At 34.8% G+C, this 43,900-nt stretch carries 45 protein-coding genes and 1 pseudogene; 28 read left to right on the top strand and 18 right to left on the bottom strand.

Translation table 11 applies throughout. The features are described 5' to 3' along the window. The first annotated feature begins 126 nt into the window (after positions 1 to 126). On the top strand, positions 127 to 498 hold the full coding sequence (locus KI369_RS19905; RefSeq protein WP_000461767.1) for a hypothetical protein: 372 nt from the start codon (positions 127 to 129) through the stop codon (positions 496 to 498). A 39-nt stretch (positions 499 to 537) separates the two neighbouring features. On the opposite strand, the gene KI369_RS19900 is transcribed toward KI369_RS19905, so the two are convergent. The 3 genes from KI369_RS19900 to KI369_RS19890 are packed head-to-tail and all read right to left on the bottom strand — an operon-like array spanning position 538 to position 2,137. Continuing rightward, positions 538 to 1,377 (bottom strand): alpha/beta fold hydrolase, encoded by an 840-nt coding sequence (locus KI369_RS19900; RefSeq protein ID WP_212957104.1) that lies wholly within the window; start codon positions 1,375 to 1,377, stop codon positions 538 to 540. Positions 1,378 to 1,413: 36 nt separating this feature from the next. Next, positions 1,414 to 1,743, bottom strand: coding sequence for a DUF3147 family protein (locus tag KI369_RS19895; RefSeq protein WP_212957103.1), 330 nt, complete (start codon positions 1,741 to 1,743; stop codon positions 1,414 to 1,416). Continuing rightward, positions 1,727 to 2,137, bottom strand: a complete 411-nt coding sequence (locus KI369_RS19890) for a MarR family winged helix-turn-helix transcriptional regulator (protein ID WP_212957102.1) — start codon at positions 2,135 to 2,137, stop codon at positions 1,727 to 1,729. The genes KI369_RS19895 and KI369_RS19890 overlap by 17 nt, the downstream gene beginning before the upstream one ends. A 125-nt stretch (positions 2,138 to 2,262) precedes the next feature. Here KI369_RS19890 and KI369_RS19885 point away from each other — a divergent pair, with 125 nt between their 5' ends. Next, complete coding sequence (locus KI369_RS19885; RefSeq protein ID WP_212957101.1) at positions 2,263 to 3,090, top strand: PP2C family serine/threonine-protein phosphatase; 828 nt, start codon at positions 2,263 to 2,265, stop codon at positions 3,088 to 3,090. 43 nt (positions 3,091 to 3,133) lie between these two features. On the opposite strand, the gene asnB is transcribed toward KI369_RS19885, so the two are convergent. Continuing rightward, entirely contained in the window at positions 3,134 to 4,957 is a 1,824-nt protein-coding gene (gene asnB / locus KI369_RS19880; protein ID WP_212957100.1) for an asparagine synthase (glutamine-hydrolyzing), read from the bottom strand. 269 nt (positions 4,958 to 5,226) lie between these two features. On the opposite strand from asnB, the gene KI369_RS19875 reads away from it, so the two are divergent. Both KI369_RS19875 and KI369_RS19870 read left to right on the top strand, forming a co-directional pair. Further along, positions 5,227 to 5,793, top strand: coding sequence for a sigma-70 family RNA polymerase sigma factor (locus KI369_RS19875; protein ID WP_212957099.1), 567 nt, complete (start codon positions 5,227 to 5,229; stop codon positions 5,791 to 5,793). Continuing rightward, on the top strand, positions 5,790 to 6,896 hold the full coding sequence (locus tag KI369_RS19870; RefSeq protein WP_212957098.1) for a DUF4179 domain-containing protein: 1,107 nt from the start codon (positions 5,790 to 5,792) through the stop codon (positions 6,894 to 6,896). The genes KI369_RS19875 and KI369_RS19870 overlap by 4 nt, the downstream gene beginning before the upstream one ends. Positions 6,897 to 6,935: 39 nt before the next feature. Here KI369_RS19870 and KI369_RS19865 read toward each other — a convergent pair whose 3' ends face one another. Next, positions 6,936 to 8,009, bottom strand: a complete 1,074-nt coding sequence (locus KI369_RS19865; protein ID WP_212957097.1) for a WD40/YVTN/BNR-like repeat-containing protein — start codon at positions 8,007 to 8,009, stop codon at positions 6,936 to 6,938. Positions 8,010 to 8,221: 212 nt separating this feature from the next. Between KI369_RS19865 and KI369_RS19860 the strand changes: the two genes are divergently transcribed. Both KI369_RS19860 and fbpA read left to right on the top strand, forming a co-directional pair. Then, the gene (locus tag KI369_RS19860; RefSeq protein ID WP_212957096.1) at positions 8,222 to 9,121 is read left to right on the top strand and encodes a cation diffusion facilitator family transporter; all 900 of its coding nucleotides are present in this window, start codon (positions 8,222 to 8,224) and stop codon (positions 9,119 to 9,121) included. Between the two features lie 193 nt (positions 9,122 to 9,314). Continuing rightward, on the top strand, positions 9,315 to 9,485 hold the full coding sequence (fbpA, locus tag KI369_RS19855; RefSeq protein WP_000098304.1) for a Fur-regulated basic protein FbpA: 171 nt from the start codon (positions 9,315 to 9,317) through the stop codon (positions 9,483 to 9,485). Positions 9,486 to 9,541: 56 nt separating this feature from the next. Here the strand turns inward: fbpA and KI369_RS19850 are convergent, their stop codons facing one another. Together KI369_RS19850 and KI369_RS19845 are read right to left on the bottom strand one after the other, a co-directional pair. Then, entirely contained in the window at positions 9,542 to 10,213 is a 672-nt protein-coding gene (locus tag KI369_RS19850; protein ID WP_212957095.1) for a GntR family transcriptional regulator, read from the bottom strand. Positions 10,214 to 10,229: 16 nt separating this feature from the next. Then, a complete protein-coding gene (locus tag KI369_RS19845) occupies positions 10,230 to 11,195 on the bottom strand; it encodes a DMT family transporter (protein ID WP_212957094.1) in 966 nt (321 codons plus the stop codon). A gap of 252 nt (positions 11,196 to 11,447) precedes the next feature. Here KI369_RS19845 and KI369_RS19840 point away from each other — a divergent pair, with 252 nt between their 5' ends. Together KI369_RS19840 and nhaC are read left to right on the top strand one after the other, a co-directional pair. Beyond that, on the top strand, positions 11,448 to 12,107 hold the full coding sequence (locus KI369_RS19840; protein ID WP_212957093.1) for a class I SAM-dependent methyltransferase: 660 nt from the start codon (positions 11,448 to 11,450) through the stop codon (positions 12,105 to 12,107). 332 nt (positions 12,108 to 12,439) lie between these two features. Next, the gene (gene nhaC / locus KI369_RS19835) at positions 12,440 to 13,843 is read left to right on the top strand and encodes a Na+/H+ antiporter NhaC (RefSeq protein ID WP_088095914.1); all 1,404 of its coding nucleotides are present in this window, start codon (positions 12,440 to 12,442) and stop codon (positions 13,841 to 13,843) included. Positions 13,844 to 13,883: 40 nt separating this feature from the next. Here nhaC and KI369_RS19830 read toward each other — a convergent pair whose 3' ends face one another. Then, a complete protein-coding gene (locus tag KI369_RS19830; protein ID WP_212957092.1) occupies positions 13,884 to 14,264 on the bottom strand; it encodes a MerR family transcriptional regulator in 381 nt (126 codons plus the stop codon). Between the two features lie 16 nt (positions 14,265 to 14,280). After that, the gene (locus KI369_RS19825) at positions 14,281 to 14,991 is read right to left on the bottom strand and encodes an SDR family NAD(P)-dependent oxidoreductase (protein WP_212957091.1); all 711 of its coding nucleotides are present in this window, start codon (positions 14,989 to 14,991) and stop codon (positions 14,281 to 14,283) included. Between the two features lie 191 nt (positions 14,992 to 15,182). Between KI369_RS19825 and fumC the strand changes: the two genes are divergently transcribed. After that, on the top strand, positions 15,183 to 16,571 hold the full coding sequence (fumC, locus tag KI369_RS19820; protein WP_212957090.1) for a class II fumarate hydratase: 1,389 nt from the start codon (positions 15,183 to 15,185) through the stop codon (positions 16,569 to 16,571). 94 nt (positions 16,572 to 16,665) lie between these two features. Here the strand turns inward: fumC and KI369_RS19815 are convergent, their stop codons facing one another. Further along, positions 16,666 to 17,088 (bottom strand): PH domain-containing protein, encoded by a 423-nt coding sequence (locus KI369_RS19815; protein ID WP_212957089.1) that lies wholly within the window; start codon positions 17,086 to 17,088, stop codon positions 16,666 to 16,668. Between the two features lie 384 nt (positions 17,089 to 17,472). Then, a pseudogene (locus KI369_RS29915) lies at positions 17,473 to 17,568 on the bottom strand (MBL fold metallo-hydrolase); the annotation flags it as partial. A gap of 212 nt (positions 17,569 to 17,780) precedes the next feature. On the opposite strand from KI369_RS29915, the gene KI369_RS19810 reads away from it, so the two are divergent. Both KI369_RS19810 and KI369_RS19805 read left to right on the top strand, forming a co-directional pair. Then, a complete protein-coding gene (locus KI369_RS19810) occupies positions 17,781 to 18,545 on the top strand; it encodes a DUF2087 domain-containing protein (RefSeq protein ID WP_212957088.1) in 765 nt (254 codons plus the stop codon). Positions 18,546 to 18,643: 98 nt separating this feature from the next. After that, on the top strand, positions 18,644 to 20,053 hold the full coding sequence (locus tag KI369_RS19805) for an MATE family efflux transporter (RefSeq protein ID WP_000804150.1): 1,410 nt from the start codon (positions 18,644 to 18,646) through the stop codon (positions 20,051 to 20,053). Positions 20,054 to 20,109: 56 nt separating this feature from the next. Here KI369_RS19805 and KI369_RS19800 read toward each other — a convergent pair whose 3' ends face one another. Beyond that, positions 20,110 to 20,808 carry a peptidase E gene (locus KI369_RS19800; protein WP_212957087.1) on the bottom strand — a complete coding sequence of 233 codons (699 nt, stop codon included), beginning with the start codon at positions 20,806 to 20,808 and terminating at the stop codon, positions 20,110 to 20,112. 376 nt (positions 20,809 to 21,184) lie between these two features. On the opposite strand from KI369_RS19800, the gene KI369_RS19795 reads away from it, so the two are divergent. The 6 genes from KI369_RS19795 to KI369_RS19770 all read left to right on the top strand — a co-directional run bounded on the left by KI369_RS19795 (position 21,185) and on the right by KI369_RS19770 (position 24,947). Beyond that, a complete protein-coding gene (locus KI369_RS19795; protein ID WP_212957086.1) occupies positions 21,185 to 21,583 on the top strand; it encodes a DUF3942 family protein in 399 nt (132 codons plus the stop codon). 93 nt (positions 21,584 to 21,676) lie between these two features. Next, positions 21,677 to 22,090, top strand: a complete 414-nt coding sequence (locus tag KI369_RS19790; protein ID WP_212957085.1) for a BlaI/MecI/CopY family transcriptional regulator — start codon at positions 21,677 to 21,679, stop codon at positions 22,088 to 22,090. A gap of 4 nt (positions 22,091 to 22,094) precedes the next feature. Next, entirely contained in the window at positions 22,095 to 22,907 is an 813-nt protein-coding gene (locus tag KI369_RS19785) for a M56 family metallopeptidase (protein WP_212957084.1), read from the top strand. A gap of 54 nt (positions 22,908 to 22,961) precedes the next feature. Continuing rightward, positions 22,962 to 23,675, top strand: a complete 714-nt coding sequence (gene ccdA, locus KI369_RS19780) for a cytochrome c biogenesis CcdA family protein (RefSeq protein ID WP_212957083.1) — start codon at positions 22,962 to 22,964, stop codon at positions 23,673 to 23,675. 18 nt (positions 23,676 to 23,693) lie between these two features. Next, the gene (locus tag KI369_RS19775) at positions 23,694 to 24,248 is read left to right on the top strand and encodes a TlpA family protein disulfide reductase (RefSeq protein ID WP_144524919.1); all 555 of its coding nucleotides are present in this window, start codon (positions 23,694 to 23,696) and stop codon (positions 24,246 to 24,248) included. Between the two features lie 18 nt (positions 24,249 to 24,266). After that, positions 24,267 to 24,947 carry a prolipoprotein diacylglyceryl transferase family protein gene (locus KI369_RS19770; RefSeq protein ID WP_212957082.1) on the top strand — a complete coding sequence of 227 codons (681 nt, stop codon included), beginning with the start codon at positions 24,267 to 24,269 and terminating at the stop codon, positions 24,945 to 24,947. Between the two features lie 54 nt (positions 24,948 to 25,001). Here KI369_RS19770 and KI369_RS19765 read toward each other — a convergent pair whose 3' ends face one another. Then, positions 25,002 to 25,547: a helix-turn-helix domain-containing protein gene (locus tag KI369_RS19765; RefSeq protein WP_212957081.1), complete on the bottom strand. Its 546-nt coding sequence runs from the start codon at positions 25,545 to 25,547 to the stop codon at positions 25,002 to 25,004. 149 nt (positions 25,548 to 25,696) lie between these two features. Between KI369_RS19765 and dsdA the strand changes: the two genes are divergently transcribed. Both dsdA and KI369_RS19755 read left to right on the top strand, forming a co-directional pair. Beyond that, entirely contained in the window at positions 25,697 to 27,031 is a 1,335-nt protein-coding gene (gene dsdA / locus KI369_RS19760) for a D-serine ammonia-lyase (protein WP_212957080.1), read from the top strand. 151 nt (positions 27,032 to 27,182) lie between these two features. Then, the gene (locus KI369_RS19755; protein WP_212957079.1) at positions 27,183 to 28,430 is read left to right on the top strand and encodes a DUF445 domain-containing protein; all 1,248 of its coding nucleotides are present in this window, start codon (positions 27,183 to 27,185) and stop codon (positions 28,428 to 28,430) included. 30 nt (positions 28,431 to 28,460) lie between these two features. Here KI369_RS19755 and exsE read toward each other — a convergent pair whose 3' ends face one another. Genes exsE through KI369_RS19735 form a run of 4 tightly spaced genes read right to left on the bottom strand, consistent with a single transcriptional unit; the run spans position 28,461 to position 31,399 of the window. Continuing rightward, positions 28,461 to 29,417: an exosporium protein ExsE gene (gene exsE / locus KI369_RS19750; protein WP_212957078.1), complete on the bottom strand. Its 957-nt coding sequence runs from the start codon at positions 29,415 to 29,417 to the stop codon at positions 28,461 to 28,463. Next, positions 29,414 to 30,484, bottom strand: a complete 1,071-nt coding sequence (locus KI369_RS19745; protein WP_212957077.1) for a hypothetical protein — start codon at positions 30,482 to 30,484, stop codon at positions 29,414 to 29,416. Before KI369_RS19745 ends, exsE begins: the two co-directional genes overlap by 4 nt. Then, complete coding sequence (locus tag KI369_RS19740) at positions 30,477 to 30,920, bottom strand: hypothetical protein (RefSeq protein ID WP_212957076.1); 444 nt, start codon at positions 30,918 to 30,920, stop codon at positions 30,477 to 30,479. The genes KI369_RS19745 and KI369_RS19740 overlap by 8 nt, the downstream gene beginning before the upstream one ends. Next, positions 30,917 to 31,399, bottom strand: coding sequence for an RNA polymerase sigma factor (locus tag KI369_RS19735; RefSeq protein WP_238484942.1), 483 nt, complete (start codon positions 31,397 to 31,399; stop codon positions 30,917 to 30,919). The genes KI369_RS19740 and KI369_RS19735 overlap by 4 nt, the downstream gene beginning before the upstream one ends. Positions 31,400 to 31,682: 283 nt before the next feature. Between KI369_RS19735 and KI369_RS19730 the strand changes: the two genes are divergently transcribed. From KI369_RS19730 to KI369_RS19705, 6 genes are all read left to right on the top strand, one after another. Then, a complete protein-coding gene (locus tag KI369_RS19730) occupies positions 31,683 to 32,321 on the top strand; it encodes a response regulator transcription factor (protein ID WP_071721859.1) in 639 nt (212 codons plus the stop codon). A gap of 4 nt (positions 32,322 to 32,325) precedes the next feature. After that, positions 32,326 to 33,426 carry a sensor histidine kinase gene (locus KI369_RS19725; protein WP_212957075.1) on the top strand — a complete coding sequence of 367 codons (1,101 nt, stop codon included), beginning with the start codon at positions 32,326 to 32,328 and terminating at the stop codon, positions 33,424 to 33,426. 136 nt (positions 33,427 to 33,562) lie between these two features. Next, complete coding sequence (locus tag KI369_RS19720) at positions 33,563 to 34,501, top strand: ABC transporter ATP-binding protein (protein WP_212957074.1); 939 nt, start codon at positions 33,563 to 33,565, stop codon at positions 34,499 to 34,501. A gap of 37 nt (positions 34,502 to 34,538) precedes the next feature. Next, positions 34,539 to 35,648: an ABC transporter permease gene (locus tag KI369_RS19715; RefSeq protein WP_212957073.1), complete on the top strand. Its 1,110-nt coding sequence runs from the start codon at positions 34,539 to 34,541 to the stop codon at positions 35,646 to 35,648. Between the two features lies 1 nt (position 35,649). After that, positions 35,650 to 36,795: an ABC transporter permease gene (locus KI369_RS19710; RefSeq protein WP_212957072.1), complete on the top strand. Its 1,146-nt coding sequence runs from the start codon at positions 35,650 to 35,652 to the stop codon at positions 36,793 to 36,795. 111 nt (positions 36,796 to 36,906) lie between these two features. Beyond that, positions 36,907 to 38,118 (top strand): phospholipase D-like domain-containing protein, encoded by a 1,212-nt coding sequence (locus tag KI369_RS19705; RefSeq protein ID WP_212957071.1) that lies wholly within the window; start codon positions 36,907 to 36,909, stop codon positions 38,116 to 38,118. Positions 38,119 to 38,172: 54 nt separating this feature from the next. Here the strand turns inward: KI369_RS19705 and pyrH are convergent, their stop codons facing one another. Next, on the bottom strand, positions 38,173 to 38,916 hold the full coding sequence (pyrH, locus tag KI369_RS19700; protein ID WP_212957070.1) for a UMP kinase: 744 nt from the start codon (positions 38,914 to 38,916) through the stop codon (positions 38,173 to 38,175). Positions 38,917 to 39,293: 377 nt separating this feature from the next. Between pyrH and KI369_RS19695 the strand changes: the two genes are divergently transcribed. From KI369_RS19695 to malS, 3 genes are all read left to right on the top strand, one after another. Continuing rightward, positions 39,294 to 40,565 (top strand): cation:dicarboxylate symporter family transporter, encoded by a 1,272-nt coding sequence (locus tag KI369_RS19695; protein ID WP_000713281.1) that lies wholly within the window; start codon positions 39,294 to 39,296, stop codon positions 40,563 to 40,565. Between the two features lie 24 nt (positions 40,566 to 40,589). After that, the gene (gene aspA, locus KI369_RS19690) at positions 40,590 to 42,029 is read left to right on the top strand and encodes an aspartate ammonia-lyase (protein WP_144610904.1); all 1,440 of its coding nucleotides are present in this window, start codon (positions 40,590 to 40,592) and stop codon (positions 42,027 to 42,029) included. Positions 42,030 to 42,104: 75 nt separating this feature from the next. Continuing rightward, the gene (malS, locus tag KI369_RS19685; RefSeq protein WP_212957069.1) at positions 42,105 to 43,817 is read left to right on the top strand and encodes an oxaloacetate-decarboxylating malate dehydrogenase; all 1,713 of its coding nucleotides are present in this window, start codon (positions 42,105 to 42,107) and stop codon (positions 43,815 to 43,817) included. The last annotated feature ends 83 nt before the right edge of the window (positions 43,818 to 43,900 follow it).

Here is a 43,900-nt window from a genome sequence, read left to right as displayed (position 1 = left end):
TCTTACTGCCCGTTAATGCGAGATAAATAATTTGTAAAAGTTTATCAAAAAAAGAGGAAAGAGAGAAGTTATTGTAGAAGTATGACTTTGTAACATAAAAATTATGTGTTAAAGGAGGCTGTTTACATGTTTGAGAAAGAGAAAGAAGGGCTTATTGAAGTTCACAACGTATATGAAATTGCACCAGCAGATGGAACAATTATTGGTATGGCAACGGAAGAAGAAATGGAAATTGCTGCTGAACTAGAGCTGCAGTACTATGCCCATTCTCGTTTGCTAGAAGCAAATATTCAGTTAGACGGTTCCTCCTACAAAGAGTTACTTCAGGAGTTCCAGGAGTACGAAAGAAAATCAATGAGCTTTTGGCGAGCAATACATAAGCGTTTAGCTGTGCCATGGGCATGGGTATTACGTATTGACGTTGCGAATGGCCCTATATATGTAAGTAATGGGAATTCGTATTACGAAGAAATCGATGATGAAGAAGATTATGAATAGATAAGTAAGGAAGCAGCTTTAGTTGCTTCCTTTTTTTATTTATAGAGATTGGATTGACTCAATAATAATATCTGGTCGATCAATTTCGATTCCGTGACCAGCACGTTCGGCAAGTATATATTGGCTATGTATTGAAAGTTGTAATTGTTCATGAATCAGTTCTTGCCACATTGATTCAAGTTGTGTCGCTTCCTCTTTTGGCATGCCGCTTTCAGTCAACTGAGTAATAGAATATTGAGGGTCTCTACCAATAACGATTAATGGTATTTCTAATGTTTTATATAGCTCTTTTAGTGAAAGAGCACAGTTTTTCCATTCCGATAGTTCAGAAGCTGTCGCTTTATATAATGAAGGAGAGGTAGAAAATTCAATGTACTGTCTTGATTGATTGGCTAGTATAGGTTTTAGCTCATTAGAAAGCATGTCTACATCCATTTTGGAGTATGTATTATATTTTTGAAGCCACATATCATCCGAATCCGTTTGATCAGAAATTGGTAAATGAAGTTCATCTAATCGGTGTAAGTTCATAGAAGTAGAATCAACTAAAATAAGTGCTTGTATCTTATCTTCATGTAGCATCGCAAAATGTTGTGCACATAACCCTCCGTAGGAATGACCGATTAGAATGATTGGCTCGTGAATATCCAGTTTTTGTAGTAACGTATGAAGTTCTTTTGTTGCTTGTTTTGTAGTACGTGAATGATTCCCTAGTTCACTTTTTCCGTAGCCTGGGCGATGGTAGGAAACGACTGTAAAATGTTGTGAAAGCTTTTCTATAATAGGGAGCCAATCATAAAATGAGCAAGTCATTCCGGTTTGAATGACTACCGTTTGTTTACTACTCCCTTTTATATATACTTCTATAGTTTGCCCCAATACCTCTACAAGTTTATAAATAATAAACCCTCCTAACTAAGCTTGAAATAGTTTTTGACAAGCAAAAATAATGCACCAAATTCCTATACCGAATAGGACAGATGTACTAAGTGAAAACGAATTTTTCAAACCGATATAGACGATAAATAATAGTAGTGCGGATGCAGGAAATCCATATAATACGCCTATAGCAAATTGACTTAATTCTTGTTTGTTCCCACCTTCGAAAGAAATCCAAAATAGGCTCAGTAAACTAACGAGAGGAAGAGCAGCAATAAAGCCGCCTATCGTACTATAATGTTTAGCGACTTCAGTAATAACGCCGATAATAAGTGCTGAAACGAGTACTTTAACGAGGAAATGCATATTTTGCCTCCTTCGCTAATAACGAAAAGGCTTTTTCGATTAATTGTTGTTCTTCTTTTGATAACTGAGATTCTAATATTTTTATCTTTTCTTTATCTAGTAAAGTATGCTTTTCTAATCCTTCAATGCCTTCTTTCGTTAATGTAAGGTTCACAACCCTTTCATCTTGTTTGTTTCTTTCTTTCATAATAAATCCTTTTTGAATAAGACGCTTTACGTGTTCAGACGCTGTGTTATGAGAGAGAGTAAGCTCAGTAGCGACTGTTCCAATTGTTATATCTTTCTCACGAGAGACGAGTTGTAAAATACGAATGGCTTGGTGAGAAATGTTGTCTTCATACTCATATCGTAAGTGATAATAAATGCTCTCCCAATGTTGATTGATGTCTTTCATAATGATGAATCCCCCTATTTTTTATATCGTATAATAAGATATATTCGTTAGATTAGAAATAAAATCCTTTTATTTGGATAAAAAATGTTGGAAAAGTTTATTTTTATTGAAATATAAGGTAATCTATGTGTAAAGGTATACATTTAGCAAGAGAGAGGATGATAGCTGTGAATACATTCAAATGGATGAGTCATGAACAGATGTATGTAGATGAAATACATGTTGAAAAATGTGGTCCTCTTTCAGTCGGCGTATATGGTGGAAATCAAGAAAGTGATGCATATGAAAGAGGAGATGCGGTGCTTGCTTGGTGGGATCCTGAATTACAATTTGAATTTGTTATGATTTTTGATACACACCACAAAACAAAAAATATTGATTATATAATAGAAGCAATTTCAGAAAGAAAAGAAAAACTAAAAGAGTTATTTTCCTACCCGATACATTTAGCTTTTCATCATACACATATGTACTTATTAGCATTATTTACAGATGAGTTGTTTATTGAAAAATGTGATCAAGATGATGAGGAACTTGCATGTTTAATTTGTTTGCGAAAAGGCGAATTTTTATACTGGCTATCAGTTGGTGATTGCTTCGCATATTTATTCCATTCTGAGAAAACGAAGAATGGTAAAGGGCGATTAAATAAACGGAAGAATTACGAATATATTGGTAGGAAAAATATTTTCGCAGCAAATACACCTTGCTTTACGTCAGGTGTAAGAGGATTAGAAAAAGGAATGAATCACATCGTAATGGCAACGGACGGTATTTTAGAATGTGATAAACGAAAGTTTGATGATGATCAATCTTTAGTAGAAATATTGCACGACGGAAATAGCTTGCAGATTGAGCCAGTATTAACAAATGTACTACAGTGGAAAGGTAGAGATTGTGCCACAATTATTGGATGGTCCATTGATACTGAAAATAAACGATGCGCTAATTGATATGAAAGGAGTTCAAGGTTTTTTATCCTTGAACTCCTTTTTGTTAAGCAATATGGATGTGATATGTTTTTAACCATTCATTTACTTGAAGCATGTATTCCATAGCACTTCTTGCTTCAAAATTATTAATTTCTTTATTGCTTCCATCGGCAATCGAAAGTAATGTGGAATGATTAATAAGTGAGAAAATAGGATTGTTTTTATTACTGCACATGTCGAGTGACAAATGACGGATTGTTTGTAAATAATGTGGGTCTTGTGAAGTTGGGTAAGCACTTTTTCTTCTATTGCGTACATCGTCAGGCAAAGCAGGCTTCAGTGCTCTACGTAAAATGCCTTTTTCAATATTATCAATGCTTTTTATGTTGAAAGGAACGTTCCATAAATATTCCACTAATCGATAATCGCAAAACGGTACGCGAACTTCAAATCCTACAGCCATACTCATACGGTCTTTACGGTCAAGTAAGAACGGGAGAAATCTCGTTAAAAATAAATAAAACATTTGACGTTGTTTCGCGGATTTTTTACTCTCGCCTTTAAGAATAGGTACTTCAAGTATCGCTTCTTGGAATCGTGTATCAATATAGTTTTCTAAGTTACATTGGTTATTCACTTCATTTAGTAGAAGAGGGGATGTATTTTTCCAATTTGTTAGCCACGGAAACTTATCTACATATAGTAATTCTTCTTGGTGAAACCAAGGATACCCGCCGAATACTTCATCAGCAGATTCTCCAGATAAAGCTACAGTTGCATCTTTTTTCATTTCGCAAAATAGTAAATATAGTGAAGTTTCCATTTCACCGGCACTCGGTAAATCTTTTGCACGAAGGGGAACGAATAAGTGATTTGCTAATTCTTCAGCATTCACAATAATGTCATGATGCGATGTCCCTACATGTTCAGAAACACGTTTTACCCACGGAGCGTCTAAACCAGTGCGAGCAAATGTCAGCTCGAAATCTTTTGCGCTATTTACAAAGTCAACGGAATACGTATGAAGTGTTTTATTTTCAGCAGCAAATTCTTTCCCAGCTAGTGCAGTAATACCGCTTGAATCTAATCCTCCTGATAACATACAGACGAGAGGAACATCGGCAATTAATTGTCTTTTTACTGTATCTTGTAAAATAGATAAAATATGCGAGGATGTATCTTCGATTGAGTCTGTATGAATCTTACTTTCTAAGTTCCAATACTTCGTAACTACTTTTTTATCACGTGTAAACGTTATAGAATGTCCAGCACGCACTTCTTGAATATGTTTAAAGACGCCGCATCCTGGAGTTCGAAATAAGCCCAATCCAAATATTTCGTTTAGGCCGTCCGCATCAATTTCAGCAGGGACAGATGGATGAGCTAATAATGCTTTTATTTCAGATCCGAAAATAATGCTGTCATTTCTTTCTGTATAAAAGAGTGGTTTTACGCCTAAATGATCACGTGCTAAAAACAATTGTTGCTTCTGATCATCCCATAAGGCGAAAGCGAAAATTCCGTTTAAATGTTGTACGCAATCTTCTTTCCATTCTAAATAAGCATGTAGTAACACTTCTGTATCTGAATGCGTTTCAAATGCATGACCACATTTCCTTAGTTGTTCTCTCAGTTCACGGAAATTATAAATTTCTCCATTATAAGTAAGAGCATACGTATAATCACCAGCACGAAATGTCTTCGGCTGCGTCCCGCCTTCTGGATCAATAACAATTAAACGTCGGTGTGCAAAGGCCGCACGAGGTGAAAACCAAAATCCTTCAGCATCAGGACCACGGTGCCCAATACTATTTGCCATCTTTTCTAAAATAACATGTTGATTTGAAAGGTTTTCTTTCCAGTCTACCCAACCTGTAATTCCACACATACACATCTCATCTCCTAATTTAAAATGTTGAAAAGTAGATTAATGAAATAAAATATACATCAGGTTAAAGAGTAACTATATAAATAGTGTACTACATGAATTGAAGGGCAGACTTGAGAAAATTTTCTTGTAATACTTAGTTATGTGAGACAATGTCTAAGGGGAATTATTCCATAACATACAAAAAATAAAAAAGATGAGAGAAAATTTTTTGTAAGACGTTATATAGGGTGTAAAAGCTTTTACAAAAAAATAAGGGGAATCGCTACATGAAATCAAATGAGAAAAATTTTATAAAAAGATTACAACGGCAAAAAGAAGATGCGCTAGAATTTGTTGTCGATACATACTTACCACTCATAAAGGGGATAACACATAAAGTTCTTCTTCCAATTCAAAATGATGGATTGATAGAGGAATGTGTAAACGATATATTTCTTTCCATTTGGAATAACGCAAATAAATTTCATGGAGAGCCGAATGATTTTAAAAAGTGGATTGCAGCAATCGCGAAATTTAAGGCAATTGATTATTACCGAAAAGCGACTAAAAAAGTAGAAATTATTTCAGATGAGTTTCATATCAGTACGGAAAAATCAGCTGAAGATGAATTAATCGTTATGGAAGATAGAGAAGAATTATTGAAGCTTATTAATCAATTAGAACCGTTAGATCAAAAAGTGTTCATTATGAAATATCTACTCGGTATGAAAACAGAGGAAATAGGTGACAAGTTAGGATTAACCCGAGCAGCCATAGATAACCGGGTGTACCGGGGAAAAAAGAAACTACAACAAAATGCTACGAATATTAATTTTGGAGGTAGTGCAATATGAAAGACATTTATGAATTATTAAATGATATTGATATAGATGAAAAAGAACTTAAGGAAATTGAGACTTCTGAAATTGAAAAAGAAAAAGTAAAGCGTAATGTAAAACAATCGATACGTACGAAGAAAAAGATGAGAAGTTGGAAAAAAGGCGTCGCTGCTGCATCTATTTTAGTCGGCGTATCGGTTGCCATGCTTGGCATCGGATTTCCGACATACGCTGGAGGATTACCAATAGTAGGGGACATATTCCGATTTTTAGATAATGGTAGAACAGGGTTATATGAAAATTATAAAGAGTTTTCGACTGAGTTGAATATGACGAGAGAGAGTAATGGGGTTAAGGTTACAATTAATGATGCTGTGTTCGATGGTAGAACTATTACAATCACATATTCTATTGAGAGCGAAAAAGATTTAGGAGAGAAACCGTTCCCATTTGGAAGTCCGCAAGTTATGGGCTTTGATGGCGGAGGAGGTAGTTCGAACGTTACAAAAGTTGGAGAGGGGAAATATGTAGGTATGACTACGATGAGTGGTCATGGTAGTGAAAGATTAGATGTTGCAAATGTTTGGTGGGATATAGAGGCAATTGAGTTGGATTATGAAGGTAATGTAATAAAGGGGAACTGGAATTTCGCGCTTAGTTTAAAAGCAATGGATAGTAAGGAAGTAAAAGTTAATAAGGTTTCTGAAAATGAATTAATAAAAGTAAATATAGACAAAATGGAAGTAACCCCGATGTCATTTATCGTTTTTTTCAATCAGGAAGAATCTAAGGCATTAAGAAGTATATGGGATAGTGCGGATGTTGAGTTAGAAATAAAAGATGATTTAGGAAATCATTATGCTGGTGAAGGAAATGGCGGAAGTAGTACAGTAGCAGAGCCACATAAAAGTAGCTGGAGTGCTACATTCCAAAAGTTAAACGAAAATGCAACAAAGCTTATCGTTACACCTCGTGTACACTTGCGAGTTCATACACCTGAAAATCATGGTGGAGTGGAATTTATTAATGGAATTGAGAAGAAAATTGAAGTGCCGAATAAAGAAGCGAAAAAGAAAGATATTGTTTTAGATGATATCGTTATTGATTTAAAGAAATAAAAGAGAAACTGCCTAAAAACATTAGGCAGTCTTTTTTCGTTAAGGAGTAGTAACAAGTAAAGCATGCGGATGCTGCGTTTTATACTCATCTTTCCACGGGATGTTTAGTTGTTCCCACGATTCACCGCTATCATTGGATTGAAACACACCGTTGTTATTTAAAGTGTAAAATGTATGTGGTTCTGCTGGATTTGTCGCAAACATCGAAATGACTGTACCAATGGCAGAGGGTAGTCCTTGTTGTACTTGCTTGAAAGGAGTATCTTTCGTTTTACGATATATATAAGATTCATAAGGAATACGGTGATGAGCGAGATCAGCACTCGGTGCAGCAGAAACGAGAAGCGTATCGCAATTAGCTGGATCGATAGCCATGCTGTATAAATAATGATGTTCAAGTCCGTCACTACATGAAATCCAGCTGTTTCCACTGTTATAGCTTTCAAGATACGCGCGATCAGGTCCGCCCATAAAGCCGTCACCACATGATGCATAAAGGCGATTTGGGGCTTCAGGGTGCATAAGTAATTGATGAGCATCGATAGGAGCACCGAATTTTTTATCAATCCATGTATGGCCTTTATCGTTACTTTGAATAACAGCACCAGCTTCAATTGAAACATGGATTGTATTCGGATTCTGTGGATCCACTGTAATCCACCGTACGTGATGAGTAAAAGGTCTAGGCGGGAAAGCCCACGTATAAGAAGATAATAATGATTTCATATTTTTCAGTTCCATCCACGTTTCACCGCCATTTTCTGAGCGGAATAAAGCGCTCGGTTCTGTGCCGACATAAACGACGCCATAGCCGTTAACTTGTTCATTAGGGCTTATCGTAATGGAAGTGATCGAAGAATGTAAAATACCATCTTCTTTTGGAAAATCAAAGTAACGATAAGAATCTCCAATTGGTCTCCAGGACTCTCCGCTATCGTCACTTAACCAGAGACCTCGTCCAAATGTTCCGCAATATACACGGTTTTGTTGGAATGGATCAACGGCGATACAGGTAGGTTGCATATTTTGTAAGTGATACGTTGCTTCATAGTTACCATATTGTTCTTTCACTACAACAAGTTCACGCTCCATACAGAGAAATAACCGTTTCATTTTCGTAACCTCCTTAAAAAATCTGTCATTAGTAAACAATATGAAAATAAAAAAGAAGTAGTCTTGTTTTTATTTGAGAAAAAGGGATTGTTTAAAAAGTAGCGAAGTGTGTATATAGAGGAAGTGGGCGTTTAACGGCAGCTAATATGGGATAAAGAGGGGGAGTTTGTTTCATACTAACATACAGATATTGCACTTAAAGGAGCATTCGTATGGGACATTCACATGATCACGGTCATTCTAACAATAAAAAGGCGTTACTAATTGCTTTCGTACTAACAACAAGTTTTATGATTGCTGAAGTAATTGGCGGATTTGTAACAAACAGTTTAGCACTACTATCTGACGCGGGGCATATGTTAAGTGATGCGGTATCTTTAGCTTTAAGTTTACTTGCGTTTAAGCTTGGAGAAAAAACAGCAACAGCTGCGAAAACATACGGGTATAAGCGAGTCGAAATGTTAGCGGCATTATGTAACGGTGTCGTTCTTATTGTCATTTCAGTATACATTTTTATTGAAGCGATTCGCCGTTTTAAAGAACCAGTTGAGATTGCTAGTAATGGGATGCTCATTATTGCTGTACTTGGTCTGCTTATTAATATTTTATCAGCTTGGATATTAATGAGAGGCGGAGATGTGAAAGGTAATTTGAATTTAAGGAGTGCTTTCCTACACGTATTAGGCGATTTATTAGGATCAGTCGGAGCGATTATTGCAGCGCTATGTATTAAATTTTTCGGATGGACTGCTGCAGATGCGATTGCTAGTATTCTTGTGTCTATTTTAGTCATTGTTAGTGGATGGCGTGTAACACGTGATACAGTCCATATATTAATGGAAGGTGCACCACAGCACATAAATGTTGAAGAGGTAAAAAATACATTATTAAATATTACGATTGTAAAAGAAGTTCATGATTTGCACATATGGTCTGTCACATCTGATTTTCAAGTATTAACTTGCCATCTGATTATTAAAGGTAATGAAACGCAAAGTGTATTAAAAGAGGCTACGGATGTATTGAAGGAGAAGTTTCATGTAGAACATGTCACCATTCAAGTAGAAATAGATGGTGAATTTAATCATAGTGAGACAACTTGCAAAGTATGAAAGAAAAAGGATAAGAAAAAGTGTCATAACATTTTTCGCGGGGCATACATATATATAATGTGGCCACAAATACTTTGTAAGGTAAATATTTCATGAAATTACTTTACTTATAAAGAGTCATCTTTTATAATCAGAAGTGGTAATTGATAAAGATTATCATTTTCAATGATCGTAGAAAGGAGTTTTTTAAAAGATGAGTAGTCAACTCCGTTTTGCTGTTGAAAATCGTAAGAGGCATTTAATTGATGAGTTAATTGGAGCAGGTGTGTTTAAGATTCGCGACCGACAATTATACGAGCTGTCTTTAGAGGAATTGGAAAAAGAGTACGAAGATATGGAAGAATATGCAGATATTCAGGCATAACTATATAGATTAGTAAAAGGTGAGCTGGTTACGATTTTGTGTAACCAGCTCTATTCTTATTTCATAGAAATTATTTTCTGTATCTCTTTCATTGGACGGAGCCAGTTTTGAGACATCATTTGTTCCATTTGTTTTTCGTCCTGTTTTTGCAGTGCTTGAATGATAGAGTGATGTTCTTCAATAGATTGACTTGCTGGAACAAAGTTTTGGAAAAACAAGTATTCAAGACGTAAAACGTGAAGTTGCATATTTTCTAGAAATGGTTCAATATATTGGTTTTTGGCAATAGAAGAAATTGTATTGTGAAATTGTATATCTAGTTGTAACGCTTGTTTTGCGTTTTTCTTCTCTATAGAGCGCTGAAAATCATCATTTATTTCAGAAAGTAGTTTTAAATCAGCGTCTGTAATGTTTTGAAGTGCTTGCTTTCCTATAATAGAGTGAAGACCAGCCATCGTTTCATAAATGATCGGAATGTCGTCTAACTTAATAGGAGCAATTTTTGTTTTTTGCCCAGGTACCATTTCCACTAATCCAGAAAGCTCTAATATTTGAAGTGCTTCTCTTACAGGTGTTCTGCTTACTCCTAGTGCTTCAGCCAATTCCCCATCATTAATCTTTTCATCAGGTTGCAGTATACCTTCAATAATCCAATCTTGTAGTTGATTTAAAACGAGTGATTTTGCCGAAACTCTTCCTTGTTTTTTATAATTTTGAGGGACAGGCATAGTGAATTCAATCCTTTCATTGTATATTTTCCTTCTTCTCATGAACAAGATTTAATTTTGGTTTCCCTTCATCCGGTTTCTGACTTAAGATGAGCACCATTACAATGACACAAAAAGCGCCTAATAACTGAAGAGGTTGAAACGGTACGTGCAATATAAGTACAGAAGAAATAATAGCTGCGAGTGGTTCTGTACAACCAAATAATGTTGTTTCTTTCGGAGTAAGGTATCGTATGCTGTCTAAGTATAAATAAAATGCTATAAGTGTCCCGAAAATGACGACAAATGTGATGAGCGGTAGGGTACTTAGTTTTACATATTTCATAGTTGATAATAAAATGAATTCTTTCGTAGAAATAAATTGTACAATCGTTACACCAATACCCCCAATAATCATGCCCCATCCAACGATAACAGAGGAAGACCATCTTTCTAGTAATCCCTTTGAATATAAACTATAAAAAGCAAGAGATAATCCAGATAAAATACCCCAAATAATAGCTGGTGTAGAAACAGCTAAGTTATGAACGGACCCGTTTGTTAGTAAGAGAAAAGTGCCTATTAATGAAAGGGCAATTGAAATAAAATCAATTTTTGATGGCCGGACGTTCCATTTGAAAAGTAAGTATACAGTAATAAATATAGGAGCTAAATATTGCAATAATGTTGCGACGGCAGCATTTCCTTCTTTTATAGAAGCGAAGTACGTGTACTGTACAGCAAGCATACCGAATAGGCCAAACAAAATCATTTTAATAGCATCAGATTTTTGTTTCCATATGCCGAATATTTCTTTTTTTCTCGTTCCGAACGATGAAATAATGAGCAAGATAACGCCTGATATAAGCAATCGGATTGTAACTAACCATTCAGTAGAAACATGTTCATATTGAAAAAGTTGTTGTGCAGCTGTTCCGGACAATCCCCATAAACAAGCACCAATTACAACCATAATGATTCCTTTTAAACGATTTGGATCCATAATGTATATAGTCCTCCTTTCAAAAAAATATTGGATGCAATATGCAATATATCACGAAATGAATAAAAAATAAACTGAAATTTCTGTGTTGTAAGGTGGGGATTTTAGTAGTACCAGTTATGTTTACGATACAAGTGAGTATGTGAAATAAAGCGAGATGAAATTATAAAATTAAATCATAATCAAGGGGATAAAAAAATAAAGATAAGAGTAATTTGTTTTGTTAAAAATATGTGTAGAAGGAGAAATGTGATGAGCTGGGTTACTCATAAACCAACATTTGAATTTGATCAATATAGTCCATATATTCGTATGAATTCGGCGTGGATAGGACACTTAAACTTTGCTTATGATTTAGTAAGATTTGAAAAGCCAGAAATATTAGTTGAGTTAGGGACACATCTAGGAGCTTCTTTTTTCAGTTTTTGCCAAGGGGTAAAAGATGAGGGATTAGCTACAAAATGTTTTGCTGTAGATACTTGGACAGGAGACGGGCATACAGGTCCATATGGAGAAGGTGTTTTCCAAATTGTAGATAAAGTGGTGAAAATGAGTTATCCAAATATAGGTAATTTGATTCGATCTACCTTTGATGAGGCCGTTGATCAATTTCAAGATGGGACGATAAATTTGTTGCATATTGATGGCTATCATACGTATGAAGCAGTTTCTCATGATTATAAAACATGGTTACCGAAACTTGCGAATAACGGTATCGTGCTATTTCACGATATTGAAGTGAAAGATCGAAACTTCGGTGTGTATAAATTTTGGGATGAGGTCAAAGCGAAGTATCCTCATTTTCAGTTTGAGCATTCATATGGACTTGGCGTGTTATTTCCGAAAGGTTGTAGCGATAATTTTGTGGAAATCCTTAAAAATAAAGAAGAAATACAAGATATGTATAAATAAAAGTGGAGCACGCATCATTTGAATGATGTGTGCTTTTTTATGTGGGGAATAATGATTGTCCTTAAAACGGTGAGCATAATAGTAAAAAGTTTTATGGTAGCAAATATTAAAAAAAGTTACTCTTTGATTGTTATATATAAAAAATGTAACATTTTTTATATTTTCCATTGCGAAAAGTAGCATCTACTTTTACAATAGAAAAGGTGTCCATATATTATACTGGAAAAATAAATCGAAATAATATGAAAATTTTGTTTTGTCTTCGCTAATTGTATATTACATACACGTAAGACGACATACGTCATGTTATCGACTTGTAAGGAGAGAAAAAAATGAAAAGTGTAAGATTACCATCGATGCTAGAAATCATAGTTCTTTTATTACTATTTCTTGCTGTTGTCTTTTCCTTCCAAACGATTTTTGATCTCCCAATTCAATTAGCGCTATTTATTTCATGGTTTTTAGTAATTGCGCTTGGATTAAGATTAGGATTTCGTTATCAAGAATTGCAAGATGCAATTACGAAAGGGATTTCTAACGGATTAGAAGCAATACTCATTTTAGTTGCAGTAGGTGCTTTAATTGGAACTTGGATTGCTGGTGGCGTAGTACCAACATTAATCTATTATGGATTAGAGTTTATTCACCCTAGCATATTCCTATTAGCAACATTAATTATTTGTTCGATAACTTCTATTGCGACAGGAACATCATGGGGAACAGTTGGAACAGCAGGTATTGCTATGATGGCAATTGGTGAGGGACTTGGATTACCACTTCCGCTTGTTGCTGGTGCAGTTCTTTCAGGAGCTTATTTCGGCGACAAATTATCACCACTTTCTGATAGTACAGTTCTTGCAGCTTCTATGGCGAAAGTAGATGTTATTGCTCACGTTCGAGCTATGCTCGTATTAGATGTTCCGGCTTACATTATTACTAGCATTATGTTTACTGTAGCTGGTTGGATGTATGGCGGCGATAATGTAGATTTAAACCGAGTAGAGTTTTTAAAAGAAGCTTTATTAAAGGAATTTGATATTAAAATATGGATGCTTGTTCCGGCGGTCATTGTTATCGCATTATTAGCGATGAAGAAACCGTCTATGCCAACAATTGCAATGGGTGCTTTAATTGGTGCAATTTGGGCAACTCTCTTCCAAGGAATGAACTTTGGAGAGGCGATTGGAACAGCATATAACGGATTCTCAATTCAATCTGGTGTTGAGTTTGTTGACAAGTTATTAAACCGTGGTGGAATTAACGGTATGCTTGGCTCAGTGGCCGTTATTATTTTCGGTTTAGGCTTTGGTGGATTGCTTGAAAAACTAGGCGTTTTAAAAGTAATCGTATCAAAATTTGAGAAGAAATTAAATTCTGCGGGTAATGTAACATTGTCTACATTAATCGTGGCATTCTTAGCAAATATATTTGGTTGTGCGATGTACGTATCACTAATTTTAACACCGAAAATTATGGAAGATAGCTATGATAAATTAAAAATAGACCGCCGTGTATTAGCGCGTAACTCAGAAGTAGGTGGAACGTTAACTTCAGGTATGGTTCCATGGTCTGATAATGGTATTTTTATGGCTGGTATTTTAGGTGTAGCAACGTTCTCATACGTTCCGTTTATGTGGTTAAGCTTTGTTTCATTAATCTTAGCAGTTATTTACGGATATACAGGCAAATTCATTTGGTATGTAGATGATGCAGATAAAGGAAAGCAAGCATCATAAAATAAAAATCACCCTCTACAATATGTAGAAGGTGATTTTTTTATTTTGTAATAGCATTTGCGGAAGTTATTTCGTTCTCATATTTTACAATTTTTTGTTGTATCTTTTTTAAGTTTTTTTCAGTGTCTTGAATGAGCTGTAAGACACTGGTCTGCTGTTGTTTCATTAATTCCAACCGTTGAAGAATAGTAGATTCTCCCTCCATAGACCAGTCGATAAATTGTTTTATTTTTTGAATTGGCATACCGGTGTTTTTTAAACATAAAATCATTTCTAAATATTTTAGTGCTTCTTCGTCAAAAACTCGATCTCCTTTTTCATTTCTTTGAAGAAAAGGGAACAGTCCTTGTTTATCGTAATAACGTATTTGAGAAATAGTTAAGTGTTGCATTTTTGCTACTTGACCGATCGTATAATACATAGAATTCATCCTTTTACTACCAAGTTATAATGCCATCTTTATTTAGTATTTTACCATTATAATTTGTTTCACTTAATGCATATTTAATAATAATTTTAGCACTTTCATTGGTCGTATGGCCACCTGGGGAATTACCATTAAGGTCAGTAGTTGTAAAACCGGGAGTTACTCCAAAAATTTCTGGACCGTTATTACTAAATTCTTTACTAAAAGCTAATGTTAAAGCATTAATAGCTGTTTTTGAAGAATTATACCCTACTGCATTAATTGGATGTGTTTCGCCATTAGCAAACATTGTTAAGGAAGCCATGTCAGTTGTTACATTGATAATTTTACTGTTGCTTGATTTCTTTAATAATGGTAAAAAGGCTTGCACCATTTGGAATGTTCCAAAAAAGTTAACCTCAAATCCTTGACGTAAAGTTTCAATATTTAATTCACTAGGTAGCGTATTGAAGTCTAGTGCTACGCCTGCATTATTGATTAATAAATCTAAGTGGTCAGTCGTTTCATGAATTTTCTTGATTGCTTCTTGAATAGATTGTGAACTTGAAATATCTACTTGAATATAGGAAACGTTTGAAACATGTAAAGATTCTACAGCTTGTTGTCCAAGTTGTTTATTACGAGCACCTAAAAATACGTGATAATCTTTTTCTGCTAATTGACGAGCAAGTTCATATCCAATTCCTTTATTTGCACCTGTTATGAAAGCATATTTTTTCATATTGAATTCCTCCAGTAGTGTTATAGTAGGTTACAAAGGAAAGGATACAGCCTAAACTTAAGTTTAGGTCAAGAGGAATTTTCAAAAATAAATACAGAATATCTATATATAGGGGTGAGAATTCTTATCATTTAAGAGGAAGTCTGTTATTATAAGAGATGTAGGTATTTTATTTTCAAGGGGATGAAAAAATGGAGTACAGAATTGAAAGAGATACAATAGGAGAAATAAAAGTTCCAGCTGATAAATTATGGGCAGCACAAACGCAACGTAGTAAAGAAAACTTCCCGATTGGAACAGAGCAAATGCCGCTTGAAATTGTAAAAGCATTTGCAATTTTAAAGAAGAGTGCGGCGCTTACTAATCAAAAATTAGGAAAGCTATCAGAAGAAAAAGCAGAAGCAATTGTGGCAGCAGCTGATGAAGTAATTGCAGGGAAATGGAATGAACATTTTCCCCTTGTCGTATGGCAAACGGGTAGTGGTACACAGTCAAACATGAATGTGAATGAAGTAATTGCAAACCGAGGGAATCAAATTTTGAAAGAGAAGGGGTCTGATGTACATATTCATCCGAATGATGATGTGAACATGTCTCAAAGTTCAAATGATACATTTCCAACAGCGCTTCATGTAGCATGTGTAATCGCAGTAGAAAATCACGTATTACCAGCTATTACGAAATTAAAAGAAACATTAGCAGAAAAAGTAACTGCATTTGAACATATTATAAAAATTGGTCGTACACATTTACAAGATGCAACGCCGTTAACATTAGGACAAGAAATTAGTGGATGGCACCGTATGCTTGAAAAAACAGAGCGTATGATTGCAGAGAGCAATACATATATGAAAGAGCTTGCGATTGGTGGTACTGCAGTTGGAACAGGTATTAATGCTCACCCTAAATTTGGTGAGATGGTATCAGAGGAAATTAGCCAATTTACAGGTAAGCAATTTATTTCTGCACCAAATAAGTTTCACGCATTAACGAGCCATGATGAAGCTGTATATACGCATGGTGCATTAAAGGCATTAGCAGCTGATTTAATGAAGATTGCTAACGATGTGCGCTGGCTGGCAAGTGGTCCACGTAGTGGTCTAGGAGAAATTATTATTCCAGCAAATGAGCCAGGAAGCTCTATTATGCCAGGTAAAGTAAATCCAACGCAAAGTGAAGCTTTAACGATGGTTGTAGCGCAAGTAATGGGAAATGACGCAACTATCGGATTTGCTGCGAGCCAAGGTAATTTTGAGTTAAACGTATTTAAACCTGTTATTGCATATAACTTCCTACAATCTGCTCACTTATTAGCAGATGCAATTGTTTCGTTTAATGATAATTGTGCAGTTGGTATTGAAGCAGATGAAGAAGTGATTAAAGAGAATGTGAATCGTTCATTAATGCTTGTTACAGCATTAAACCCCCATATCGGATATGAAAATGCAGCGAAAATTGCGAAGCATGCTCATAAAGATGGTTTAACTTTAAAAGAAGCAGCATTGCAATCTGGACTACTAACAGAAGAACAATTTGATGAAATTGTAGATCCGAAAAAAATGATTGCTCCGAAAGAATAATAAAAAAGCCAAGATTCTTCTTTGTTTAGAATCTTGGCTTTTTTATATTTGTTTTTATGTATATCATTTGTATTACAGCAATTGCCACAATATATTATTTGTTAGCAGGCATATTCAATACTTTCATATGCGGACAGTTTTCTTTTAAGACTGAAATGAACTTTTCTTCTTCTTGGGGTATAAAAACAGTTACTGAGTCAAATAAATTGTAATGGATTTCTAATTGCTGTCTAGTCCATCTTTTTGAATGAAGTTTTTTACCAGAGTATTTAATGTGGCGAATGTCTTCAAATGGAATTTCAGTATGAAATATGAAACCGTGTTTTACAATAAGAGATGATGCAGTAATATTGTAGTGAGAAAAATAGAAGGAAGAAAGATTTACGACATTTAACAGCATCATGAGAGTGAAAAAAATAGAATTTTCATTTTTGAAGAATAGCGAAATGAAAAAAATTATGATAAATAATGAAATAATAATGACGTGAAATGGATTCTTTTTCGCTTTAAATTTCAAGTTAGTCACCCCAGTATACGTGTTCTTTAACTAAATTAAATCATAACATCGTGATAAAACGTGTAAATATGCAAAATTGCATATTTCTTCGACTTATTATTCATGTAAAATTTTTGATGGGATAAATTTAGATGAAGTTTTGTAATAGTGGAGTGGCATGAAGTGACTTACAAGAATAGAAAGTTAGCGTTAGTCATAATTAGTTGTACAATGATTATGGGGAGTTGTGCTAATACATTTGTTGAAGATCGAAATCGAAAACATATATTCGTACAGGCAAGTAAAGTGTTGGTAGAGGTTATACATAGAATATTATAGAAGATAAAAGGTGTTTTCTTATACGGAAACACCTTTTTTGTAGTTAAAATTGAAGGCTGAAGTTTTGGAATGTACTTTCTCCCAATATGCATATTCACTAATTGTATATGTATTTCGGGTGATTTGTTTAACAGAAAACCAGGAGTCTTGAAGAATAGTCATTTTCTATTTCACATCCAATTGAATGAATTCATATAAATACATTCGCTTTTCGCTGTGTAAAACCCTTTTGATAGACGTTTTTATAAAAGTTTATAAAATAGGTAAACGAAACATTGAAATGTTTATTTTGGTTATGTTAAGATGATGAAGTAATAGTAAACGGTATTAGAATTCGTCTGTTTTTAGATAAACATTTTGAAGGAGTGTTTAGTATGAGTGATATTTCAGAGAAGTTTTGGGATGCATCGGTAGAGGAATTGAAGAAAGGGTATGTGTTTGAAGCGGAAGCAGAGGAGTATATTTGTTTAGCCTGTGGAGAAGCGTTTATTAAGGGCGTAATTTATCAAGATAATCAAGTTCTGTATGAAGCAGAGAAGTTTGTACAATTGCATGTGCAAAATGAACATACGTCTATGTTTGATTATTTATTAAATCTTGATAAGAAGTACACTGGTTTAACTGATTTGCAAAAGAAGATGGTTCAATTTTTCCATCTGGGGCTGAATGATAAAGAGATTGTAAAAGAGATGGATGGCGGAAGTACATCAACCATTCGTAATCATCGATTTACACTTCGAGAGAAAATGAAGCAAGCGAAAGTGTTTTTAGCGTTAATGGAACTGTCTGAAGAAAAATCAAAAGTACAAACGAAATTTGTACCGATTCATAGAACCGCAACGATGGTAGATGATCGCTACAATATTACGGAAGAAGAAAATGATGAAGTATTAAAAGCACATTTTACAGAAGGATTAGATGGACCGCTTTCTAAATTTCCGAAAAAGCAAAAGCGTAAATTAATTATATTACGCCATTTAGTGACGAAGTTTGATAGTAATAAAAAGTACACTGAAAAAGAAGTAAATACTGTCATAGAAAGCATTTATCCGGATTTTGTAACTTTAAGAAGATATTTAATCGAATATGGATTTTTAGATAGAACAGCAGATGGAAGCCAATATTGGGTGAAGTTATAATTATACCGAAAAGAAAATGAATAGAAGCACATCATTATAACAACTCTACAAAGAGATAGAAGTTGAAAACAGATTTTTAACAAAAGGAGAAATGAAATTTGAAACCACCTACAGATAATAATAAAGAAGGTGCGGAGTCACATAAGCTAGAGAGTGAGAGTAAACCAATTTGGAAATCGATGTCCATGTTTTTAGTACCGTTACTATTAAGTAATGTACTACAATCAATTGGACAATTATTTGGTATGGTAGTAGTAGGAAGATGGCTTGGAGTGAATGATTTAGCGGCCATCTCAGCATTCTTCCCACTATTTTTCTTACTCGTTTCATTTGTAATTGGTATTGGTTCAGGTAGTTCGATTTTAATTGGTCAGGCGTTTGGTGCTAAGAATGAAGATCGTTTAAAAGCGATCGTTGGTACGACACTGACATTTACTTTTATTATTGGAGTTGTATTGGCGATAATAGGTAGTATTTTTGCGATGGATATTATGCGCCTTATGGGAACGCCAGAAAATATTATTGATATAAGCGTTCATTATGCGCGTATTTTATTTATATCGATGCCAGTCTTATTTTTATATTTTGCATACACAACGTTTATGAGAGGTACAGGAGATTCTAAAACACCATTTTACTTTTTAATTGTAAGTACAGCGCTAAATATGATCTTACTACCGATTCTTATTTTTGGATGGTTAGGAGCTCCGAAATTAGATGTGTATGGAGCAGCCTATGCTTCTGTTATATCTACAGTGATTACGTTTATTGTCATGTTAGTGTATTTAAAGAAGAAAAATCACCCGCTACAATTAGATAGTACGGTAAGGAAATATCTCCGAATGGACGGGGAGTTATTAAAGCTATTGCTACGACTCGGTATTCCAGCAAGTATTAATATGATATTAGTCTCACTATCTGAAATTGCGGTAATCGCGTTTGTAAATCGTTACGGTTCGGATGCAACAGCAGCATATGGCGTCGTGAATCAGGTTGCAAGTTATGTACAAATGCCAGCCGTTAGCCTTGGTATTACAGTCTCTATTTTTGCAGCGCAATCAATTGGTGCAAATCAATTTGATCGATTGCAGAAAGTTGTGAAGGCAGGAATTATTATGAACTACGTCATCGGTGGTGTGCTAATATCTCTTATTTACTTATTCTCAAGAGACATTCTATCACTATTTTTAACGAGTCAAACAACAATTGAAATTGCTCATAGCCTCGTTATGATTACGTTATGGAGTTATTTAATTTTCGGTCATGCACAAATTATTAGTGCGACAATGCGAGCGAGTGGTACAGTATTATGGCCAACTGTTATTGGAGTCGTATCAATTTGGCTTGTTGAAGTACCTGTAGCGTATTACCTTTCTTACCATACAAGTCTTGGCATAGAAGGGATATGGATTGGGTACCCAGCAGCATTTATTGTCAGCTTAATTTTACAGTATGCATATTATAAGCTTTCATGGCAGAAGAAACGAATTACACGATTAGTAAGTTAACTCATGCAAATGTCCCTAAGTTATTATACTTAGGGACATTTTTTGTAAGTGTAGGTTTACAAATAGCTTTTTAAAGTGATATCAAAATGTTGTCTAATGAGTTTGTTATCACTCATATAAAACTCCCACGCTTTTTCAGGTTCACCGATAATTTCAAAAGATTCTTCTGTAATATATAGAGCACAATTATCCTCTAGTGCAATTCCTTCTATATTGCCTTGATGATTTTGTAAAAAGGAATGGAAGGCGTTCATTCTATTTAATTGATTATAATGTGGACAAAATCTTTTGTTCACAATCCCCCAGCCGTTGCTCTCTATATAACCAGAGCCTTCATAATCTGATCGGATACTAGATGTGAACCAGCACATAGCACCGGCGCTCCATCCCGCAATGAGCGTTCCTTGCTGCAAAGCGAATAATAATTTTTCGTCAAGTTTATGTTCTTTCCATTGTGTAAGCATATGAATATAGTTCCCGCCACCGAGATAAATCAAATCAGCTGATTGAATCATTTCGTCTATTTCATATTTAGAAGGTGTGTCGGCTATAGTACGTAAAATTTGTACTTCACAGTGTAATTGTTTTTCGAACGTGTCTAAAAATAATTTTATATAGCTTTCATCATCATGACTAGCTGTAGGAATGAATAATACTTTTGGATACAGTTTATTTGTTAATTCTATAAGTCGCTCATTAATAGGCGAGTGAATTGAATCTTGTAAGTCACCGCCACCAATGACAGCTAATTTCATAGTAAAGCACCACCTAATCATTTTCGTTATATAAAAATTCGATAGAAGAGAGTTACATTCCTTCTATCATGTAATGAATAAGTGGAAAATGTAGTTTCAGTATATCGGAATAATAAAGGTGATGATAGCTAAATGAAAAATGAATTAAAAACAGTTTATTGATATATAATATTTCATACTATTGTTTCAAAAAATAGGAAAAATATGTTTAAATTAATATAACGACGTAGTAATTAATATTGAATTAAAAAAAGAATTAGAAATAATAGGGATTTGAAAAGTGCTTTTTACTTTTAATAGGAACTTGTATCGCAATATGGTAAAATTATTTCAATATATTTATTTAGTGTAGAGTGAATAGAGGGAGCGTGAAAGAGTGGATTTTCGATTTGAGTTTGCAGCGAAAGTGAAAGAATACTTAGATGATGAGAAGGATGAAAAAATAATAAAAGATGGACATAGAGATATCATTTTTCACTATTTATATGCGTTAGAGGCTGAAATTGGCGTTGTTAAAAATCCTAACTTTACTTTTTTTACATCAGGAAGACGTTCGCATATCGTATTAGAAAATGTTGAATTTAAAACAGAGGTAAATGTCAAAAGTAATATTATTGAAATTACAAAAATCGTGGATAATGTCGTTATTCCGTTAGATACGATCGTAGCGAAAGATCGGGAATTATTTGCACTTGGGCGTAATGAAACGTTTAGTGTACAAATATTAGAGCAGTATCTCTTTGAGACATTTGGAGAGAAGTTAGGTTTACAATGAATGGAATGGGGTAGTGAGTTTTCGTATATATCATTTGCGTTTGACCTTTCGTTTAATTTATACTACAATTCGTAGTGTGAAAGGAGCCGTACAATGTTTACTCAAAACTATAAGTTAAATGAGCAAGGGTTAAATCATTTCTTTGGACCGCTTGAAGCGAAAATTATGGAGATTGTTTGGTCTAGCGAAGGGATTACGATTAAAGAAGTGCAGCAGAAATTAAGTGAAGAATCACCTGTGAATTTTAATACTGTTATGACAGTTATGAACAGGTTAGTAGAGAAATTACACTTAGAAAAACAGACTGTGAAAAGAAGTGGCATATACCGTGCTATACAAACAAAGGAAGAATTCTTATCCAATCAAACAAAGAAAATGACACAGGAATTGATGGGGGAATTTGGAGATTTAGTTGTAAATCATATGTTAGATGAGTTAGAGCAGGCTGATCCGACTTTAATAAAAAAATTAGAAGCCAAATTGAGTCAGTTAAAAAAAGAGGATTAATGAAATGAAATGGCAAATGCGTAAAATCGTATTGTTAGCAGTCATTGTTAGTGCCCTCTTTTTTAGTATGTTAGTGTATTACGTTACATATCCATTTTTGTTTCAAAATAAGGCGTTCTTTCTTTCTAATTTTTGCTTGTTCCAGTTAGAAAAACATATGAAGGAATTATCGCTCATTCGTATTGTAATTGCTGGATTTTTACTACTTACTGTGTTCATCGTGTGCAAAAGAATTTGGCGACAATTTTTCTATAGTAAAAAGTTACAAAAAGTACTTATCCCTTTCATTCGAAAAGGAAAGCAAATATATATATTGCCGACCGAGGAAGTTGCGGCATTTACAATTGGGTTATTTCGTCCGAAAGTTGTCATGTCAGAAGGGATGCTTCAAACATTTTCAGATGAAGAAATGGATGCGATTATTTTTCATGAAGAATATCATCAAACGAATCGGGATCCATTAAAATTATTTTGTTTTACGTTATTAGCAGAAGGAATGATATACATCCCAATTTTAAAAGGGCTGTTACAGCGATATCACACGTATCAGGAGCTAGCTGCTGATAAATATGCGATGCAAAAAATGGAATCTTCATTTGAGTTAGGTAGTGCATTATTAAAATTAATTAAAATAAAGACAATGGAAAATCGATGTGTTACAGCTTCATTTGCAAAAACAGCAATCAATTTACGAATCGAGCAAGTGTTAAATGAAAAAGTTGTAAAGCTTACGATTCCGTTACATACGAATTCGGTATATATAACATTAGGTCTATTCTGTATGTCGGTTGTACTTATTGTCGGAGAGTGCATATAGCCTCTTTTTTTTAAGAATCAACACTACTTGATGTAGTGTTTTGGAGGGAATAAAATGAATGCAGCAGATTTAACAATTTGGCTTGTAGCCGGAGCAGGGGTATTGTCATTTATATCACCATGTTCTTTACCGCTATATCCATCTTATTTATCATATATTACAGGTGTGTCTATTCAAGATTTAAAAGAAAATCGTGGGATGATGCAAAAATCAGCGATTATACATACCGTATTTTTTATGATCGGATTTTCGGTTATTTTTTACGCGTTAGGGTTATCGGTAAGCTGGATTGGAATAACATTTTCATCTAACCAAAAATTGATTCAACAAATTGGTGGGATTTTTATTATTTTGATGGGATTGTTTATGACAGGCTTATTTCAACCTAAGTGGCTTATGGCAGAGAAAAAAGTGCAGTATAGAAGTAAATCGACGGGGTATATTCGCTCTATTATAGTCGGTATGACATATGCAGCGGGGTGGACGCCATGTGTTGGACCGATATTTTCAGCTGTACTCATGCTTGGTGCGACGAATCCTGAAGGAGCACTTCTTTATATTACCGCATATACTCTTGGGTTTGCGGTTCCGTTTTTCGTGATGGCATTCTTTATTGGAAAGATAAAATGGATCGTTACATATGCCAATGTCATGATGAAAATTGGTGGCGGAATGATGATTGTAACAGGTATCTTATTGTATACAAACCAAATGACGAAAATTACAGCATTCTTTATTCGTCTATTCGGTGGATTTACAGGCTTTTAATAATGAGGAGGAAGAAAAGTGAAGAAACTAATTGCGATTATACTGGCCGGGGCACTAATCTGGGCCGGAGTTAACTTTTATAATACAAAAAAAGAAGAAAAAGAAAGAAAAGCAAAACAAGCGGAGCTACAAAAAACAGAAGTATTACCACAAGTAGGATTTAAAGCACCAAACATAACATTAAAAGGATTAGACGGTAAGTTGTATTCGTTAAATGATGCAAAAGGAAAACCATATCTTATTAATTTTTGGGCATCATGGTGTGGTCCATGTGAAATGGAGGCGCCTGACTTAGTTCATATGTATGATAAATATAAAAAGGACGTTGAAATTTTTGCGGTAAATGCAACTATCGGAGATCCAGTACAAGAAGCAAGCGCATTTGCAGATCGTCACGGATTTAAGTTTCCTGTTTTACTAGATATGGACGGAGTAGCTGGATTAGATTATAAAGTATTCTCGTTACCAACGACATTTTTTGTTAATAAAGATGGAATTATCGTAGAGCAAGTACGAGGCGTATTACCTCCAGATCAATTAGAAGAGAAATTTAAGAAATTAATTGAGAGTTAAAGAGGGGATTTTGTATTGATGGAGTGGATCGTGAGGTTACAACCCGTATCTCTTATAATTGGAAGTCTATTTGGGTTCATATTGATGAAACGAAAGATGAAGAACGAAAGTGTACCATATGAAAAAATGATGGATGCAGTAACAAATGCTTTTCTTATCATCGTATTTGTATGGAAATTTGCACCGGCAATTTTAAATCCAGTATGGGCTTTTAGGTCGCCACTGCAAGCATTATTAGCTATAGGAAGTATGAAACACATTGTAGTAGGGTGCATAGTTGCAAGTGTATACATTGTTTGGAAAAGTAAAAAGGGGCAATTTTCGCTTCGTACTTTACTTGATGCACTACCTATTGCGCTATGTATGAGTATTATTTTTTATTTTCTATTCCACCAAAAAGTAGGAGTACAAACGACATTGCCTTGGGGTGTGAAAATATATGAATCTAAATTTCTATATCATCCTATATTCGTATACGAAATTATCCTGGCTCTTTGTATAGTGGGCTTGTTATGGATGAAAAATGAAAGGCTCGGAAACGGAAAGAATATAAGTGTTTTTCTAATTGTTGAGGGGTTTGCTCATATTATTATTTCACTTGTTAGTGAACAGAATTCGGTTCTATTTGGTCTATCAGTACAGCAAATAATTAGTTTTTTTGTTGTTAGTTTAGGAATTTTGTTGGTGCCGAAAAAATAAAAAGATAGCTACATATGGAGTATGTCCATACGTGGCTATCTTTTTTATTTTATCTTAAAAAATCGGCGGAGTAACAGAAAATAAAACAATGGCATTTTTCTCGAATTGATTTACCCATTTATGTTTTAAATAAGCGGGTATTTTTACACTATCACCCGTTTCTAATATGTATTCTTCTTCATTTAAATGTAATGTGATTTTCCCTTCTAATACAAATGCTAATTCTTCACCCTTATGTTCTAGTACATTTTCTGATGAAGCTGTATTCGGCGGAACAGTCATAATTGCTGTTGCTAAATTTCCTGTGAAATCAGGTGATAGCATTTCATATGATAAATTATCGATAATCATTTTTTTGCGTTTATGAGAACGTACAATTAAATCGTCTGTATTTGTATCTTCAAGTAAAAAGCTAAAAGTAGGAACATCTAACGCTTTAGCGAGTACTTTTAATGTTTGGATAGAAGGGTTAGCAGATCCACGCTCAATTTGACTTAACATAGATGGTGTTATACCTGCCATTGTTGCTAGTTCTTTACTTGTTAAACCTTTTTCTTTTCTTTGTTTTTCAATTTTTTTACCGATATCTATATTTTCCATGATAAAAGCTCCTTAATGTTTATTAAATTATATTTAAATATATTAAATTAAAATTAACTTAAGTGAATGAATTGTGTTAAACTATATTAAAATTAATTTAATTATAATTTATTAAATCGTAAGCTACAAGGTGATGAGGAGGAAGAGAAATGAAGGGAATAGAGAAATTAAAAGAAAGATATCCACTATTAAATAAATTAATCGCAACGGAAGAAGTGTTTTGGGTGAATCCGAACATGGAAAAGTATGAAACGGCAATAAAAGATTCGCCACTGAATGAAGAAAATGTAAAAGATGCGGAAGAGAGGTTAAATCGTTTTGCACCGTATATTTCAAAAGTTTTTCCTGAAACGCGAGAATCGGGTGGTATTATAGAATCACCTTTAGTGAAGATCCCTACTATGAAACAGTCCTTAGAGAAAAATTATGGGCAACCTATATTAGGAGAATTACTATTAAAATGTGATAGCGGGCTTCCGATATCAGGGTCAATAAAAGCTAGGGGCGGCATTTATGAAGTGTTGAAACATGCTGAAGAATTAGCTTTGCAGCATGGCATGTTAACAGAGGAAGATGATTACGCCATTTTAGATAGTGATACATGTAGAGAGTTTTTTGCAAAATACTCAATTGCGGTAGGTTCAACAGGTAATTTAGGGTTAAGTATTGGGATTATGAGTGCGAAACTAGGTTTTAACGTAACTGTTCATATGTCAGCAGACGCAAAAGAATGGAAAAAAGATTTATTAAGAAGTAAAGGTGTAAACGTTATTGAGTATGAAGCTGATTATAGTAAAGCAGTAGAAGAGGGGCGTCAGCAAGCAGATGCAGATCCTCGCTGTTATTTTGTAGATGATGAAAACTCTCATGATTTATTTTTAGGATACGCAGTAGCAGCGTCACGTTTACAAAAGCAATTAGAAGAGTTAGAGATTGTTGTAGATGCAGAGCATCCTTTATTCGTTTACCTTCCGTGCGGAGTAGGGGGCGGACCTGGCGGCGTCGCATTTGGTTTAAAGTTATTGTATAAAGACAATGTGCACTGTTTCTTTGCGGAGCCAACGCATTCTCCATGTATGTTACTCGGTTTAATGACAGGACTTCATGATAAAATTGCTGTTCAAGATATCGGGATTGATAATGTAACAGACGCGGACGGACTAGCGGTAGGAAGACCATCCGGGTTTGTCGGTAAAACGATGGAACCATTTTTGAGTGGGAATTACACAGTAAGTGATGAAGAGTTATATAGATTGTTAAAAGAACTAGCAGATACAGAAAATATTTATTTAGAACCTTCTGCGTTAGCTGGTATGATAGGGCCAGTGAAAGTATGTAAAGAAGATAGGCATTTACAAAAACAACAGTTAGCAGAGAAGATGAAGAAAGGTGCTCATATTGTGTGGGGAACTGGTGGGAGTATGGTTCCCGAAGACGTGATGAATGGGTATTATAAAACAGGTGTGGAATTAACGTTAAAATAAAAATGGGGCTTTTTACAGCCTCATTTTTTTTATGTGCATAAAATTCTTTGTTATTTTCGCATTAGTTCATTATAGTATAGATATAAAGAACGAATATGAAATACATATAACAAAAAAGCTTTATTTTACATAATAAGAGGATGTGTATACGATGTCATTACAGACTAAATATATAGCGGGTATTTCGCTTGGGGTTATGGGAGTAGGCTTTGCCGCTTCTATCCCGTTTCAAGGAACGGTAGCTGGAGAGATTATACAAGGGGGATTTGAAGCTGGATTAGTTGGCGGACTTGCGGATTGGTTCGCAGTTACGGCTTTATTCCGTCATCCGATGGGAATTCCAATTCCTCATACAGCGTTATTACCTAAAAATCGTAAACGAGTAACGAAAGGGCTCATTAACACGTTAGAAAATGAGTGGCTGACGAAAGAAAGTATTACGAATAAAGTAAAAGAAATGCAGCTAGCACAAATGGTGCTGCAAATTGCTGAGAGAGAAATGCAGTCTGACGCTGTGAAAAAGGGGATTGTAACGATTGCGGAGAAAGCGATTGTTACAATAGATACGGAAAAATTAGCGGTTATTATTGAAAAAGAATTAAAAACGTATTTGCATACAATTAATACAAGTAACATTTTACAAGTGCTTGTTGATCAATTAGTTGTGCAAGAATATGATGAAAAGACACTTGATTACATTTTAGTAAAAGTGAAAGATTGGACAGCGCAAGATGAAGCACGATACCAGCTCGGAAGCTTAGGTATGAAGGCGATGGAAAACATAAAAGTAGATGGGTTTTTACAGTTTACTTTGAAATCGTTTATGAATATTGTAGATGAAGATAAAATTGGCGGCATTTTGCAGAAATTTATTATTAGCAATATTAACAGCTTACAAGATGCTGATAATAGCACAAGACAACTTATATTAGCGAAAATTCGTCAAGAAATTATAAATGTAAAAGAAAATGAAGCTTTACTACAGGAGTTAGAAAATTGGAAAGAAAAATGGATTGCGAATTGGGATGCTACTGACAAAATTAAAGAGATGCTGGAGCAAGTACAACAAAGAGCTGTTACCTTTGTAAATAACGAAGAATTTGCTGATAAATATGTTATTCCATTTTTACAAACACAAATGAATAAAATAAAAGAAGATGAACAAACTGTTCAAAAAATAGAAGAGTGGTTACAAAAACAAGTTGTCACACTTGTGGAAAAGAATCATTCGAAAATCGGAAAACTTGTACAAGAAAATCTTGATAAGTTGGATGATAAAACGTTAATTGAAATGATTGAAAATAACGTTGGTAAAGATTTGCAGTGGATTCGAGTAAACGGGGCTGTTTGCGGATTTATGATTGGCTTAGTGTTAGAAGGAATTAAAGCGATTATATGAGAAAAACCTTCCACAATTGTGGAAGGTTTTTTATTTTTCGATAACACTCATATTTATATTATAGGCTTTCTCAATATTTAATTTGTACGTCCCATTTCCTGTTTTAATCGAATTTTTATACCAATGTTCTTGCTCGTTGAATTCTGGATTTTCTTCTGAAGAACTATTTTCTTTTTTCGTTACATCTTCAACTTGCTCCCAAGGTGTGCTTCCATGTGTTTCTTTTTGATTCGTTACTGCTGTTAAAGATACATCACTCTCTTTTGCAAGATGGACAGACACTCTTGAGCTTTCTTGTACAAACCAATTATTTTGTAATTGACCTGGATAAAGAGATAGTTCGTTATTGGAAGCACGGATTTCCACATTTTTATTTTGCGGAAGAACAAGCGTTGGTTTCACCTGTGGTGCTGAATTAAATAACGTATGCTGAACAGGTAATGATTTTAAAGTAATATACATCGTTTCTCCAGCTGTTTGAACTGAAAGGAAATCATCTTGTTTTAAATTGAGTTTTTCATTTGCTTTCGTCGTTATTTCATAAGTTCCAAGAAGATGAATTTGATTTGTATTATTTCCCTCTAGCGTTAGAGGCTGATGTCCTGCATCTACTACGATTTTTTTGATAGATTCAGGTATATCAAATTGTCCATCTGGAATATTACTCGTTTGCCTCGTTGTGTTAATAGAGTGACGAACTTCTTCTAGTAATCCAGTTGATAATAAACAGTAAAAAGCAATTCCAACGCTTCCTAAAACGCCGATAAAGAAAATACTAAAAATATCATATTTAATAAAGGATTGTTCCTTCTTAGAAAATAGAAGGTATAGTAAAATTTCCACGCCAAGTATAATAAGTAAAACAGGCCACCATGCTGTTAAGGAATCTAATACCTCAGTACCTTGTATAACTGAAAATAGTAAGAAGCAACCTAATGAAATAATAGAAAGCCCCATTGAAAATGTTCCAACGCGCCATGTTCTCATTCTTTTGTACCACCTTTGTTTTCTTTATTTCCAAGTAACAATTTAAAGCCGCCACCAATTAAGAGGAGTGCAACGATAGATGTTTGGAAATAGCGATAATAGAGCTCGCTAAGATGAATGTTAAATATAGTTGCAAAGTAATTATTCAAAATAGGAAGGAGTGTTTGATCTAATAAATAATAACCACCGAGTGTAATTAACCCAATACCGATCCATCTTTGATGATTGATAAAATAATCAATGATAGGTTCGTCATGTACACGTTCTTTTCCATACTTTGCAGTTTGCTGTAAAGCGTCAAAGAAGCTATAGAACCAAATGATTGGTACTAAAAATAAAAACGCCGAAAGTCTTAATAAGTCGAGTAAATAAATTGATAGTAAAAAGGCTGCCATAAGCTGAAGACCACGGCGTTGCAAACCTAAATACATATGTCCTGCTCCGGGGAACATCGCTAAAATAGAAGCAAATGTTTTACTTTTCTTTCCTTGTTCTCGATGTTCTTCAAAATCTTCAAAAATAGTACGATCATCTAGTTGCTCGCCACGTTCTTTTTTCTGGAGCTGCTGAACAACATCGAAGAAATTGTAAATCCATAAAACAGGTAATGTAATAAGGAAGATAAGAAAACTTTCTTGCGATGTTAAAAGTGCAACGAAAATAATCATACTTCCGATTCCTGTGCAAGCGACTAAAAATGTAAGTCCACGTTGCATAAGCCCTAATTGAAAATGTCCAAGTCCAGGGATGATTGATAGGAGAATGATATAAAATCGTTCGCTCTCTTTAGAGGAATCTGTCAATTCTCCAGCTTCTTGTTTTTTCGTTTGGTTTATAATGGTGATAACTAAATCTAGTAAGTTAATTACCCATAAAACAGCTAGTAAAAATAGGGAAAGAAAAGCAATGGTGCGCTCTCCTAATTCTACTGTACAAAATACTGCGAAGATAAATAGAAATAAAGCTCCCCCGCTATATAAAATAAACCGTCCAAATTTCTTTACATATAAATGTCCAAGACCAGGAATTAGCCCTAATACAAGTGCTAAAAAGGGATTTTTATTCATGCTTTGAACCTCCGTCCTTTTTTGATGTGTCTACCGATTTGTTTACAATTTGTTGTGAGATAGAAGACTCGTTATGTTTTGAAGATTTCTCGAAATTTGATGTCGCTGTGAAAATATATTGGAATAAACCACTTACCATAAAAATAATTGTAGCCGCGGTTGCAATTATGTAATGGATAATCGTACGCTTTAGTTGGTTTGATTTCATATTTTCATTAGACTGTAGTGTTTCAAAATTAATTTGCGTCATAACTTCGTTCGTAAATGAATCATCATTTATCATTGGAAGGTTTTCATGTTGTTTATCAATACTTTCCATATAAAGTGCTAAACAATGATCACATTCATAAAGGTGTTCTTCCATCGATTCACGTTCATTGCTTTCTATAGAATCTAATGTATAATTGCGCCAATCTTCTTTTGAATAATGCATCATAGAAACTCTTCCTCCTTCCAATGTTTTTTAATCCATTTTCTTGCCCGATACAGTTTCATTTCGACTGTTTTCACTTCGATGTCTTCCTGCAAAGCAATTTCTTGATAGCTTTTTTCTTCTAAGTAATGTGCGAGAACAACGTCACGGTAATTTTCGGGAAGTTCTCTCAGTTTTTGAGCAATAAGTAATTTCTGCTCTTTCGTCAATAATAAAGCCTCAATATTATGAGAGGACTGTATATTTTCCTCAGTTTCTTTACATAAGGAGAGTTCTTCGTTTTCTCTAGCTTTTTTTCTCTTATAATCAATAGCGTGATTGGTGGCAATACGCGCCATCCACGTTTTTAATCCGCGAAATTGATAATTTGGGAGAGAGGCGTGAATTTTTACGAATACTTCTTGTGTAACATCTTTTGCATCTTCTTCGTGTCTTAAAATAGAAAAGATAACTTGGAAAATATAATGACGATATGTTTGCACAAGGATACGAAAAGCATGTTCGCTTCCTTGCTGTGCTTTTTCAATTAATTGTTTTTCCTCAATGGGTCTCTCCCTCCTTTTTGACGCATTCTATTATATAGACGTAAAGAATGATAAGTCACCCTACACATGTTGTAAAAAAAGAATAATATATTTTTAGAAAGGAGGCTATATGAAAAAAGGTGTGAAAAAATGGTAAAAAGGAGTATATAATGAGCAAGTGGGAAATGTTACGGGAAGAAAGGATGTGAATGTTAGTAGGGGAAGGTCCATACTAACAAACATGAAAATTAAAATATTAATAGCGGATGATAATTCTTTTATTAGAGAAGGCATGAAAATTATTTTAAATACATATGAAGAGTTCGAAGTGGTAGATACAGTAAATGATGGGAAAGAAGCAGTGGACTATTGCAAAAAGAACGACGTTGATATCGCGCTTTTAGACGTTCGTATGCCAAATATGAACGGGGTAGAGGCAACGAAATTTATTTGTGAAGAGACGAAAACGAAACCGCTTATTTTAACGACGTTCGATGATGATGAATATATTTTGGACGCAGTAAAAAACGGGGCGAAAGGTTATTTATTAAAAAATAACGATCCAGAGCGTATTCGTGATGCAATAAAAGGAGTATATAACGGTCAAACTGTTATGCAAGATGTAGTGCTTGATAAAATTAAGTGCAATTTAATGGAGAGCAAAGAGGACGAATGTAAAATAGATAAGAGTCTTTTTACAGAAAGAGAACTTAGTATTATCGCGTTAATTGCGAAAGGTTTCTCGAATAAAGAAATTTCAAAGCAACTTTTCATATCAGAAGGAACGATTGCAAATTATATTACATCTGTTTTAGGGAAAACTGGACTTGAACATCGTACACAAATTGCGATTTATTACTTAACAGGGAAAGTAGATTAGTGAAATGGAATTTTGGTTAATTGTAAGTAAATTAATTGTATTTACATATATTGTGTTTAGTTACATTTATTTAAATGTCGCGAACTTACCATGGATTATACTTACTTTGCTTTTATATCTTTCTGTAAACGTGCTGATCTCTATATTTAAAAATGATACGTACAAAAACATATTAACTTGCGTATCAATTGGTCTAGTTATGTTATTAACATGGAAGATTCATTCGCTTTTTATTTTGTTTTTACCATTGAATTTATTTGAACTTGTATTTCAATATATAGAGAAGAAATGGCAGCTCTTTATTATGATGATGATCCCCATTATTTTTACAGATGAAAGTATTCGAATGACATATGGATTAATTGTTGCATTTTCTTTCATTGTATTAACTATGGCAGAACGGTATATATCGCGCGTACTAAAGCTTGAATCGCAAAATGATAAGATGCGAAAAGATATGCAGCGGCTGACGAAAAGCTTACATGAAAATAAAGAGTACATAAAGCAATCAGAGTACACATTTAAGTTAGAAGAGAGAAACCGGCTCTCTCAAGAAATTCATGATAAAATTGGTCACTCGATGACAGGGGCGCTAATTCAAATGGAAGCAGCAAAGAGATTAATGGGGATAGATAAAGAAAAGTCTGCCGAGTTATTACAAAATGCAATTCATATTTCAAAAGACGGGATTGAAAGCATTCGGGTTACATTAAAAAATATGAAGCCACCAACTGAGCAAATTGGTATTCACCGTATGAAATTATTCATAGAGGAATTTGCCGGTAAGCATGAAATAAATATTCCTTTCGTATATAAAGGGAATTTAGATATGATTTCGCCGATTCAGTGGAAGATTATTGGTGAAAATGTTACGGAGGCATTAACAAATGCGATGAAATATGCTGATGCGACAGTCATTTCAATTGATATTCATGTACTTAACAAGATGGTGAAAGTGCAAGTGAAGGATAACGGAAAAGGTGCAACTCTCGTTAAGAAAGGTCTCGGGATTATAGGGATGGAGGAGCGAACAGCATCAGTAAACGGAAAAATTATTGTAGATGGAACAAGTGGTTTTTCAGTAACAATGCTGTTGCCCATATAGGAAATGGTTATGAAAATGAATCATCTCATATGAAAAAAGTGAATAATCTCATGTAAAAATAATGAACTTCTGCACTGAGCAGGTTCATTATTTTTGTTTATACTAAAAGCAGAGAAACAGAAATAGGGGTGAAATGATGAATACATTAGAAATTAAAAATTTAACGAAAAAATTTGGTGATTTCATCGCGGTAGATAATATGTCTTTATCTATTAAAGAAGGAGAGATATTTGGCTTTTTAGGATCAAATGGTGCTGGTAAAAGTACAACGATAAATATGATTGCTGGGTTGTTAAGAAGTAATGAAGGTGAAATTAGCATATTAGGAAAAAATATAAAAAAACATAATCGATTTGCGAAGATGAATATCGGTATCGTTCCGCAAGATATTGCGATTTATGAAGAGTTAACTGCCTATGAAAATGTGAAATTCTTTGCGGGACTGTACGGGTTAAGAGGGGCTGAACTAAAAGCGAGAGTAGAGGAAGCACTTCAGTTTGTAGGGCTTAGCGATAAACATAAAAGTTACCCGAAAAACTTTTCAGGTGGGATGAAACGAAGACTGAATATCGCTTGTGCAATCGCTCATAGACCGAAGTTAATTATTATGGATGAGCCGACAGTTGGAATTGATCCACAGTCAAGAAACTATATTCTCCAATCTGTTCGAAAATTAAATGAAATGGGAAGTACTATTATTTACACGAGCCACTACATGGAAGAAGTAGAAGAGATTTGTACGAAAATAGCAATTGTCGATCACGGTAAAGTAATTGCAGAAGGTACAAAAGAGCAGTTGAAAGCGATTATTACTGATACGAAAGACGTTTGGGTTGAAGTGAAGTCAGTAGAAAATTTAGATGTAGAACAGTTAAAAGAGATAAACGGTGTGAAAGCTGCTCAAATTGAAGAGAACGTAATTAAAGTAAACTCGGATGCAGGAGTAAACAATTTAAATAAAATTATTCAGCACTTCATTAATCATGACATTGAAATCCGCTCGCTAGAGGAGCAGGCTCCAAACTTAGAAACAGTATTCCTTACGTTGACTGGAAGAAACTTACGAGATAAATAAAAGGTAAATGAAGAAAAGGTAAAGGGAGGTTCATCAATTGAACATCTTCAATATTGCAGTTATGCATATGAAACGAGATTTCAGGGACGTAAGAACTTTAGTTTTTATGTTAGCATTTCCGATCGTACTTATGCTTGTGTTAGGAACGGCGTTAACGAATGCATTTAATAGTGATAGTCAATCGATTAAGGATATACAAGTGCTATATAAAGATGAAGCGAGTAGCATATTTTCTCAATCGTTTGAAGCATTTACGAAAGAAGTCGATAAATCAGGTATTCATTTTAAAAAAGTTTCTGAGGGCATAGATGGGAAAGAAGAAGTAAAGCAAAATAAATATGCTGCTTATGTAGAGTTAAAGAAAGATGGTGCAAAATTATATGGAAGTGACAAAAGTAGTATTGAGGGAAGTATTGTGGAAGGTATGCTTACAACATTTGTTGATAAGTACAATGTAGCAACCGAGGTTGCAAAAGTAGATCCTAGTAAGGTGAGCGCAGTTATTTCAAACGGAAATCATAATGATTATATAAAAGAAACATCTTTACAAGCTGCGAAAAAACCAGGTTCTATGGATTACTATGCGGTTGTAATGACAACGATGATTGCACTATATGCTGGGATGGGAGCGAGTTCTTTAATTCGAGGAGAACGAATACGTAAAACAGGAGATCGCCTTATTGCTGCGCCTATAAGTAAGGCTGAAATATTCATTGGAAAAGTACTTGGTAGCCTAGTAGCAAATGCCCTTTGCGTATTACTTGTCATGTTATTTAGCAAATTTGTATTTCAAGCGAATTGGGGCGAACATCTTGGAATTATATTTATAATTTTATTAACACAAGTCTTTCTAGCAATTAGCTTCGGTTTAGGGATCGGATATATTACGAAAACAGCTGAATCATCGAGAGCAATTATTCTTGTTGTTATCCAGTTAGCTTCTATTTTTGGTGGGGCATATGTCGTAGTAGAAGAAAATTTCATTACGAACTTATCACCATTAATGTGGGCAAACACAGCTGTCATGAAAATTATTTATGCAAATGATGTAGGAGCAGCACTGCCAGTAATCTCTTTAAACCTTGTCATTTCAGCACTCTTTTTATTAATTGCGATTATTGCATTACGTAGACGGGAGGGGCTATAGTATGAAAGATATTTTATGGCTCATACAAAAAACGTTATCTGTACTTTTGAAAAATAAAAGAAGTTTACTTATTACTATTAGCTTGCCGATAATAGGGACGCTCATCTCTTTTTCGATATATGGAAATGTAGGTCAAGGAGCGTTAAATATCGGGATTGTAAATAAAGAGAATGAGCCGATAGCAAATGATACGATAAAGTTTTTAGAAGGATTAAATCATGTGAAAGTGAGTAAGGTTAAGGAGTCGGAAGTAGAAGATAAACTTACTTCCAAAAAACTTGATGGAGTTATTACATTAGAATCTGGTTTTTCAAAAAGTGTTCGAGAAGGGAAACCTGATCATATTGAGATTTCATCGATTAAAGGTGATCAAGTAACAGCATTTATAAAATCCTATTTATATAACTATATTGATAATGTAGCAGCTATTAGTAAAGTAGCAGGAGCAGATCAAAGTGCATTTGATAGTATGTATGCAGGATATCAAAAAGGTTCGTTTAAAATGAAAACGGAGACGTTAGAAGATACTTCGAAAAATAAAGATATGACAAACCAAACGATGGGTTACCTTATTATGTTTATGCTGTTTTCAGCAGCGAATTTATCAGGTTATATTTTAAAAGAAAAAGAGAATAGAACGTATTTCAGACTCTTATCAACGCCGATAGATGGGAAGAAATTCATATTATCTAATGTCGGGGTAAATCTGATGATATTAACAGTACAAATTCTGATTACAACCCTATTCCTAACGAATGTTTTTCATACGAATATCAATATGCCTTTCATAGTGATGATTGGTGTACTCATGCTATTTGCTTTAATAGCAATTGGAATATCGTTAGTTCTTGTCGCTTTTTCGAAAAACTCAGCATCAGCAAATGCAATGCAAAATATGGTTATTGTACCAACATGTTTACTTGCTGGATGCTATTTTCCGTATGACATTATGCCAAAAGCAGTGCAAAAAGTAGCTGATTTTCTTCCGCAGAGATGGCTATTAGACACAGTATCAAAACTACAACAAGGCATTCCGATTTCAGATTTGTATTTAAATATTTTAATCTTATTCGCCTTTGCGATAGCCTTCTTTTTAATTGCGATTTATAAGTTTGGAAGAAATAATGATGCGCGAAACTTTGTTTAATATGAAAAGGGTGTGACGTAAAGTCGCATCCTTTTTTTGTATGAAGCATGAAATCTAAATTGGAATGACAAAATAGAAGAGTGGAAAGAAAAGGAGCGGAAGGAAATCAAAATGATTAAAAAAATATTGCGAGTTACTTCTATTATTATTGCTATTGTTGTTTTTATTTTAATTTGGATGCATATCGATGTTACTTTAGGTAGGAAAATGGAAGCCGGGAGAAACATGCCGACAGAGTATGCACCACATTATAGTGATTTTCAATTATATGTAGAAGGAAATCCTTTTTATAAACAATTGTTTACTGATATAAGAGAAGCGAAGCAATCTATTTACACGTACTTTTTTATTTTATCGGATGATAAAAGTAGCCATACTTTTTTAAACTTATTAAAAGAGAAGGCAAAAGAAGGAGTGAACGTCTATTTATCCGTTGATCGCATTAATGATTTATCATTTGAAAGCAAGATGATAAGTGAATTGCGGGAAAGTGGTGTGCATTTTACATATAGTAGAAAACCTGAATTGCCATTCGGATTTTATTCCCTTCATCATCGTAATCATCGCCGTATTACGACGATTGATGGGGAGATTGGCTATACAGGTGGTTTTAATATAGGGGATGAGTACTTAGGGAAAGATAAACACTTTGGGTACTGGAGAGACTATCATGTACGGATAAAAGGTGAAGGTGCAAAAGATTTAGAGGAACAATTTGCTTTAGATTGGAAACGAGATACGAAAGAAGATATAAAGAGAAGTACGAATAAGGCTAGCAAAGGGAATACATTACATACTATGGTCAGTTACAATGGACATTACGTTGCTAAAAAGTATATAGAGCTAATAAAACAAGCTCAGCACTCAATTGTAATTGCAACGCCGTATTTTATAGCGAAAAATAAAGAGTCAATGAATGCTTTAATCGCAGCACAAAAGCGTGGTGTTACAGTAAAAATACTTTGGTCATATAAACCAGATCTACCTCTTATAAAAGAAGCGGCGTATCCATACATACGTCAAGCTGTTAATAATGGGATTACTGTATATGGGTATAAAAAAGGAATGTTCCATGGCAAATTAATGCTTATTGATAATGAATTAACCGTTATTGGCACAACAAACTTTACTTCGCGTAGTTTCAATATAAATGATGAAATGAATTTTTATATTCATGGAGGTCCTATTGTAGGACAAGTTAATAAGGCGTTAACAGAGGATTTTCGTGATTCAAAAGAAATGACGAAAGAATTTTTTGAGAAGTTATCTTTGTGGGAGCGTTGTAAGGAGAAATTTGCTGGGATGGTGGATTTTTATTTATAAAGGTTAATGGAAAAAGGGTGTCTTTTATAGACACCCTTTTGTAATGAGAAATAATTATTTCTCATGCGCAAGTAAAGAAACATCATCATTAATCAACGTCCCCACATGCTCACCTAAACAAATTCTTTTCATCACCCCCGGCTCATCGAAGTTAAAGACGTGTGCAGGTAAATTATAATCACGGGCAAGCAGTAAAGCGGCTTGATCCATGACTTGAATGTTTTGCCTAACAACATCGTTATAGTTTAGTTTTCTGTACATTTTCGCTGATTTATTATGTTTTGGATCACTAGTAAAGACGCCATCTACTCCTTGTTTTGCGACTAATATTGCGTCACTATTCATTTCAATGGCTCTTTGAACACTTGGGTAATCTGTCGTAACGAACGGTTGCCCGTTACCGCCTCCAAAGATAACGATATAACCGTTATCTAAATGGTGGACTGCACGTAGGCGAATGTATGGTTCAGCTACAGCATTAAACGGGATGGAAGTCATAACGCGTACTTCTTTATTTGTTTTACTCGTTAAAACGCCGCGTAGCATTAAGCTATTAATAATTGTACCTAGTGTACCGATATTATCAGCTTCTACACGATCAATGCCCCATTCTTCAGCTAAATGACCTCTGAAAATGTTCCCGCCTCCGATGACGATAGATACTTCAATACCTAAATCAACAATGGATAAAATCTCATTTGCGATATGTTCTAATCGTTTGGAGTTAAAGCTATTTCCTGTTTGATCGGCAAGTGCACCGCCGCTTAATTTAATTAAGACACGTTTATATGGTCTCATAACAATTCCCCCTATATAAATCGCAATAAAAAAGGAACAAAGGCGAACGCCTTTGTTCCTTTTTAAGAAAATGAAAAAGAAAAGAAGAAGATAGAACGAATTTTTGTACATAATTTTTCATATTATCCACTCCTTTTCATTTCGATTTGTTGTAAGTATATATCTTTTTGATTATACGAAACAATCTGATTACTTATCAAGTATATTTTATTTCTTTTTCACGAAAAGGTGTCAATGAAAAAGAAAAGAAAAATTTTCGAATTTTTTGTGACGAACTTGTAGGTTTTTGTATGATTTTGTAGGTTCGCCTATATGATGTGTGAGTAAGCTTTTATAAATACGAAATGAAAGCGTTCGCATAAAGGGGATGAACATAAATGAAAAAATTCGGATTGGCAACACAAATTTTTGTTGCACTTGTTTTAGGGATTGTAGTAGGGGCAATCTTCTATGGTAATAAAACGGCTATTTCTTATATCACACCAGTTGGGGATATATTTATTCACTTAATTAAAATGATTGTAGTACCGATTGTTATTTCAGCATTAATTGTTGCAGTAGCTGGTGTAGGAGATATGAAGAAGCTTGGGAAACTGGGCGGTAAGACAATTCTTTATTTCGAAATTATTACGACAATCGCTATTTTAATGGGATTACTTGCGGCTAATATCTTCCAACCAGGTACTGGCGTTGATATGAATAACTTACAGCAAAGTGATATTTCTTCTTATAAACAAACAGCAGATGCTACAGAGAAGCAAGGATTCGCTGAGACGATTGTTCATATCGTACCGAAAAACGTATTTGAATCAATTGCACAAGGTGACTTATTACCGATTATTTTCTTCTCAGTATTATTCGGTTTAGGAGTTGCAGCAATTGGAGAAAAAGGGAAACCAGTTTTCCACTTCTTTGAAGGTGTACTCGAAGCGATGTTTTGGGTTACAAATCAAGTTATGAAATTTGCGCCATTTGGTGTATTTGCATTAATTGCGGTTACGGTTGCAAAATTTGGTGTAGCAACACTACTTCCTTTAGGAAAACTAGTGCTAGCTGTATACGTAACTGTTATACTATTCGTTGTGATTGTATTAGGTATTAATGCACGAATGGTTGGCGTAAACATTTTTACATTAATGAAAATTTTAAAAGAAGAACTTATTCTTTCATTTACGACAGCAAGTTCAGAAGCTGTTTTACCTAATATAATGAGAAAAATGGAAGAATTCGGTTGCCCAAAGGCAGTTGCCTCTTTCGTTATTCCGACAGGTTATACATTTAACTTGACTGGATCGGCTATTTATCAAGCGTTAGCGGCATTGTTTGTTGCACAGATGTACGGTGTGCACATGTCACTGACAGAGCAAATAACGTTATTATTCGTTCTCATGTTAACATCCAAGGGTATGGCGGGAGTTCCAGGTGCATCGTTCGTTGTTGTATTAGCAACGTTAGGTTCAATGGGGTTACCACTAGAAGGTATCGCATTAATTGCGGGAATTGACCGCATTTTAGATATGATTCGCTCATCTGTCAATGTATTAGGAAATGCATTAGCGGCCATTGTTATGTCGAAGTGGGAAGGCGAATTCGATAATGAGAAAGCAAAACAATATGTAGAAACAGTCAAAGAAACAAAAGCAGCATAAGAAATCGTTAAGGAGTGAATAATCATGGCAACATTAACTGAAGTTAAAAATGGTGTTCGAATTGAAAAAGATTTTTTAGGTGAAAAAGAAGTGCCAAACTATGCATACTACGGCGTACAAACAATGCGTGCAGTTGAAAACTTCCCAATTACAGGATACAAAATTCATGAAGGCTTAATTAAAGCGTTCGCAATTGTAAAGAAAGCTGCAGCACTTGCTAATACAGATGTAGGAAGATTGGAATTGAACAAGGGCGGCGCGATCGCAGAAGCTGCTCAAGAAATTCTGGATGGAAAATGGCATGATCATTTCATCGTAGATCCAATCCAAGGCGGAGCAGGTACTTCAATGAACATGAATGCAAATGAAGTCATGGCCAATCGTGCTCTTGAATTATTAGGAATGGAAAAGGGAGACTATCATTATATTAGTCCAAATAGTCATGTGAACATGGCGCAATCAACGAACGATGCATTCCCAACGGCGATTCATATCGCAACATTAAACGCATTAGAAGGTTTATTACAAACGATGGGTTATATGCACGATGTATTTGAATTAAAAGCAGAGCAGTTCGATCATGTTATTAAAATGGGTCGTACACATTTACAAGACGCTGTGCCAATTCGTCTTGGACAAGAATTTAAAGCGTACTCTCGCGTACTTGAACGTGATATGAAACGAATTCAGCAATCACGTCAACACTTATATGAAGTAAATATGGGAGCAACTGCAGTTGGTACAGGCTTAAATGCAGATCCAGAATATATTGAAGCAGTTGTAAAACATTTAGCTGCAATTAGTGAATTACCACTTGTTGGTGCAGAAGACTTAGTAGATGCTACGCAAAATACGGATGCATACACTGAAGTATCTGCAGCACTTAAAGTGTGTATGATGAACATGTCTAAAATTGCGAACGACCTTCGTCTAATGGCATCAGGTCCACGCGTTGGTTTAGCGGAAATTATGCTACCTGCTCGTCAACCAGGTTCATCTATTATGCCAGGAAAAGTAAACCCTGTTATGCCAGAAGTAATTAATCAAATTGCGTTCCAAGTAATTGGTAACGACCATACAATTTGCCTTGCTTCAGAAGCAGGACAATTAGAATTAAACGTTATGGAACCAGTACTTGTTTTTAACTTACTTCAATCAATTAGCATTATGAATAACGGTTTCCGTGCCTTTACAGATAATTGCTTAAAAGGAATTGAGGCGAATGAAGATCGCTTAAAAGAGTATGTTGAGAAGAGTGTAGGAATTATTACAGCCGTGAACCCTCATATCGGTTATGAAGCAGCAGCTCGCGTTGCAAAAGAAGCAATCGCGACAGGGCAATCCGTTCGAGAACTTTGTGTGAAAAATGGTGTATTGTCACAAGAAGACTTAGAGTTAATTCTAGATCCATTCGAAATGACACACCCAGGGATTGCAGGAGCAACTCTTTTAAAGAAAAATTAAAAGAAGAGGGGGGACAAGCCCCTCTTTTTTGTTTACAATATAGAAATGCTATATATGAATAGAGGTAGGGATGTTATGAGCAAGTTTACAGTAACTTCTAATGGTTCATTAGAAACGACATTAAGAGGAGTAGAAGTATTATCAACACCACTTTTAAATAAAGGGGTCGCTTTCACGCAAGAAGAAAGAGAAGAATTAGGTTTAAAAGGGTTATTACCGCCAGCAGTTTTAACGTTAGAAGAACAAGCGCGCCGAGCATACGAACAATTTTGTTCTCAGCCGGATGATTTATTAAAGAACGTATACTTAACAGCGTTACATGATCGAAATGAAGTACTATTTTATCGCATTTTAACAGATCACTTGCGCGAAATGTTACCAATTGTATATACACCAACAGTCGGTGTAGCGATTCAAAGATATAGTCATGAATACCGTAAACCGCGTGGTGTGTATTTATCAATTAACGATCCATCAGGCATTGAAGAAGCATTCGCCAATATCGGTGCAACAGCAGAAAATATTGATTTAGTCGTTGTTACAGATGGAGAAGGCATACTTGGAATTGGTGACTGGGGCGTTGGTGGTATTAACATCGCCATCGGAAAGTTAGCTGTTTATACGGCCGCAGTTGGAATCGATCCTAGTCGTGTATTACCAGTAATTTTAGATGTAGGTACAAACCGTGAAGAACTATTAAACAATCCATTTTATATTGGAAATCGTCATCCTCGTATAACTGGTGAAGCTTACGATGAGTTTATTGATACGTTTGTACAAGCGGTAAATAAACAATTCCCGAAAGCACTTTTACATTGGGAAGACTTCAGTTCTCGAAATGCACGAAAAATTTTAGATAAATATCGTCATGATATTTGTACATTTAATGATGATATTCAAGGTACAGGTGCAGTTTCGCTTGCTGCGGTATTATCGGCAGTGAAAGCTTCAGGTGTACCGCTAAGTGAACACCGCGTTGTTGTATTTGGTGCTGGGACGGCTGGAATTGGTATCGCAGATCAAGTTAGAGATGCAATGGTCCGCGTAGGTGTATCAGAAGAAGAATCGTATAAGCGTTTCTGGTGTATTGATCGTAACGGATTAGTTACAGATAATATGGAAGATCTTCTTGATTTCCAAATGCCGTATGCAAGAAAAGAAGCGGAAGTAAGTGAGTGGAAACAAAATGATGTGATTGGACTTGCTGAAGTTGTGAAACATGTAAAACCGACAATTTTAATTGGTACATCAACGGTTGCAGGTGCATTTAAAGAAAAGATTGTTAAAGAAATGGCTTCTCACGTAGAAAGACCAATCATTTTACCGATGTCGAATCCGACGCCACTTGCTGAAGCGAAACCAGCTGATTTAATTGAGTGGACAGAAGGAAGAGCATTAGTTGCAACAGGAAGTCCATTTGAACCAGTTACATATAACGGTGTAACGTATGTGATTGGACAATCAAATAATGCACTTATTTTCCCTGGACTTGGTCTTGGAACAATTGTCGTACGTGCAAGCGTCATGACGGATGGAATGTTCGCGGCAGCAGCTGAAGCAGTTGCAAGCATGGTAGATACTAGTCAGCCCGGTGCACCTATTTTGCCAGAAGTTGAAGAGTTACGTAACATCTCGGAAATGGTTGCAATTGAAGTAGCGAAAGTTGCTGTTGCAGAAGGTGTAGCTAGAGAGAATTTAAGTGATAACGATATCAAGATTGCAGTGAAAGAAGCAATCTGGGAGCCTGAGTATCGCCAAATAAAAGCGGTAGAAAAGGTTAGAATATAGAAATAAAGCCCGTTTATTATATAAGCGGGCTTTCACTTTTACTACTGACAAAAAGTATAGGAAGTGGCACCTTTGAATTGGAA

Origin of the sequence: Bacillus sanguinis (genome assembly GCF_018332475.1) — a bacterium.
GTDB classification, from domain to species: Bacteria; Bacillota; Bacilli; order Bacillales; family Bacillaceae_G; genus Bacillus_A; species Bacillus_A sanguinis.
This window is presented reverse-complemented; position numbering and strand designations above follow the sequence as displayed.

What these genes read in the sequence shown, in the direction of transcription:
- asnB (WP_212957100.1), bottom strand. Translation starts at nt 4,957, where the DNA reads ATGTGTGGAATTACAGGTTGGGTAGACTGGAAAGAAAACCTTTCAAAT.
- KI369_RS19770 (WP_212957082.1), top strand. Translation starts at nt 24,267, where the DNA reads ATGGAGTGGATCGTGAGGTTACAACCCGTATCTCTTATAATTGGAAGT.
- KI369_RS19845 (WP_212957094.1), bottom strand. Translation starts at nt 11,195, where the DNA reads ATGGATCCAAATCGTTTAAAAGGAATCATTATGGTTGTAATTGGTGCT.
- KI369_RS19695 (WP_000713281.1), top strand. Translation starts at nt 39,294, where the DNA reads ATGAAAAAATTCGGATTGGCAACACAAATTTTTGTTGCACTTGTTTTA.
- KI369_RS19850 (WP_212957095.1), bottom strand. Translation starts at nt 10,213, where the DNA reads ATGCCTGTCCCTCAAAATTATAAAAAACAAGGAAGAGTTTCGGCAAAA.
- KI369_RS19895 (WP_212957103.1), bottom strand. Translation starts at nt 1,743, where the DNA reads ATGCATTTCCTCGTTAAAGTACTCGTTTCAGCACTTATTATCGGCGTT.
- malS (WP_212957069.1), top strand. Translation starts at nt 42,105, where the DNA reads ATGAGCAAGTTTACAGTAACTTCTAATGGTTCATTAGAAACGACATTA.
- KI369_RS19755 (WP_212957079.1), top strand. Translation starts at nt 27,183, where the DNA reads ATGTCATTACAGACTAAATATATAGCGGGTATTTCGCTTGGGGTTATG.
- KI369_RS19740 (WP_212957076.1), bottom strand. Translation starts at nt 30,920, where the DNA reads ATGATGCATTATTCAAAAGAAGATTGGCGCAATTATACATTAGATTCT.
- KI369_RS19865 (WP_212957097.1), bottom strand. Translation starts at nt 8,009, where the DNA reads ATGAAACGGTTATTTCTCTGTATGGAGCGTGAACTTGTTGTAGTGAAA.
- KI369_RS19765 (WP_212957081.1), bottom strand. Translation starts at nt 25,547, where the DNA reads ATGGAAAATATAGATATCGGTAAAAAAATTGAAAAACAAAGAAAAGAA.
- KI369_RS19730 (WP_071721859.1), top strand. Translation starts at nt 31,683, where the DNA reads ATGAAAATTAAAATATTAATAGCGGATGATAATTCTTTTATTAGAGAA.
- KI369_RS19710 (WP_212957072.1), top strand. Translation starts at nt 35,650, where the DNA reads ATGAAAGATATTTTATGGCTCATACAAAAAACGTTATCTGTACTTTTG.
- KI369_RS19860 (WP_212957096.1), top strand. Translation starts at nt 8,222, where the DNA reads ATGGGACATTCACATGATCACGGTCATTCTAACAATAAAAAGGCGTTA.
- aspA (WP_144610904.1), top strand. Translation starts at nt 40,590, where the DNA reads ATGGCAACATTAACTGAAGTTAAAAATGGTGTTCGAATTGAAAAAGAT.
- KI369_RS19875 (WP_212957099.1), top strand. Translation starts at nt 5,227, where the DNA reads ATGAAATCAAATGAGAAAAATTTTATAAAAAGATTACAACGGCAAAAA.
- KI369_RS19810 (WP_212957088.1), top strand. Translation starts at nt 17,781, where the DNA reads ATGAGTGATATTTCAGAGAAGTTTTGGGATGCATCGGTAGAGGAATTG.
- nhaC (WP_088095914.1), top strand. Translation starts at nt 12,440, where the DNA reads ATGAAAAGTGTAAGATTACCATCGATGCTAGAAATCATAGTTCTTTTA.
- KI369_RS19785 (WP_212957084.1), top strand. Translation starts at nt 22,095, where the DNA reads ATGAAATGGCAAATGCGTAAAATCGTATTGTTAGCAGTCATTGTTAGT.
- KI369_RS19870 (WP_212957098.1), top strand. Translation starts at nt 5,790, where the DNA reads ATGAAAGACATTTATGAATTATTAAATGATATTGATATAGATGAAAAA.
- fbpA (WP_000098304.1), top strand. Translation starts at nt 9,315, where the DNA reads ATGAGTAGTCAACTCCGTTTTGCTGTTGAAAATCGTAAGAGGCATTTA.
- dsdA (WP_212957080.1), top strand. Translation starts at nt 25,697, where the DNA reads ATGAAGGGAATAGAGAAATTAAAAGAAAGATATCCACTATTAAATAAA.
- KI369_RS19705 (WP_212957071.1), top strand. Translation starts at nt 36,907, where the DNA reads ATGATTAAAAAAATATTGCGAGTTACTTCTATTATTATTGCTATTGTT.
- ccdA (WP_212957083.1), top strand. Translation starts at nt 22,962, where the DNA reads ATGAATGCAGCAGATTTAACAATTTGGCTTGTAGCCGGAGCAGGGGTA.
- KI369_RS19905 (WP_000461767.1), top strand. Translation starts at nt 127, where the DNA reads ATGTTTGAGAAAGAGAAAGAAGGGCTTATTGAAGTTCACAACGTATAT.
- fumC (WP_212957090.1), top strand. Translation starts at nt 15,183, where the DNA reads ATGGAGTACAGAATTGAAAGAGATACAATAGGAGAAATAAAAGTTCCA.
- KI369_RS19890 (WP_212957102.1), bottom strand. Translation starts at nt 2,137, where the DNA reads ATGAAAGACATCAATCAACATTGGGAGAGCATTTATTATCACTTACGA.
- KI369_RS19720 (WP_212957074.1), top strand. Translation starts at nt 33,563, where the DNA reads ATGAATACATTAGAAATTAAAAATTTAACGAAAAAATTTGGTGATTTC.
- KI369_RS19830 (WP_212957092.1), bottom strand. Translation starts at nt 14,264, where the DNA reads ATGTATTATACGATCGGTCAAGTAGCAAAAATGCAACACTTAACTATT.
- KI369_RS19725 (WP_212957075.1), top strand. Translation starts at nt 32,326, where the DNA reads ATGGAATTTTGGTTAATTGTAAGTAAATTAATTGTATTTACATATATT.
- KI369_RS19790 (WP_212957085.1), top strand. Translation starts at nt 21,677, where the DNA reads ATGTTTACTCAAAACTATAAGTTAAATGAGCAAGGGTTAAATCATTTC.
- KI369_RS19840 (WP_212957093.1), top strand. Translation starts at nt 11,448, where the DNA reads ATGAGCTGGGTTACTCATAAACCAACATTTGAATTTGATCAATATAGT.
- pyrH (WP_212957070.1), bottom strand. Translation starts at nt 38,916, where the DNA reads ATGAGACCATATAAACGTGTCTTAATTAAATTAAGCGGCGGTGCACTT.
- KI369_RS19825 (WP_212957091.1), bottom strand. Translation starts at nt 14,991, where the DNA reads ATGAAAAAATATGCTTTCATAACAGGTGCAAATAAAGGAATTGGATAT.
- KI369_RS19800 (WP_212957087.1), bottom strand. Translation starts at nt 20,808, where the DNA reads ATGAAATTAGCTGTCATTGGTGGCGGTGACTTACAAGATTCAATTCAC.
- KI369_RS19885 (WP_212957101.1), top strand. Translation starts at nt 2,263, where the DNA reads ATGTGTAAAGGTATACATTTAGCAAGAGAGAGGATGATAGCTGTGAAT.
- KI369_RS19745 (WP_212957077.1), bottom strand. Translation starts at nt 30,484, where the DNA reads ATGAATAAAAATCCCTTTTTAGCACTTGTATTAGGGCTAATTCCTGGT.
- exsE (WP_212957078.1), bottom strand. Translation starts at nt 29,417, where the DNA reads ATGAGAACATGGCGCGTTGGAACATTTTCAATGGGGCTTTCTATTATT.